This window comes from Halomonas ramblicola, assembly GCF_030409215.1.
Lineage (GTDB): Bacteria > Pseudomonadota > Gammaproteobacteria > Pseudomonadales > Halomonadaceae > Halomonas > Halomonas ramblicola.
Genome location: NZ_JAUFPL010000032.1, coordinates 524920 through 581341, shown reverse-complemented (window position 1 = coordinate 581341; position 56422 = coordinate 524920). Strand labels below are relative to the sequence as shown.

General features: G+C 69.6%; 54 protein-coding genes (2 of these 54 running past the window's edge). 26 read left to right on the top strand and 28 right to left on the bottom strand.

Annotated features, from left to right (window positions below; genetic code table 11):
* The 3 genes in view from QWY80_RS16760 to QWY80_RS16750 are tightly spaced (each overlapping or abutting the next) and all read left to right on the top strand, a layout consistent with a single transcriptional unit that may run on beyond the window.
* Positions 1-82, top strand: the final stretch of a protein-coding gene (locus QWY80_RS16760; protein WP_290233985.1) for an acetyl-CoA acetyltransferase. It extends 1088 nt beyond the left edge of the window; the window shows 82 of its 1170 coding nt (coding positions 1089-1170); its start codon lies off the left edge, out of view; its stop codon occupies positions 80-82.
* Positions 79-1680, top strand: a complete 1602-nt coding sequence (locus QWY80_RS16755; RefSeq protein ID WP_290233982.1) for an acyl-CoA synthetase — start codon at positions 79-81, stop codon at positions 1678-1680. The genes QWY80_RS16760 and QWY80_RS16755 overlap by 4 nt, the downstream gene beginning before the upstream one ends.
* A complete protein-coding gene (locus QWY80_RS16750; RefSeq protein ID WP_290233979.1) occupies positions 1677-2537 on the top strand; it encodes a PPC domain-containing DNA-binding protein in 861 nt (286 codons plus the stop codon). Before QWY80_RS16755 ends, QWY80_RS16750 begins: the two co-directional genes overlap by 4 nt.
* Positions 2538-2568: 31 nt before the next feature.
* Here the strand turns inward: QWY80_RS16750 and nanR are convergent, their stop codons facing one another.
* On the bottom strand, positions 2569-3285 hold the full coding sequence (gene nanR / locus QWY80_RS16745; protein ID WP_290233977.1) for a transcriptional regulator NanR: 717 nt from the start codon (positions 3283-3285) through the stop codon (positions 2569-2571).
* A gap of 201 nt (positions 3286-3486) precedes the next feature.
* Here nanR and QWY80_RS16740 point away from each other — a divergent pair, with 201 nt between their 5' ends.
* Genes QWY80_RS16740 through QWY80_RS16730 form a run of 3 tightly spaced genes read left to right on the top strand, consistent with a single transcriptional unit; the run spans position 3487 to position 6944 of the window.
* Complete coding sequence (locus tag QWY80_RS16740) at positions 3487-4314, top strand: phosphogluconate dehydrogenase C-terminal domain-containing protein (protein WP_290233975.1); 828 nt, start codon at positions 3487-3489, stop codon at positions 4312-4314.
* Positions 4315-4338: 24 nt separating this feature from the next.
* Positions 4339-5607: a ribulose-bisphosphate carboxylase large subunit family protein gene (locus QWY80_RS16735; RefSeq protein WP_290233973.1), complete on the top strand. Its 1269-nt coding sequence runs from the start codon at positions 4339-4341 to the stop codon at positions 5605-5607.
* Positions 5604-6944 carry a four-carbon acid sugar kinase family protein gene (locus QWY80_RS16730; RefSeq protein ID WP_290233971.1) on the top strand — a complete coding sequence of 447 codons (1341 nt, stop codon included), beginning with the start codon at positions 5604-5606 and terminating at the stop codon, positions 6942-6944. The genes QWY80_RS16735 and QWY80_RS16730 overlap by 4 nt, the downstream gene beginning before the upstream one ends.
* Positions 6945-7005: 61 nt before the next feature.
* Here QWY80_RS16730 and QWY80_RS16725 read toward each other — a convergent pair whose 3' ends face one another.
* From QWY80_RS16725 to ltnD, 10 genes are all read right to left on the bottom strand, one after another.
* On the bottom strand, positions 7006-7899 hold the full coding sequence (locus QWY80_RS16725; protein WP_290233969.1) for an NAD(P)-dependent oxidoreductase: 894 nt from the start codon (positions 7897-7899) through the stop codon (positions 7006-7008).
* A 29-nt stretch (positions 7900-7928) separates the two neighbouring features.
* Positions 7929-9005, bottom strand: a complete 1077-nt coding sequence (locus QWY80_RS16720; RefSeq protein WP_290233966.1) for a tartrate dehydrogenase — start codon at positions 9003-9005, stop codon at positions 7929-7931.
* Positions 9006-9029: 24 nt separating this feature from the next.
* Positions 9030-10490: an aldehyde dehydrogenase family protein gene (locus QWY80_RS16715; protein ID WP_290233963.1), complete on the bottom strand. Its 1461-nt coding sequence runs from the start codon at positions 10488-10490 to the stop codon at positions 9030-9032.
* A 26-nt stretch (positions 10491-10516) separates the two neighbouring features.
* Complete coding sequence (locus QWY80_RS16710; RefSeq protein WP_290233961.1) at positions 10517-11791, bottom strand: TRAP transporter large permease; 1275 nt, start codon at positions 11789-11791, stop codon at positions 10517-10519.
* On the bottom strand, positions 11788-12408 hold the full coding sequence (locus QWY80_RS16705) for a TRAP transporter small permease (protein ID WP_290233959.1): 621 nt from the start codon (positions 12406-12408) through the stop codon (positions 11788-11790). Before QWY80_RS16705 ends, QWY80_RS16710 begins: the two co-directional genes overlap by 4 nt.
* 59 nt (positions 12409-12467) lie before the next feature.
* Entirely contained in the window at positions 12468-13469 is a 1002-nt protein-coding gene (locus tag QWY80_RS16700) for a TRAP transporter substrate-binding protein (protein WP_290233957.1), read from the bottom strand.
* Between the two features lie 163 nt (positions 13470-13632).
* Entirely contained in the window at positions 13633-14598 is a 966-nt protein-coding gene (denD, locus tag QWY80_RS16695) for a D-erythronate dehydrogenase (RefSeq protein WP_290233955.1), read from the bottom strand.
* Between the two features lie 53 nt (positions 14599-14651).
* On the bottom strand, positions 14652-15446 hold the full coding sequence (gene otnI, locus QWY80_RS16690; protein WP_290233954.1) for a 2-oxo-tetronate isomerase: 795 nt from the start codon (positions 15444-15446) through the stop codon (positions 14652-14654).
* Positions 15447-15559: 113 nt separating this feature from the next.
* Positions 15560-16864, bottom strand: coding sequence for a 3-oxo-tetronate kinase (gene otnK / locus QWY80_RS16685; RefSeq protein ID WP_290233952.1), 1305 nt, complete (start codon positions 16862-16864; stop codon positions 15560-15562).
* Positions 16861-17796 carry an L-threonate dehydrogenase gene (gene ltnD, locus QWY80_RS16680; RefSeq protein WP_290233949.1) on the bottom strand — a complete coding sequence of 312 codons (936 nt, stop codon included), beginning with the start codon at positions 17794-17796 and terminating at the stop codon, positions 16861-16863. The genes otnK and ltnD overlap by 4 nt, the downstream gene beginning before the upstream one ends.
* Positions 17797-17933: 137 nt before the next feature.
* Between ltnD and QWY80_RS16675 the strand changes: the two genes are divergently transcribed.
* The 3 genes from QWY80_RS16675 to QWY80_RS16665 all read left to right on the top strand — a co-directional run bounded on the left by QWY80_RS16675 (position 17934) and on the right by QWY80_RS16665 (position 20210).
* Complete coding sequence (locus tag QWY80_RS16675; RefSeq protein ID WP_290233946.1) at positions 17934-18965, top strand: LacI family DNA-binding transcriptional regulator; 1032 nt, start codon at positions 17934-17936, stop codon at positions 18963-18965.
* Between the two features lie 101 nt (positions 18966-19066).
* A complete protein-coding gene (locus QWY80_RS16670) occupies positions 19067-19756 on the top strand; it encodes an HAD-IA family hydrolase (protein ID WP_290233944.1) in 690 nt (229 codons plus the stop codon).
* A 79-nt stretch (positions 19757-19835) separates the two neighbouring features.
* Entirely contained in the window at positions 19836-20210 is a 375-nt protein-coding gene (locus QWY80_RS16665) for a translation initiation factor Sui1 (RefSeq protein ID WP_290233942.1), read from the top strand.
* Here QWY80_RS16665 and QWY80_RS16660 read toward each other — a convergent pair.
* Positions 20191-21072, bottom strand: coding sequence for an NAD-dependent protein deacetylase (locus QWY80_RS16660; RefSeq protein ID WP_290233940.1), 882 nt, complete (start codon positions 21070-21072; stop codon positions 20191-20193). The two genes, QWY80_RS16665 and QWY80_RS16660, sit on opposite strands and share 20 nt — an antisense overlap.
* Before the next feature lie 106 nt (positions 21073-21178).
* Here QWY80_RS16660 and QWY80_RS16655 point away from each other — a divergent pair, with 106 nt between their 5' ends.
* Entirely contained in the window at positions 21179-22084 is a 906-nt protein-coding gene (locus tag QWY80_RS16655; RefSeq protein WP_290233939.1) for a nuclease-related domain-containing protein, read from the top strand.
* Here QWY80_RS16655 and QWY80_RS16650 read toward each other — a convergent pair.
* Positions 22081-22851 (bottom strand): ribonuclease T2 family protein, encoded by a 771-nt coding sequence (locus QWY80_RS16650; protein WP_290233937.1) that lies wholly within the window; start codon positions 22849-22851, stop codon positions 22081-22083. The genes QWY80_RS16655 and QWY80_RS16650 overlap by 4 nt on opposite strands.
* Positions 22852-22854: 3 nt before the next feature.
* Positions 22855-24201 (bottom strand): deoxyguanosinetriphosphate triphosphohydrolase, encoded by a 1347-nt coding sequence (locus QWY80_RS16645; protein WP_290233935.1) that lies wholly within the window; start codon positions 24199-24201, stop codon positions 22855-22857.
* 177 nt (positions 24202-24378) lie between these two features.
* Between QWY80_RS16645 and QWY80_RS16640 the strand changes: the two genes are divergently transcribed.
* The 6 genes from QWY80_RS16640 to QWY80_RS16615 are packed head-to-tail and all read left to right on the top strand — an operon-like array spanning position 24379 to position 31690.
* The gene (locus tag QWY80_RS16640; RefSeq protein WP_290233934.1) at positions 24379-25845 is read left to right on the top strand and encodes a DUF3375 domain-containing protein; all 1467 of its coding nucleotides are present in this window, start codon (positions 24379-24381) and stop codon (positions 25843-25845) included.
* A complete protein-coding gene (locus QWY80_RS16635) occupies positions 25842-26459 on the top strand; it encodes a DUF4194 domain-containing protein (protein WP_290233932.1) in 618 nt (205 codons plus the stop codon). The genes QWY80_RS16640 and QWY80_RS16635 overlap by 4 nt, the downstream gene beginning before the upstream one ends.
* A gap of 1 nt (position 26460) precedes the next feature.
* Positions 26461-29844, top strand: coding sequence for an ATP-binding protein (locus QWY80_RS16630; protein ID WP_290233930.1), 3384 nt, complete (start codon positions 26461-26463; stop codon positions 29842-29844).
* Between the two features lies 1 nt (position 29845).
* Entirely contained in the window at positions 29846-31063 is a 1218-nt protein-coding gene (locus tag QWY80_RS16625) for a Wadjet anti-phage system protein JetD domain-containing protein (RefSeq protein ID WP_290233928.1), read from the top strand.
* Between the two features lie 34 nt (positions 31064-31097).
* Positions 31098-31373 (top strand): type II toxin-antitoxin system Phd/YefM family antitoxin, encoded by a 276-nt coding sequence (locus tag QWY80_RS16620; RefSeq protein WP_290233926.1) that lies wholly within the window; start codon positions 31098-31100, stop codon positions 31371-31373.
* Positions 31370-31690, top strand: coding sequence for a type II toxin-antitoxin system RelE/ParE family toxin (locus QWY80_RS16615; RefSeq protein ID WP_290233924.1), 321 nt, complete (start codon positions 31370-31372; stop codon positions 31688-31690). Before QWY80_RS16620 ends, QWY80_RS16615 begins: the two co-directional genes overlap by 4 nt.
* Before the next feature lie 11 nt (positions 31691-31701).
* Here the strand turns inward: QWY80_RS16615 and QWY80_RS16610 are convergent, their stop codons facing one another.
* The 9 genes from QWY80_RS16610 to glnA form a co-directional block, all read right to left on the bottom strand.
* A complete protein-coding gene (locus QWY80_RS16610) occupies positions 31702-33198 on the bottom strand; it encodes a tripartite tricarboxylate transporter permease (protein ID WP_290233921.1) in 1497 nt (498 codons plus the stop codon).
* Positions 33199-33208: 10 nt separating this feature from the next.
* On the bottom strand, positions 33209-33685 hold the full coding sequence (locus QWY80_RS16605; protein WP_290233920.1) for a tripartite tricarboxylate transporter TctB family protein: 477 nt from the start codon (positions 33683-33685) through the stop codon (positions 33209-33211).
* Entirely contained in the window at positions 33682-34677 is a 996-nt protein-coding gene (locus QWY80_RS16600) for a Bug family tripartite tricarboxylate transporter substrate binding protein (RefSeq protein WP_290233919.1), read from the bottom strand. The genes QWY80_RS16605 and QWY80_RS16600 overlap by 4 nt, the downstream gene beginning before the upstream one ends.
* Positions 34678-34767: 90 nt before the next feature.
* Positions 34768-35973, bottom strand: a complete 1206-nt coding sequence (locus tag QWY80_RS16595; RefSeq protein WP_290233918.1) for a CaiB/BaiF CoA transferase family protein — start codon at positions 35971-35973, stop codon at positions 34768-34770.
* 2 nt (positions 35974-35975) lie between these two features.
* Complete coding sequence (locus QWY80_RS16590; protein WP_290233917.1) at positions 35976-36938, bottom strand: hydroxymethylglutaryl-CoA lyase; 963 nt, start codon at positions 36936-36938, stop codon at positions 35976-35978.
* 87 nt (positions 36939-37025) lie between these two features.
* The gene (ntrC, locus tag QWY80_RS16585) at positions 37026-38441 is read right to left on the bottom strand and encodes a nitrogen regulation protein NR(I) (protein WP_290233916.1); all 1416 of its coding nucleotides are present in this window, start codon (positions 38439-38441) and stop codon (positions 37026-37028) included.
* Entirely contained in the window at positions 38434-39480 is a 1047-nt protein-coding gene (gene glnL, locus QWY80_RS16580; RefSeq protein WP_290234189.1) for a nitrogen regulation protein NR(II), read from the bottom strand. Before glnL ends, ntrC begins: the two co-directional genes overlap by 8 nt.
* A gap of 339 nt (positions 39481-39819) precedes the next feature.
* Complete coding sequence (locus QWY80_RS16575; protein ID WP_290233915.1) at positions 39820-40380, bottom strand: DUF4124 domain-containing protein; 561 nt, start codon at positions 40378-40380, stop codon at positions 39820-39822.
* Positions 40381-40540: 160 nt separating this feature from the next.
* The gene (glnA, locus tag QWY80_RS16570) at positions 40541-41947 is read right to left on the bottom strand and encodes a glutamate--ammonia ligase (protein ID WP_290233914.1); all 1407 of its coding nucleotides are present in this window, start codon (positions 41945-41947) and stop codon (positions 40541-40543) included.
* A 527-nt stretch (positions 41948-42474) separates the two neighbouring features.
* On the opposite strand from glnA, the gene QWY80_RS16565 reads away from it, so the two are divergent.
* From QWY80_RS16565 to QWY80_RS16530, 8 genes are all read left to right on the top strand, one after another.
* Positions 42475-43026 (top strand): glycosyltransferase family A protein, encoded by a 552-nt coding sequence (locus QWY80_RS16565; protein WP_290233911.1) that lies wholly within the window; start codon positions 42475-42477, stop codon positions 43024-43026.
* Positions 43027-43125: 99 nt separating this feature from the next.
* Positions 43126-44952: a translational GTPase TypA gene (gene typA, locus QWY80_RS16560; protein WP_290233908.1), complete on the top strand. Its 1827-nt coding sequence runs from the start codon at positions 43126-43128 to the stop codon at positions 44950-44952.
* A gap of 147 nt (positions 44953-45099) precedes the next feature.
* Positions 45100-45423 carry a hypothetical protein gene (locus tag QWY80_RS16555; protein WP_290233906.1) on the top strand — a complete coding sequence of 108 codons (324 nt, stop codon included), beginning with the start codon at positions 45100-45102 and terminating at the stop codon, positions 45421-45423.
* A gap of 125 nt (positions 45424-45548) precedes the next feature.
* Positions 45549-46994: a sodium-dependent transporter gene (locus tag QWY80_RS16550; protein WP_290233903.1), complete on the top strand. Its 1446-nt coding sequence runs from the start codon at positions 45549-45551 to the stop codon at positions 46992-46994.
* 54 nt (positions 46995-47048) lie between these two features.
* Positions 47049-47819, top strand: coding sequence for an ABC transporter ATP-binding protein (locus QWY80_RS16545; RefSeq protein ID WP_290233902.1), 771 nt, complete (start codon positions 47049-47051; stop codon positions 47817-47819).
* Positions 47820-47892: 73 nt separating this feature from the next.
* Positions 47893-48597 (top strand): ABC transporter ATP-binding protein, encoded by a 705-nt coding sequence (locus QWY80_RS16540; protein WP_290233900.1) that lies wholly within the window; start codon positions 47893-47895, stop codon positions 48595-48597.
* A 24-nt stretch (positions 48598-48621) separates the two neighbouring features.
* On the top strand, positions 48622-49629 hold the full coding sequence (locus QWY80_RS16535; protein ID WP_290233896.1) for a branched-chain amino acid ABC transporter permease: 1008 nt from the start codon (positions 48622-48624) through the stop codon (positions 49627-49629).
* Positions 49626-50936, top strand: a complete 1311-nt coding sequence (locus tag QWY80_RS16530; protein ID WP_290233894.1) for a branched-chain amino acid ABC transporter permease — start codon at positions 49626-49628, stop codon at positions 50934-50936. Before QWY80_RS16535 ends, QWY80_RS16530 begins: the two co-directional genes overlap by 4 nt.
* Positions 50937-50999: 63 nt before the next feature.
* On the opposite strand, the gene QWY80_RS16525 is transcribed toward QWY80_RS16530, so the two are convergent.
* The 4 genes from QWY80_RS16525 to QWY80_RS16510 all read right to left on the bottom strand — a co-directional run bounded on the left by QWY80_RS16525 (position 51000) and on the right by QWY80_RS16510 (position 54216).
* Entirely contained in the window at positions 51000-51335 is a 336-nt protein-coding gene (locus tag QWY80_RS16525; RefSeq protein WP_290233891.1) for a type II toxin-antitoxin system HicB family antitoxin, read from the bottom strand.
* The gene (locus QWY80_RS16520) at positions 51332-51586 is read right to left on the bottom strand and encodes a type II toxin-antitoxin system HicA family toxin (RefSeq protein ID WP_290233887.1); all 255 of its coding nucleotides are present in this window, start codon (positions 51584-51586) and stop codon (positions 51332-51334) included. The genes QWY80_RS16525 and QWY80_RS16520 overlap by 4 nt, the downstream gene beginning before the upstream one ends.
* Before the next feature lie 222 nt (positions 51587-51808).
* On the bottom strand, positions 51809-52693 hold the full coding sequence (locus QWY80_RS16515; protein ID WP_290233882.1) for a hypothetical protein: 885 nt from the start codon (positions 52691-52693) through the stop codon (positions 51809-51811).
* Between the two features lie 320 nt (positions 52694-53013).
* On the bottom strand, positions 53014-54216 hold the full coding sequence (locus QWY80_RS16510; protein WP_290233880.1) for an ABC transporter substrate-binding protein: 1203 nt from the start codon (positions 54214-54216) through the stop codon (positions 53014-53016).
* Positions 54217-54357: 141 nt separating this feature from the next.
* Between QWY80_RS16510 and QWY80_RS16505 the strand changes: the two genes are divergently transcribed.
* Complete coding sequence (locus QWY80_RS16505) at positions 54358-55116, top strand: dienelactone hydrolase family protein (protein ID WP_290233878.1); 759 nt, start codon at positions 54358-54360, stop codon at positions 55114-55116.
* Between the two features lie 82 nt (positions 55117-55198).
* Complete coding sequence (locus QWY80_RS16500; protein WP_290233875.1) at positions 55199-56272, top strand: C45 family autoproteolytic acyltransferase/hydrolase; 1074 nt, start codon at positions 55199-55201, stop codon at positions 56270-56272.
* 6 nt (positions 56273-56278) lie between these two features.
* Here the strand turns inward: QWY80_RS16500 and QWY80_RS16495 are convergent, their stop codons facing one another.
* A protein-coding gene (locus tag QWY80_RS16495; protein WP_290233873.1) for a hypothetical protein crosses the window boundary here: on the bottom strand, positions 56279-56422 show its 3' portion. Its footprint extends 102 nt past the window's final position; only the last 144 of its 246 coding nucleotides appear in the window; its start codon lies off the right edge, out of view; the stop codon is at positions 56279-56281.

Below are 56422 nucleotides of genomic sequence, written 5' to 3'. Positions count from 1 at the left end.
CGAGGCGCGCCTCGCCGGCGTCTTCAACATGGGCGGCGCCGCCGTGACCAACTATGTGTCGATCCTGGAGCGCGTGACATGAGCCTGGACCTGAGCAACGGTGTCACGCCGGTCTCCACCCGGGTGATGAACCTCTCCCACCTGCTCACCGAGAGCGCCCGGCGCCATCCCGACGACATCGGCTTCGTGTGGGGCGAGCGCCGCTGGCGCTGGGCCGAGATGGAGGCCCGCGCCGAGGCCTTCGCCCACGCCCTGGTGGAGGAGTTCGGCGTGCGCAAGGGCGACCGCCTGCTGGTGCAGTCGGCCAACTGCCACCAGATGTTCGAGGCGATGTTCGCCTGCTGGCGGGCCGGCGCCGTCTGGGTGCCGGCCAACTACCGCCAGTCCCCGGAGGACATCGCCTGGCTGGCGGAGTCCTCCGGGGCCCGGGGCCTGCTGTGCGGCGCCGCCTTCGCCGAGCATGCCGCGGCCTGCCGGGCCCGGATGGACTTCTGCGTGGCCATCGGCGAGTGCGACTTCGCCCCCGACTTTGATGCCCTGGTGGCCCGCCATGCCGGCCAGCGCCAGCCGGCGGTGGCGGTGCAGCGCGACGATCCGGCCTGGTTCTTCTTCACCTCCGGCACCACCGGGCGGCCCAAGGCCGCGGTGCTGACCCACGGCCAGATGGCCTTCGTGGTCACCAACCACCTCTGCGACCTGATGCCCGGCACCGGCCCCGAGGACGCCTCCCTCGTCGTCGCGCCACTCTCCCACGGCGCCGGCATCCACCAGCTCGCCCAGGTGGCCCACGGCGTCAAGACGATCCTGCCGGCCGGCGAGCGGTTCGACCCCGACGAGGTCTGGGCGCTGGTCGAAAAGTGGCGGGTCACCAACGCCTTCACCGTGCCGACGATCGTCAAGCTGCTCGTCGAACACGAGAGCGTCGACGCCCACGACCATTCCTCGCTGCGCTACGTCATCTATGCCGGCGCCCCCATGTACCGGGCCGACCAGGTGAAGGCGCTGGAGAAGCTCGGCCCGGTGCTGGTGCAGTACTTCGGCCTCGGCGAGGTCACCGGCAACATCACGGTGCTGCCGCCGGCCTTCCACCATGTCGACGACGCGCGCATGAAGATCGGCAGCTGCGGCTTCGCGCGAACCGGCATGCAGGTGCAGATCCAGGATGCCGAGGGCCGCGAGGTCGCCCCGGGCGAGACCGGTGAGATCGCGGTGATCGGGCCGGCAGTGTTCGCCGGCTACCACGACAACCCCGAGGCCAACCGCAAGAGCTTCCGCGACGGCTGGTTCCTCACCGGCGACCTGGGCCACATGGACGACCAGGGCTTCGTCTACCTCACCGGCCGGGTCTCGGACATGTACATCTCCGGCGGCTCCAACATCTACCCCCGCGAGATCGAGGAGAGGCTGCTCACCCATCCGGCGATCTCCGAGGTGGCGGTGCTCGGCGTGCCCGACCCGGTGTGGGGCGAGGTCGGGCTGGCCGTCTGCGTGCCCTACCCCGGGGAGACGCCCGATGCCGAGGCCCTGGCCGCCTGGCTCGACGGCAAGCTGGCCCGCTACAAGCTGCCGCGCCACTATGTGTTCTGGGAGGCGATGCCCAAGTCCGCCTACGGCAAGATCACCAAGAAGCTGATCCGCGAGACGCTCGTCGAACGCGGGGAGCTCGAGGAGGCGACATGAGCCGCGATGCCCACCACACCGGGGCGATGCGCCGCATCGAGCATCCGGGGCCACCGGCGCGTCAGCGTCACCGAGCGGTGCCCTGCCGGGTGACGCCGCGCCGCCTCGTGCTGCGCGGCGGCCAGACGCTGCACGACGCCGTGGTCGCGGCCCTGGAGGAGAGCGGCGCGCGCGCCGCCTGGCTCGAACTGGCGGACGCGACCCTGGCGGCGCTGCGCTACGTCATCCCGGCCGACGACAAAAGCGGCGAGCACGCCGCCTGGTACAGCGCCATCCACGCGCTGGCACCCCCGGCGCGGCTGCACCGCGCCGGTCTGCACGTCGGGCGCCGCGACGGCGCGCCCTTCCTGCACTGCCACGGCCTCTGGGAGGGCGCCGACGGCACCCGGGCCATGGGCCACCTGCTGCCCACCGAGTCGTGGCTCGCGGAAGACGCCGAGGCGACCTGCCTGGTGCTGGAGGACGCCCTGCTGGAGGTGACCCCCGACGCCGAGACTCGCTTCTCGCTGTTCGCCCCACACCGCACGGGCGAACCGGCGCCGGCGTCCAACGCCCTGCTGGCCACCCTGCGGCCCAACCAGGACCTGGGCGAGGCCGTGGAAGCACTCGCCGAGCGCTACGGGCTCACCGAAGCGCGGCTATCGGGCCTGGGCAGCCTGGTCGGCACCGCCTTCGCCGACGGCAGCGGCCTGGACAGCCACGCCACCGAGGTGCTGATCCTCGACGGCCGGCTGGCAGGCGGCAGGGCCGACATCGAACTGGCCGCGGTGGGCATCGACGGCACGCATCGCCGGGGGCGCCTGGCCCCCGGCCGCAACGCCGTCTGCGTCACCGCCGAGCTGCTGCTGCACCCCTGAGCCGGCCACCGGTCGCGGTCGTCCGGCTCCTTCAGCCGCCCTGCCCCGCCATATAGAGGGCCCGCGCCCGGTCGAGGTGGGCGCGCATCTCGCCCACCGCCGCCGCCTCGTCGTGGCGGCGGATGGCGTCGAGGATGCGCTCGTGCTCCTCGAGGGTGATGTGCTCGTTGCCCTTCCAGTGCAGCATCGCGGTATGGAAGTGGGCCAGCCAGTCGAGCATGGCGTGGCTCACCGCGATGAAGATGGGATTGCCGGTGGTCTCGGCGATGATCCGATGGAAGGCCATGTCGGCCTCGATGAAGGCCCCGGCGTCCCGGTTCAGCTCGCCACGCTGGCGTTCCAGCGCCTCCTCCAGGCGGGCGATGTCCGCCTCGCCGGCCGTGCGCGCGGCCCGCGCCACCATGCCCAGCTCGAAGAAGGCGCGCGCCTCCTTGAGGTGCTCCAGCGACTGCGGCGAGCTCGACAGCATGTGCATGGCCGTCAGTTCGATCTGCGACAGCAGCCCCTCGGCGGTGGGCGCCGTCACCCGCGGCCGCTGGCCATGCTGGATCGCCACCAGGCCCAGGCGTTCGAGCGACTGCATCGCCTCGCGGATCGCCGGCCGCCCCACCCCGAACAGCTCCATCAGTTCGCGCTCCGACGGCAGGTGTTCACCGGGCGCATAATCGCCTTTGAGCAGCATGGCATAGAGCCGATCGAAGACGTCATCGGACAGCTTGCGACGGCTGATCTTCAGGGCATCACTCATGGGTCGTGGACCTTCCTCAGGGGCAGCAGGAACGCAGCTTACGCATTGCGGACACCGCCGGACAGCGCTCCTGCGACCATGGTCGTATTTGACAGGGTCAGGTGATTATCATGTCATTATACCAGTTGGCCGGCAATATGCCCCCTTAAGGAGACTCTGCGCTCCCCACGAAACCACCACCCAGCAGCGAGGAAGATTCACATGACCACCATTGCGTTGATCGGTGCCGGCGGCAAGATGGGCTTCCGCCTGTCCCGCAACCTGAAGCCCTCGGAGTTCGAGGTCCGCCACGTCGAGGTCAGCGAGGCCGGCCGCAGCCGCCTCGAGGAGGAGCTGGGCATCGACTGCGTCGACGCCGAGCAGGCGGTGCCCGGCGCCGAGGTGGTCATCCTCGCCGTCCCCGACACCCTGATCGGCAAGATCTCCCACCAGCTCTCGCCACTGATGGAGAGCGGCAGCATGCTCGTCACCCTGGACGCCGCGGCCCCCTTCGCCGGGCACCTGCCCGAGCGCGAGGACCTGGTGTACTTCGTCAGCCACCCCTGCCACCCGTCGATCTTCAACGACGAGACCGAGCTCGAGGCCAAGCGCGACTACTTCGGCGGCTACAAGGCCACCCAGCACATCGTCAGCGCGCTGATGCAGGGCCCGGAGGAAAGCTACGCCCTGGGCGAGGCGGTGGCGCGGACCATCTACGCCCCCGTGGGTCGCTCCCACCGGGTCAGCGTCGAGCAGATGGCGCTGCTCGAACCGGGGCTCTCCGAGACCGTCTGCGCCACCCTGCTGGCGGTGATGCGCGAGGCCATGGACGAGGTGGTGCGCCGCGGCGTCTCCGAGGAGTGCGCCCGCGACTTCCTGCTCGGCCACATGAACATCCTCGGCGCGGTGACCTTCGACGTGCAGCCCGGCGCCTTCTCCGATGCCTGCAACAAGGCCATCGAGAACGGTAAGCCGATGCTGATGCGCGACGACTGGAAGCGCGTCTTCGAGCCCGACGAGATCGCCGAGAGCATCCGCCGCATCACCTGAGCCTCACTTGAGAGAGATCGACCCATGAGCGATCGCATCCTCGCCAGCTACCTGATCGAGACCCCCTACCCGCTGGAGCGCGCCGCCGAGGTGATGGCCGGGGAGCAGTCCTGCGGCACCTTCACCCGCCTGGCCGGCGAGACCGACGCGCTGCGCGAGGCACACGGCGCGCGGGTCGAGCACATCGAACCGCTGGAGAGCCTCGACTCGCCGTCGCTGCCGATCCCGGCGCCACCGGCCGGGGCCGGCACCCCGGTCTACCGGCGGGCTCGGGTCACCCTCTCCTGGCCGCTCGCCAACCTCGGGCCCTCGCTGCCCACCCTGGTCGCGACGGTGGCCGGCAACCTCTTCGAGCTCAAGGAATTCTCGGCGCTCAAGCTGCTCGACCTGACGCTGCCGGCGCCCTTCGCCGAGGCCTACCCCGGCCCGCAGTTCGGCGTGGCCGGCACCCGCGAGCTGACCGGCATCCCCGAGCGGCCGCTGATCGGCACCATCATCAAGCCCAGCGTGGGGCTGTCCCCGGCGGCCACCGCCGAAGTGGTCCGCGAGCTGGTGGAAGGCGGCATCGACTTCATCAAGGACGACGAGCTGCAGGCCAACGGCCCGCACAACCCGCTCAAGGCGCGGGTCGACGCCGTGATGCCGGTGATCCGCGAGCACGCCGAGCGCACCGGGCGCCGGGTGATGTACGCCTTCAACATCACCGGCGAGGCCGACGAGATGCGCGAGCACCACGACTATGTGGTCGCCGCCGGCGGCAGCTGCGTGATGGTCGCCCTGAACGCCGTCGGCCTCGCCGGGGTGACCCAGCTGCGCCGCCATTGCCGGGTGGCGCTGCACGGCCACCGCGCCGGCTGGGGGCTGTTCAGCCGCTCGCCGCACCTGGGCATGAGCTTCGTGGCCTACCAGAAGCTGTGGCGTCTGGCCGGGGTCGACCACATCCACGTCAACGGCCTGCGCAACAAGTTCAGCGAGGACGACGCCAGCGTGATCGCCAGCGCCCGCACCTGCCTGACGCCGATGTTCGCCCCGCCCGCCTCGGGCTGCCAGGTGATGCCGGTGTTCTCCTCCGGCCAGACCGCCGACCAGGCCGCCGACACCTACGCCGCCATCGCCAGCACCGACCTGATCTTCTGCGCCGGCGGCGGCATCATGGCCCATCCCGACGGCATCGGCGCCGGGGTGAGGAGCCTGCGCCAGGCCTGGGAGGCCGCCGTGGCGGGCCTGGACGTCGACGCCTACGCCCGCGAGCACCGCGAGCTCGCCCGCGCCCTGGAGACCTTCCGCCGATGACACCGACCGACACCGCCCCGCTGATCGCCTACTACGGCGACGACCTGACCGGCTCCACCGACGTCATGGAGGCCCTCGCCGGCCAGGGCGTCGATACCGTGCTGTTCACCGCCATCCCCGATGACGCCCAACTGGCGCGCTTCCGCCACTGCCGGGCCATCGGCCTGGCCGGCACCAGCCGCAGCGAGACGCCGGCCTGGATGGAGCGCCACCTGACCCCGGCGCTGGCCTGGCTGCGCGAGCGCGGCGCGGCGTTGTGCCACTACAAGACCTGCTCGACCTTCGACAGCGCCCCCGGGATCGGCAGCATCGGCCGCGCCCTGGAGATCGGCCGGCGCCTCCACGACCAGGACGGCGTGCCGATCGTGGTCGGCGCGCCGCAACTGCGCCGCTACACCGCCTTCGGCCAGCTGTTCGCCGCCTACCGGGGCGAGGTATATCGCATCGACCGCCACCCGATCATGGCGCGGCATCCGGTGACGCCGATGCACGAGGCCGACCTGCGCCGCCACCTGGGCGAGCAGACCGAGCTCGACATCGGCCTGATCGACCCGGTGACCCTGGCCGACGCCGAGGTCGATGCCCGGGTCGACGCCGCCCGCGCCAATCACGCCGCGCTGCTCTACGACGTGCTGGATCCCGCCAGCCAGGCGGCGGTGGGGCGCCAGCTGTGGCGCTCCCGGCCGCCGAGTGGCGGCTTCGTGGTCGGCTCCTCGGGGGTCGAGTACGCCCTGCTCGCGGAGTGGCGCCGCCAGGGGCTGGTCGAGGCGGCGCCCACTTTCGACGATCCGGGCCCGGTGGAGCGCCTCGCCGTGGTCTCGGGGAGCTGCTCCGAGACCACCGCCCGCCAGATTCGCTGGGCCGAAGAGAACGGCTTTGAAGGCATTCGGGTGGATGCGGCGCAGCTGGCCGACGATCACCAGGCCGCGGCCGCACTGGAAACGGCCCGCGAGCAGGCACAGGCAGCGCTTGAAGCGGGGCGCAGCGTGGTGCTCTACACCGCGCTGGGGCCAGAGAACGGCCTGGCGACCCTGCCCGACGGCGACGCCGCGCATGCCATCGGTCGACGGCTGGGCGGCCTGCTGCGCGACTTGGTGCGCGACCAGCGCCTGACCCGGGTGGTGGTCGCCGGCGGCGACACCTCGAGCCACGCCATCCAGGAACTCGGCATCCAGGCGCTGACCACCTGCCTGCCGCTGCCGCAGACGCCGGGCTCGCCGCTGTGCACCGCGCACAGCGCCGACCCCGCGTTCGACGGCCTGCAGATCGCCTTCAAGGGCGGCCAGGTCGGCGACGACGCCTACTTCGGGCGAATCCGCGACGCCGACCTCGATTGACACCCAATGAATGGCGCCGGCGCAAGCCGGCGCCGGGCTCCCCTCGCGCCCCTCTTCCCTCTTACGGCTTCCCGCTTCCCTCGCCCAGTAGGGCCACCAGCTCGGGCACTAGCCGCTCGCCGTGGCCGCAGTCGTTGATGTCGCGATACAGGGCGTCGATGGCCTCGGCGACGCCGCGGGCCGCGCCCAGGTCCTCGGCCATGGCGTGGTAGTAGCCGACGTCCTTGAGGGAGTTGGCGAGGCTGAAGCGGAAGCCCGAGGGGTCCTCGGCGACGATGAAGGGGCGCAGGCGCTCCAGCACCACCCCACCGCCACCGCCGTTGCCGAGCACCTCGAGGAAGACGGCGTCGTCGATGCCGGCGCGGCGCGAGGCCGCGGCGGCCTCGGCGAGTACCGCGGTGAAGCCCAGCGACACATAGTTGTGCAGCAGCTTGAGCTTGTGGCCCGCGCCCACCGGCCCGCCGTGGGTGATATGCTCCGAGAAGCTCTCGAGCAGTGGCCGCAGGTCACGGAACAGCTCGTCGGCGGCGCCGACGATCAGGTTGAGGCGCCCCTCGGCGGCCTCCTTGGGGGTACGGGTCATGGCGGCGTCCATGAACCGGCCGCCGGCCGCGGCGATGCGCCCGGCGATCGCCTCGGTGGAGCGCGGAATCGCCGTCGAGCAGTCGACGACCGCACTGCCGGCCTGCAGTCCCTCCAGCACCCCGCCGGCATCGAACAGCACGCTCTCCACCTGGGGCGTGCCGGTGACGCAGAGGATCACCACCTCGGCGTCCAAGGCGACCTCCCGGCCACTCGACCGGCGCTCCGCGCCGGCCGCCAGCAGGTCATCGACCGGCTGGTTGCCGGGGTGGTCGAGGAAACTCAGCCGGTGGCCGGCGCGCAACAGGCTCGCGGCGATGCCGTGGCCCATCAGCCCCACGCCGACCATGCCGACCCGATACTGCTTGCTCATGGAAGCTCTCCCGTCGATGGATTCGTTGTTCAGCCGGCCTCCAGGGCCGCGGCAACAGCCCGCCCCAGGGTCTCGGTGGTGCCGCTGCCCTTGAGGTCGGGGGTCAGCACCGCCGGGTCGCCCTGGGCGAGCACCGTCTCGATGGCGCCGACGATCGCCGCGCCGGCCTCGGCCTCGCCGAGGTGCTCGAGCATCATGGCGCCGCACCAGATCTGGCCGATGGGGTTGGCGATGCCCTGCCCGGCGATGTCCGGGGCGCTGCCGTGGACCGGCTCGAACAGGCTCGGATACTCGCGGGTGGGATTGATGTTGCCCGAGGGGGCGATGCCGATGGTGCCGGTACAGGCCGGCCCCAGGTCGGAGAGGATGTCGCCGAACAGGTTGCTGGCCACCACCACGTCGAACCAGTCGGGGTGCAGTACGAAGTGGGCGGTGAGGATGTCGATGTGGTACTGGTCGACCTCGACATCGGGGTAGTTCGCCCGCATCGCCGCCACCCGCTCGTTCCAGTAGGGCATCGAGATCGACAGGCCGTTGGACTTGGTGGCCGAGGTGAGCTTCTGCCGGGGCCGCGAGCGGGCCAGCTCGAAGGCGTAGTCCAGCACCCGGTCGACCCCGGTGCGGGTCATCAGCGTCTCCTGCAACACCACCTCGCGGTCGGTGCCCTCGAAGGCGCGCCCGCCGAGCCGCGAGTACTCGCCCTCGGTGTTCTCGCGCACCACCAGGAAGTCGATGTCGCCGGGCTCGCGGCCCTTGAGCGGGCTCTCGATCCCCGGCATCAGCCGGCACGGCCGCAGGTTGACGTACTGGTCGAAAGCGCGCCGGAACTTGAGCAGCGAGCCCCAGGCCGAGACGTGGTCGGGTACGGTGTCGGGCCAGCCCACGGCACCGAAGAAGATGGCATCGAACCGCGACAGCGTCGTGTGCCAGTCGTCCGGCAGCATGTCGCCGTGCTCCCTGTAGTAGGCGCAGCTGGCGAAGTCGAAGTGCTCGAACTCCAGCGGCAGGTCGAAGCGGCGCGCCGCCACCTCCAGCACCCTCAGGCCCTGGGGCACGACCTCGAGTCCGATGCCATCCCCCGCCAGTACCGCGATCTTGTGGGTCATGTGGTGTCTCCCGGTTGGGGTGGATCAGCCGTGGCGGATCGCCACCGTCTTGAGCCGCGTGTAGCTCTTCAGGCCCTCGAAGCCCTTCTCGCGGCCGTGGCCGGAGCGGCCGACGCCGCCGAACGGCAGTTCGATGCCACCCGCGGCCCCGTAGTTGTTGACGAACACCTGGCCGCTGCGCACGCCCTTGGCCAGGCGCAGCTGGCGGCCGCCGTCACGGGTCCAGATGCCCGCGCAGAGGCCGAAGTCGGTGCCGTTGGCCTGGGCCAGGGCCTCGGCCTCGTCCGCGAAGACCTGCACCGCCAGCACCGGCCCGAACAGCTCCTCACGCAGCACCGCATGGCCCTCGGGGATGTCGGTCAGCAGTTGGGGCACCACGTAGTGGCCGCCCGCCGGCGCCCCCTCCGCCAGGCGCCCGTGGGCCAGGGTGCGAATGCCGTCGGCGCGGGCCGCCTCCAGGCGCGCCTCCAGCTTGGCCTTCTGCCGGGCGTTGATCAGCGCCCCGCAATCGGCATCCGCCTCACCGGCGTCGCAGCGCAGGGTCTCGAACCGCGCGGCCAGGCGTTCCAGCACCTCGTCGGCGATATCGCGCTGCACCAGCAGGCGGCTCCCCGCGGAGCAGGTCTGGCCGGCGTTCTGGATGATGCCGCGCACCACGAAGGGCAGCGCCGCCTCCAGGTCGGCATCGGCGAAGAGGAGTTGCGGCGACTTGCCGCCCAGTTCCATGGTCACCGGCACGTGATGCACCGCCGCGGCCTGGGCCACCCGGGTGCCGGTCTCCGGCGAGCCGGTGAAGGAGAGGTGATCGATGGCGGGATGCGCCGACAGCGCGGCCCCCGCCTCGCCGCCGAGCCCCGGCACCACGTTGAGCACGCCGGGCGGCAGCCCCCGCTCCAGGGCCAGCTCGGCGAGGCGCAGCACGCTCAGGCAGGCGTCCTCGGCGGGCTTGAGCACCACCGTGTTGCCGGCCGCCAGGGCCGCCGCCACGCAGCGCCCGAAGATCTGGGCGGGATAGTTCCAGGGGATGATCTGGGCGCAGACGCCGTAGGGCTCGCGCAGGGTCATCACGGCGAAGTCGTTCTCGAAGGGGATCGTCTCGCCGTGCAGCTTGTCGGCGGCCCCGCCGTAGAAGCGGAAGTAGCGGGCACAGGCGGTGATGTCGCCGCGGGCCTGGGTCATCGGCTTGCCGGTATCCGCGCACTCCAGGGCGGCGAGCCGCTCGTGGTCGGCCTCGATGGCCGCGGCGAAGGCCAGCAGCCACTCGCTGCGCCGGCGGGCGTTCCAGTCGGCCCAGTTTCCCAGTTGGCCGGCGATGGCCTGGCCGGCGGCCTGGACCGCCGCGTCGACGTCCACCGCCTGGCTGCGCGCAATGCGGGCGATCGCCTCGCCGCGTGCCGGCGCCTCGACCTCCAGGGTCGCCTGGGTCGTCACCCAGTCGCCGCCGATCAGTGCCTGGCTGCGGGGCATGGAAGGGGGTGCTGCCATGTGAAGGACTCCTGTGCTTGTCATTGTCAGTAGAGAAGGTCGACCAGCCCCATCGAGATCCAGGGCATGTAGGTGATCGCCATCAGGCAGGCGAGCACGACCAGCACGAAGCGCAGCAGCCAGGGGATCAACTGGTCGATGGACAGCCTGGCCACCGCACAGGCGGCGAACAGGTTGACGCCGAGCGGCGGGGTGAACATGCCCAGCGCCAGGTTGACCACGATGATCAGCCCGAAATGCACCGGGTCGATGCCGTACTGCACGGCGATCGGGGTGAAGATCGGCGCCAGCACCAGGATCGCCGCCGAGGTCTCGACGAACATGCCGATGATCAGCAGCATGACGTTGACCGCCAGCAGGAAGGTGATCGGGCTCTCGAATACCAGGCTCACCCAGTCGGCCACCTGGGACGGCAGCCCGGAGCGGCTGATCAGGAAGCTGAACAGCGCCGCCGCGGAGATGATCAGCATCACCGTGGCGGTGGCCATGACGCTCTGGCGCAGGATCGGCCACAGCTCCGACCAGGCCAGCTCGCGATAGACCAGGCCGCCGACGACCAGCGCATAGACCACCGCCACCGCCGAGGCCTCGGTGGGGGTGAAGACCCCACCATAGATGCCGCCGATCACCACCACCGGCATCAGCATGGCCGCCCAGGCGCGCCGGAAGGCAGCGGTGAAGGGCACCCGGTCGTCCCGGTCGCGCAGGCCGTAGCCGCGCACCTTGCAGAACAGGTAGAGGAACACCAGCAGGGCCCCGCCGATCAGCAGCCCCGGGCCGATGCCGGCGATGAACAGCCGGCCGATGGAGGTATCGGTGCTGACCCCGTAGAGGATCAGCGGGATCGACGGCGGAATCAGCACGCCGAGTTCGGACGACGAGGCCTGGATGGAGGCCGCCAGCGGCCGTGGATAGTCGTGGCGCACCATGGCCGGGATCAGGATCGAGCCGATGGCGAAGGTGGTCGCCACGCTGGAGCCCGACACCGCGGCGAACAGCATGCAGGTCAGCACGCAGGTCATCGCCAGGCCGCCCTGCAGGCCGCCGACGAGCGACTTGGCCAGGTCCACCAGGCGTTGCGAGATGCCGCCGGCGGCCATCAGGTTGCCGGCCAGGATGAAGAAGGGGATCGCCATCAGCGGGAAGTTGTCGATGCCCACGAACATCTGCTGGGGCACCATCAGCAGCGGGAAGCGCGTGAAGAACTCGATGCCGATGATCGAGGCCAGCAGGATGGAGACGGCGATGGGCACGCCGAGGGCGAAGAAGATGATCAGCGACAGACCGATGGCGAGATTCACTGGCCGGACCTCCGAGTCGGTTGAGCGGGATCGTCGCCGTTCGGCAGCGTCGCGGATGGCGCCGGCGTGGCGGGTTCGATACCCGATGGCGTCGTCTCCCGGGGCGGCGCCTCGGCCTCGACGTCGGCCAGCCCGACGGTCTCACGCCCGGTGGCCTGGGCCAGCAGGCGGGCCACCACCGCTATCACCGAGAAGCCGGCGCCGATGGGGATGGCCGCATAGACCCAGGAGATGGAGATCCCCAGGCCCGAGAGCATCTGGTTGCGGACCCGGAAGGTCATGGCGGTGCCGTAGTAGACCAGCACGGCCAGGGCGATGAGGCAGCCCAGGGCGATCGCCGCCTCGAGCAGGAGCAGGCGGCGCTCGGGGATCAGCTTGTAGATGACCTCCACGGACATCATGTAGCCACCGCGGAAACAGGCGGCGGCGGCGAGGAAGACGCACCAGATCATCGACGACCGCGCCACCACTTCCGACCAGGTCGAGGGCGCATCGAAGACGAATCGCGTCAGCACCTGATAGAAGCCGGTGGTCACCGAGACGACCAGCATCAGTCCGGCCGCGATCAGGGCCACTCGGGACAGCACGCGCTCGCTGCGCAGGAAGAGTTCCACCATGGCATTCACCTTGCGGGGGCCGGCCCCGGTGGACGCACCGGGGCCAGCGGTCGGGGCGATCAGCAGTTGCTGTTGCGGATGCGCTCCAGCATCTCGCTGCCGTACTCGTCGGTGAAGACCTGGTAGGAGGGTTCGACGGCCTCCTGGAACTGGGACTTGTCGATGTCCTCGACCACCGTCATGCCCTTCTCCTTGAGCTCCTCGACCCCTTCGGTCTCGAGCCGCGAGACCATGGCGCGGGTGGCCTCGGCCCCGGCACGGGCGGCTTCGGTGAACCAGCCCTTCTCCTCATCGCTCAGGCCGTCCCACATGATCGGCGAGGCCAGCATGATCGCCGGCGAGTAAACGTGGCCGGTCAGCGAGAGGCGGTCCTGCACCTCCCAGAGGTTGCCGGTGAGGATCACCGAGATGGGGTTCTCCTGACCGTCCACGGTGCCCTGCTGCAGGGCGGTGAACAGCTCGGGGAAGGCCATGGGGGTGGGATGCACGTCCATCTCGCGGAAGGCCGCCATGTGCATCTCGTTCTCCATGGTGCGGATCTTCAGGCCGCTGGCATCCTCCGGGGTCTGGACGTCGCGCTGGCTGTTGGTCAGGTGGCGGAAGCCGTTCTCGGTCCAGGCCAGGCCCACCAGGTCGTGGTTGCCCATCCTGTCGAGCAGATCCTGGCCGATCTCGCCGTCCAGCACGCAGCGCGCCTGGTCGTAGTCCTCGAACAGGAACGGCAGGTCGAGCACATAGGTCTCCGGCACGAAATTGCCCAGCGGACCGGTCGAGGTGACGACCATGTCGATGGTGCCGATCTGCAGTCCCTCGATCATGGCGCGTTCCCCGCCCAGGGCGCTGGAGGGATGCTCCGCCACGGTGAACTCGCCCCCGCTGAGCTCCTCGAGCTTGGCGGCGAAGGCATCGATGCCCTCCGAGTAGTGCGAGCTGTCGGACGTGGTATGTCCCACGGTGACGGACTGGGCGGCCAGGGCCCCCAGGCTGGTGGCGGCCAGGGCCAGGGTCGAGACCCCGGCGACGGCGGCATGCAGGGTGTTGCGAGCGAAGCGCTTGGTCATTGTTGTAACCCCTCGGGTTTGCGGCTGGGTGGGAACCGACGACCGTGGCCGTCGGCGTACTGCAAACTGGTATAATGACATGATAATCACCTGACTCTGTCAAATACGACCATGGTCGCAGAAGCGCCGCATGGGTCGGCGGCCAGGCGGTCACGGTGGCTGCCTACCTCGCCGAGTCGGCCAGGAACGCCTCGACGATCTCGCGGAAGTCCGTGTCGCGCGGGAAGCCCAGGGCGTCGGCGCGCCGGGTGTGGAAGCGGGTCGGCCAGCTGCCGACGATGGCCTGGATGCGCGGGTCCGGCTCGTGGCGGATGCGCTCCGCGGCCGCCTGGCCGGCGACCTCGCGCAGCGTCTCGATCATCCCGGCGACGCTGACGGTGATGCCCGGCAACATGAAGGCCCGGAAACTCCCCAGGCACTCACCGGGGACCTCGGCGCCGTGCACCAGGGCCTCGACCACCCGGCCGGGCGACATCACGAACAGCTCCAGGTCGCTGGGCACCGGGCAGATCGCCTCTTCGCCCGCCAGAGGCTCGCGCAGGATGCTGGAGGCGAAGCTGGAGGCCGCGGCATTGGGCCGCCCGGGGCGGATCACGATGGTCGGCAGGCGCAGCACCAGGCCGTCCACCAGGCCGCGACGGCTGTAGTCGTTGATCAACAGCTCGCACATCGCCTTCTGGGTGCCGTAGGAGTTCTGCGGCTGCAGGGCGGTCATGTCGTCGAGGGTTTCGGGCAACTCGCCGCCGTAGGCGGCCACCGAGCTGGCCATGACCAGGCGGGTGGCGGCGAGCCCACGGGCACGGCAGCCCTCGAGCAGGGCCCGGGTGGCGTCGAAGTTGACGGCCAGGCCCAGGTCGAGGTCCGCCTCGGCGGCGGAGCTCACCACCGCCGCCAGGTGGTAGATGACGTCGGGCCGGGCGTCGAGCATGGCATCGAAGGCGCCGGGGGCGGTGATGTCGCGCGCCTGGGCGTCCACCTCGACGCCGGCGACCGCGGGTGTGGCGGCCTCGACCTGGTCGATCAGGGTCAGCCGGCGGATCGGCTCGCCCTGGAGTTCGCCGCGCTCCAGGAGGCGGCGGATCAGGCGCTGGCCGAGGAAGCCGGCCGCGCCGGTGATGGCAATATGCATGGTGTCGTGCTTCCTGTGGTTGTCATTGTGGTGTTTGCTGCGGGGTCGGGCCCCTAGAGTCGGAGCCCGAAACCCTGCCCCCAGCCGAGTCCCGCGCGGGTCGCGCCGGCGGGTCGGTACTCGCAGCCGACCCAGCCCGCATAGCCCAGCGCCTCGAGCCGTGCGAACAGCGCCGGGTAGTGCACCTCGCCGACGTCCGGCTCGTGGCGCTCGGGCACCCCGGCGATCTGTACATGGCCGATGGCCTCGAACTGCCGCTCCAGGTGGCGGCTCAGGTCGCCGTCCATGATCTGGCAATGGTAGAGGTCGAACTGCAGGCCCAGGTTGGGCTCGCCCACCTCCTCCAGTACCGCCATGGCCTGGGCCTGGCGCGACAGGAAGAAGCCGGGCATGTCGCGAGTATTGATGGGCTCGATCAGCACCTCGCGGCCGGCCTTCGCCGCCTCGCGGGCGGCGAAGCGCAGGTTGGCCACATAAGTGGCGTGATGGGCGGCTCGCGCCTCGCCATCGGCATCCGCCGGCAGCAGCCCCGCCATGGCGTGGACCCGCGGGCAGCCCAGGGCCTCGGCGTAGCGCAGCGCCTCCACCACCGAGTCGCGGAACTCCGCCTCGCGCCCCGGCAGGCTGGCCAGGCCCCGCTCGCCGCCCTCCCAGTCGCCGGGCGGCAGGTTGAACAGCACCTGCTCGAGGCCGGCATCGGTCAGCGCCGCGCGCAGCGCCTCGGGGGGATGGGCATAGGGAAACAGGTACTCGACGCCGCGGAAGCCGGCCTCGGCGGCCGCCGCGAAGCGGTCGAGGAAGTCGTGCTCGGTGAACAGCATGCTCAGGTTGGCGGCCAGTCGGATCATCGTGGGTTTCCTGTTCGCATCGGGTCAGTCGCGGGGGAAGCGAGCCTCGAGCTCGGCCACCTGCTCGGGAGTCAGTGCGATCCGCTTGCGCAGGTGGGTCTCGTCGTGGGCGCTCATGCCGTGCTCCCCTCCGTCAATTCGTCCAGCACCGCGAAGGCGCGCGAGAAGAAGGCCTCGCCGCCGAAGTTGCCCGACTTGAGCGCCAGCGACAGCGGCGCCTCGCGGCCGGCCAGCGGCGCCTGGGTCCAGGGCACGCCGGGGTCGATCTGGTCACCGATACGCAGCTGGCGAATGCCCAGCGCCGAGACCACGGCGCCGGAGCTCTCGCCGCCGGCTACCACCAGGCGCCCCACGCCCTCATCAACCAGAGTGCGAGCCAGCTGGCCCAGGGCCCGTTCGACCAGTTCGCCGGCGCGTTCGACGCCCAGCGCCGCCTGGGCGGCCTTGACCCGCGCCGGGGCGGCGGAGGCGTAGACCAGCACCGGGCCGCCGGTGGCGAGGTGCGCGCGGGCGAAGGCCAGGGCCGCCTCCAGGTGGGCGTCGTCCTCGGCGAGCGCGAGCGGGTCCAGGGCGATGCCCGGATGACGCTCGAGGAAGTGCGCCACCTGGCCCAGGGTGGCTCGCGAGCAGCTACCCGAGAGCACCAGGGCGCCGCCGGCGGCCGGCGCCAGGCGGCCCGGCTCGGCCACCTCGGCCAGCCAGCCGCGGCGGCGGTACTGCTCGGGCAGCGCCTGGCCGAGGCCCGACCCGCCGGTGACCAGCGGATAATCCACCAATGCCTCGGCCAGCACGGCCAGGTCGCCCTCGTCCAGGGTGTCGCAGATCACGTGGCGCACGCCCTCGGCGGCCAGCGCTTCCAGGTGCGCACGGGTGGCCTCGGCGCCCTGGGCCAACACCGGGCGCGCGGCCAGGCCCACCGGGTGCGGCGTCTGGCGGCCCAGCACCCGCACCAGGTCGGCATCGGTCATGGGGTTGAGCGGATGGTGCTGCATGCCGCTGTCGTTGAGCAGGCGGTCGCCGACGAAGAGGTGGCCCTGGTAGACGGTGCGGCCGTTGGCCGGGAAGGCCGGCACCATCACCGTCTGCGTTCCCCCTGATCGCTCCAGCAAGGCATCGGCCACCGGGCCGATATTGCCGGCGTCGGTGGAGTCGAAGGTGGAGCAGTACTTGAAGAACACCTGGCGGGCGCCCTGCCCCTGCAGCCACGCCAACGCCGCCAGCGAATCCGCTACCGCCTGCTCGGCAGGCGTGGAGCGGGATTTCAGCGCCACCACCACGGCGTCCACGTCGCCGAGGTCGAGATCGACGTCGGGCACGCCGATGGTCTGCACGCAGCGCATGCCGGCGCGCACCAGGTTGTTGGCGAGGTCGGTGGCGCCGGTGAAGTCATCGGCGACGGCGCCCAGCACCAGGCTCATGCCTCACCTCCGTGGACGTCGTTGGCGGCCTCGGGCAGTGCGATGCCCGACAGCCGCTGGTAGACCTTGATCACCGCGGCGTCGTCCTCGCGGCCGAAGCCGGCGCCCCTGGCCGCGGTGAACTGCTGCAGGGCGCTGGATGCCACCGGGGTGGGCATGGCCAGCTCGCGGCCGGTCTCGTGCACCAGGTTGAGGTCCTTGACGAAGATGTCCACGGCCGAGAGCGGCGTATAGTCGCCCGCCAGGATGTGCGGCACGCGGTTCTCGAACATCCAGGAGTTGCCCGCCGAGTGGGTGATCACCTCATAGACGGTCTGCGGGTCGAGTCCCAGGCGGATGCCCAGCGCCATGGCCTCGGCGGCGGTGGCGATGTGCACGCCGGCCAACAGCTGGTTGACCAGCTTCATGCTGGAGCCGACGCCGGCGGCATCGCCCAGCCGATAGACGGTGGCCGCCATGGCGTCGAGCACCGGCGCGGCCTGCTCGAAGGCCGCCGGCGCACCGGAGGCCATCACCGACAGCTCGCCGCGGCGCGCCTTGGCAGCGCCACCGCTCACCGGGGCATCGAGCATGGCGAGCCCCATGGCGTCGAGACGGGCGCCGAGGTCGCGGGCGAAGGCCGGCGCCACGGTGGCGCACTGGATGACCAGGCTCCCCGGCGCCAGTCGCCCCGCCACGCCCTGTTCGCCGAACAGCACCGCCTCCACCTGCTCGGCGTTGACCACCAGCAGCAGCACGATATCGCACGCCGCCAGTGCCGACGGCGTGGCGACGCTGCGCCCGCCCTCGGCCTCGAACGCCTGCCGGGCCTGGTCGGCGATATCGCAGCCGGTGACGTCCAGCCGGCGCTCATGCATGGCCAGCGCGGTGCCCCTGCCCATGGCTCCCAGGCCGATGACACCGATACGCGGGCTCTTGGTTGGATGGCTCACCTGGCACTCCCCACTGAAGATGGCGTCGATTGCCACTGAATGATGGATGATGACTGGTAGCGCTATCATGTTAGCGCTATCATCGTTGTAGATGATCGGGATTCGGGCGGCAAGCCCGGGGGCGAAAGGTGCGACCAATGTCTAAACGGAAACCCAACTCACGCCACCGGCGCGGCTCCGCTCAGCCGACCCTCTCCCAGGTCGCCGAGCTGGCCGGCGTCTCCCCCATCACCGCCTCCCGGGCACTGAATGACCCGGAGCGCGTCAACGCGGCGACCCGCCAGCGCATCCTCGACGCCATGGAGCGCATCGGCTACGTGCCCAACCTGGTGGCCGGCAGCCTGGCCTCGGCGCGCTCGCGGTTCATCGCCGTGATCGTCCCCTCCCTGGCCAACGCCGTCTTCATCGAGGTCATCCAGGGCCTGCAGGCCACCTTCGAGGCCGCCGGCTACCAGATCCTGCTCGGCAACACCGACTACGACATCGAACGCGAGCACCAGCTGGTCCGGACCTTCCTGGGCTGGTCCTGCTCGGCCCTGGTGACCGCGGGGCTCAGGCACAGCCCGGCGTGCCGCGAGCTGCTCGCCGGCTGCGACCGCCCGGTGATGGAGGTGATGGAACTGGGCGAGGCCCTGAACCTGAACGTGGGCCTGGACCACCGGGAGGCGGGCGGCCGCATGGCCCGGCACCTGCTGGAGCGCGGCTATCGCGACATCGTCTACGTCGGCGCCCGCATGGCGGACGACTACCGCGCCGGCATGCGCTATGCGGGGCACCGGGCGACGCTCGAGGCGGCCGGCCTGGAACCCCGCCTCCTCGAGCTCGACCGGCTGGGCAGCCTGGAGGCCGGGGCCCAGGGCCTGGACCGGGTCCGCGAGCGCTTCCCCCGCACCGAGGCGATCCACTTCGCCAACGACGACCTGGCGACCGGCGCCCTGCTCCACGCCCTGCGCCTCGGCCTGCGCATTCCCGGGGACGTCGCCATCGCGGGGTTCAACGGCCTGCCCCTCGGCCAGCACGTCACCCCGCGGTTGACCACGATCCATTCCCCACGGGGTACCATGGGACGTCTGGCCGCGGAGCAGGTCCTGCGATGCCTGGCGGGGGACGAGGTCGAGGCGCGGCAACAGGATGTCGGCTTCGAACTGCGCATCGGCGAAAGTACCTGACCGCCGGGCAGGTTTTTTGAGAAACACTGTTCACAAAGTCCGCAGACTACGCTTACACTAGGAGTGACGATGCACCTTGGCCACGCCCGCGAGGTTCGGTGATGCCACGCCCTCTCTGCCTGCTCTTCGACTGTGACGGCACCCTGGTCGACAGCGAGCCACTGCTCGCCGACGAAATGGCCTCCGCCCTGAACGCCGTGGGGCTACCGTTCGAGGCCGACGATTACATGGGCGAGTTCCGCGGGGCCCGCTTCCGACGCATCGTCGCCGAACTGGAGAGCCGCCACGGCCCGGTCGACGCCCAGGCCCTGGAGCCGCTCGAGACCGCCATGCGAGCCAACCTGAACCGGCGCCTGGCCACCGAGCTCATCACCATCACCGGCGCCACCGAGGCGCTCGCCGCCCTGGCCGACTACCCCATGGGGGTGGTCTCCAACGGCCCGGTGAACAAGATCCGCACCTCCCTGGTGGCCACCGGCCTCGACACCCTGTTCGGCGACCGCCTGTTCAGCGCCTACAGCGCCAACTGCTGGAAACCCGACCCCCGCCTCTACCTGCACGCGGCCCGGGAGATGGGCTATCCCCCGGAGCGCTGCCTGGCCATCGAGGACTCGGTGGTCGGCGTACGGGCCGCCCTGGCCGCGGAGATGACGGTGATCCACCTCAACCGCTTCCCGGACGTGGAGGAGACCCCGGAGGGGGCGATCACGATCACCAGCATGTTCCAGTTACCCACCGTCGTGGCGCGGCTGGTGCGCGATCTCGCTCCCCGCGCCGTCGCCGCACGCTGACCCCTTACCGGCTGCACGCTATCGTGCCAGGCGCTATCATCCCGGCCATGTGACCATCCACTCGCCAGGAGCCTCCCTCATGGCCTCTCTCCAGGACCAGCTGCGCGGCCTCGTCTACTCCACCGAACACGGCGAAACCTGCCCGGAATGCCGCCAACCCATCGCCGACTGCCGCTGCACCGAGCAGGCGGAACAGGCACGCCTGGCCGCACTCGACGGCATCGTGCGCATCCGCCGCGAGACCAGCGGCCGCAAGGGCAAGGGCGTCACCACCGTCAGCGGCGTGCCGCTGCCCGCCGACGAGCTCAAGGCCCTGGCCAAGGCGCTGAAGAAGCGCTGCGGCACCGGGGGTGCCGTCAAGGACGGCGTCATCGAGATCCAGGGCGACCACCGCGAGTCGCTCAAGGCCGAGCTGGAGGCGCGCGGCTACCGGGTCAAGCTGGCGGGCGGCTGAGCGTCGCCGCCTCGCAGTGGGCCAGCAGGGCCGCCAGCGAGGCCTCCACCGGCGCCGCCACCTTGAGGGCATAGAGGTCGTCGGCGCGGGTGCGCCCCAGGTTGAGGCAGGCGATGGGCTTGCCCTCGCGGGCCGCGGCCCGGGCGAAGCGGAACCCCGAATAGACCATCAGCGAGGAGCCCACCACCAGCAGGGCATCGCTGGCCTCGAGCAGGGCGAAGGCCCGCTCCACCACGGGGCGCGGCACGCTGTCGCCGAAGAACACCACGTCCGGCTTCCAGATGCCATCGCCGCAGCGCGTGCAGGCGGGAACCCGGAAGTCGGCGAAATCCGCCTCCAGGTCGGCGTCACCGTCCGGGGCGGCGTCGGCGCCGGTCGTCATCCAGCGCGGGTTGAGCGCCTCGAGCTCGGCGTGCAGGTCGTGACGCATGCGGCGGGCGCCACAGGCCATGCAGCGCACCCGGTCGGCGCGCCCGTGCAGGTCGACGACCCGCCGCGAGCCGGCCCGCTGGTGCAGGCCGTCGACGTTCTGGGTGATCACCCCGGCCACCCGGCCCAGCGCCTCGAGGCGCCCCAGGGCGTGGTGCGCCGGGTTGGGGTGCGCCTCGCCCAGCGCACGGAAGCCCACCAGGGCCCGCGCCCAGTAGCGCTGGCGGGCGGCGTGGCTGGCCATGAACTGCTGGTGTTGCATGGGCGGCGAGCGCTTCCACTCGCCGGTCGCGTCGCGGTAGTCGGGGATGCCGCTGGCGGTGCTGATCCCGGCGCCGGTGAGCACCGCCAGCCGCGGATGGTGGTCGATGAAGTCGCCCAGTGCCGCCACCGTCTCGGGCCCGGGCGCGAGCCCCGCTATCGCTGCCGTCATGTCGCTGCCTCGCTGCCTGCGCCGAAAGAGCATGGCCCCCGAGGGCCCGGCTTGTCTAGAATAGGCCCTCGACCCCGGCATCCCACCCGATGGGCAAGGAATCCCGATGGCCTGGCTGGAATACCTGCTCCCCCTGATCTTCCTGTTCCCCCTCGGCGCCATGGCGGTGATCGTGGTGGCGCTGCGCAACCTGCACGACGCCCGCGTCCGCTCGCCGTTCGACGCCCACCCCCTGCGCGAGCCGGGCCAGCACCTGCGCGACCGCCTCGATCGCGCCTTCGCCGCGCTCTTCCTCGACGGCGCCCTGGGGCCCATCGTGACCCTGGCCCCGCTGGTCTACGGCATGGGGCGCATGCTGTTCTCCCCCGAGCAGGACTGGATCGAATGGGCGCTCTACGGGGCGCTGAGCACCCTGCTGGTACTGACCTACTGCTTCCTGCTGATGCGCGACTTCCAGCGCATCCGGCGGCTCAAGCTGGGCCTGGCCTGCGAGCTGGTCGTGGGCCAGGAGCTGGAGCAGCTGATCCGTCCCGAGGCCCATCCCTACTACGTCTTCCACGACGTACCGGCCGGCGATACGCGCATCGACCACGTGGTGGTCACGCCCTGTGGTGTCTTCGTGGTGGAGACCCGGGCGCGCACCCGCCCCTATACCCCCTCCGGCCGGGAGGTCGGCCTGGTCAACGTGGAACGCGCCCGGCTGCGCTTCCCGGGCTGGAGCGAGCGTCAGCCGCTGGAGAAGACCCGCCAACTGGCGCGCTGGATGGCGGAGTGGCTGAGCGAGCGCACCGGCCGCGAGGTGCCGGTGATGGGCGTGCTGACCCTGCCGGGCTGGGAGGTGGATGCCCGCCAGGGCCCCGACGACCTGCTGGTGGACAGTGGCGAGGGCCTCGCCCAGCGCCTCGTTGAACTTTGCCCCGGCGAGCTCGACACCGCCACCCACGACGCCGTCATCGCCACCCTGCTGGAGCACGGCGCCGCCTGCCAGGCCCAGTCGTCCGCCGACGACTAGAAGGCCGCGATCCGCACCCGCGTCGCGCAGCGTCCGCGGTCCAGTCGCACCAGGCTCTGCGCCGCCGGGAAGTCGGCCAGGCGCCCGGCGTCGATGCCGATGCGTACCTCGGTGAGCAGGCGATTGCCACGGCCGCGACACTCCAGGCGCAGCGCGCGCCCCGTGCCCTCGCCGAAGGCCGCCTCGAAGGCATTGACCAGGTCGTTGCGCGCCACCTCGCCGCCGCGGCGGATCGCCACGAAGTCGGCGAAGGCGCTGGCGTTCACCGCCTCGAGCAGCGCCAGCGAGGCGGCGGCATAGTCCTCCTCGGCGAACCCCAGGCAGGCGGCGTGCTTGGCGTACTGGTAGCGATCCAGGCAGCTCGCCCGCCCCGGCATGGCGGCGTCCAGGGCGTCGCCCAGCGCCTCCGGCAGGTCCAGCGGTGGATGCGCCCGGCAGAAGCTCCCGTCGGGGCGCGGCTGCTCCAGGAAGCAGCCCTCCCGCCACCAGCGCCGCCGCGCCACGCCGCGCTCGGCGAAGCGCTCCGGCAGCGAGGGCCACAGGCCGTGCAGCACGAAGCCCGCCTCGCCGCCCTCGCGCAGCCGCGGCTCCCGGCACTCCCGCGGCGGATTCGAACGACTGGCACAGAAGCCCGGGTGCCAGGTCAGCGCCAGGGTGTAGTGCTCGAAGCCCTCGGCGTCGAGCCGCGGGGGCGCCGCTTCCACCGGCGCCAGCAGGGATACCAGCAGCAGGGCGAGCCCCGCCAGCCATCCCCAGCGACCGGCCATGCCTCACTCCCCCCTCAGCCGGCCGCCCATCTCCTGGGCCAGGTCCACGGCGTAGTGGTCGGTCATGCCACCGATGAAGTCGAGCATGCGCCGATAGCTGTCGTAGAGGCTCCAGGAGCGGCGCGGGGTGTTCTCGCCGATCAGCGCCAGCACCCGCTGGTGCTTGAAGGTGGAACGCCCGGTGTGGTGCAGCTCGTGGGCGGCGCCGATGAAGGCCTCGAGCAGGATGCCCAAGGTCGTATAGGCGCCGATCTCCAGCTTGGCCTTGCGCTCGTTCTGGAAGATCCGCTCGCGAGCCAGCTGCTTGGCGGCCTTGACCCCCCAGTCCAGGTCGGGGTGGCAGAGTTCCAGCAGGTCGGAGCGCAGGCGGCCGCCCAGCAGCTCGGCCTCGTGCTGCACGAACACCGCGCCCACGTCGGTCACCGCCCGCTCCATGGCCGCCCCACGCAGGGCGGCGATGCGCCGACGCTGGGACACCCCGGCCCGCAGCATCTCGGCATAGTCGGCGGGCTCACCGCCGGCGATCTGGATCAGCACCTCGGCCACCTCGTCGTAGCGCAGGATGCCCATCTCCAGGCCATCCTCCAGGTCGAGCAGCGCATAGCAGATGTCGTCGGCGGCCTCCACCAGCCAGGCCAGGGGGTGGCGGCACCAGCGCCCCTCGCCGTTGGGCAGCAACCCCAGCCGCTCGGCCACCTCGCCGAGCAGGTGGCGCTCGCTCTGGTAGCAGCCGAACTTGCCCGCCACGCCGCCGTACTCCACCGTCCAAGGGTACTTGAGCAGGGTGCCCAGTGTCGCCGCGGTCAGGCGCATGCCGCCGCGGAACTGGTTGTACTCGATCTGGGTGACGATGCGGAAGCCCTGGGCGTTGCCCTCGTAGGTGAGCAGGTCGTCCCGCTCTTCGGCGGAGAGCCCCTCGAGCAGCCCGCTGCCGTCGTCCTCGGCGCGCTTGAACCAGTCGCGGATGGCGTACTCCCCGGCGTGGCCGAAGGGCGGGTTGCCGATGTCATGGCCCAGGCAGGCGGCCTGGACGATCACCCCCAGGTCCGCCGGGGTGATCCACCGGGGCAGCCGGCCGCGCAGCAGTTCGCCGACGCTCATGCCCAGCGAGCGCCCCACGCAGCCCACCTCCAGCGAGTGGGTCAGGCGGGTGTGGATGTGATCGTTGTCGGTCAGCGGGTGGACCTGGGTCTTGCGCCCCAGGCGCCGGAAGGAACCGGCGAAGACGATGCGATCGTGGTCCTTGTGGAAGGGGCTGCGGCCGATCTCGTCGCCGCCGCCGGGGCGCGTGCCGCGCCGGTCGTGCAGGCGGCCCGGGTCGAGCAGCCGCTCCCAGCTCATCTGCGTCATGGGTGTCCTCTCCTCGAGAGCCGTCATTCTGACACTGCCAACCGACACTTTGCCATCGCCGCTTGGGAACGGCAGGGCAAACACAGTCGACCATGACGAGGGGCGCCGGAGACAGGTCGCAGAGTGCCGGCAATAGCCTTGTTGGGAACGGCGGGTGTCTCGCGGTATCCTGCGCGGATGACCCGCGCCCTGGATTTCGACCACCTCCAGCAGCTGCGCCGCGGCCACCCGGCCTGGACCCTGCTGCGCGCCGAGCACGCCCCCATGGTGATCGGCTTCCTGCACCGTGCTTTCATCGCGCCCAATGTGCGCAGCTTGGCGGAACAGCCGCTGGCCGCCCAGCTTGACGACTGGCTCTTCCACCTGCGCCAGCGCCTCGACGATGATCCCTTCCCGCGTGAGGCGCTGGCCTACCTCAACGAGTGGGCCGACGACCGCCATCGCTGGCTGCGCAAGTACTACCCCGCCGAGGGCGACGAGCCGCACTTCGACCTGACCCCGGCCGCCGAGCAGGCCCTGCACTGGCTGGCGGGCCTCGAGCAGCGCCAGTTCATCGGCGCGGAGTCGCGCCTCAAGCAGGTCTTCGAGCTGCTGCGAGAGATCGACCAGGGCAACGAGACCGACCCCGAGGCGCGCATTCGCGAGCTGGAGCGGCGCCGCGACGCCCTCGACGCCGAGATCGCCGAAATCCGCGCCGGCCGCCTGACGCTGATGGACGCCACCGCCCTCCGCGAGCGCTTCCAGCAGATGACCGACACCGCCCGTGCACTGCTGGCCGACTTCCGCCAGGTGGAGCAGAATTTCCGCGACCTCGACCGCGAGGTGCGCGAGCGCATCGCCACCTGGGAAGGCGGCAAGGGTGAGCTGCTGGAGGAGATCTTCGGCGACCACGACGCCATCCGCGACTCCGACCAGGGCCGCAGCTTCCACGCCTTCTGGGACTTCCTGATGTCGCCGGCGCGCCAGGAGGAGCTCACCGAGCTGATCGAGCGCATCCTGACCCTCGAGCCGGTGGCGGAACTGGCGCCCGACCCACGTCTGGCCCGCATCCACTACGACTGGCTGACCGCCGGCGAGGTCGCCCAACGCACCGTGGCCCGGCTCTCCGAGCAGCTCCGCCGCTACCTGGACGACCAGGGCTGGCTGGAGAATCGCCGCATCATGGCCATCCTGCGCGACGTCGAACGCCACGCCCTGGCGCTGCGCGACACCCCGCCCGACGGGGAGCCGATGGCTATCGACGAGCCGGCCCCTCGCCTCGAGCTGCCCATGGAGCGCCCACTGTTCACCCCGCCGCTCAAGCCGCGCATCGACGCCGAGCGACTGGCCAGCGGCGACGAGGCCATCGAGGCGACGGCGCTGTTCGATCAGCACCATGTTGACAAGGAGCGCCTGCGCGCCCGGGTGCGCCGCGCCCTGCAGACCCGCGACCAGGTCGGTCTCGCCGAACTGCTCGACGAGGAGCCGCTACGCCAGGGATTGGCGGAACTGGTCGCCTGGCTGGCCATCGCCACCGAAGGCGGCCAAGGCCTGCTCGACGACGACCATCCCCAAGAGATCGAGTGGCAGGAGGAGCACGGCCGCTGGCGCCGGGCCCGCCTGCCGCGCGTCATCTTCACCCGCCAGGGGGCGCCCACGGCATGAACGACTTCCACGACCCGACCCTCGACACCGGCCCCGCCGACGGCGAGCGGCGCTTCTCGCTGGTGCTGATCGCCCTGTTCAAGGGCGTGCTCTATCAGGATCGCCACCCCGGCCAGTGGCAGGACCTGCTCGACCACCAGGCGCGCATCCGCGACCACATCGCCCCCCTGGGCCTGACGCTGATGCTCGACGAGGCCGAGGGCCATGCCTACCTGAGCCAGAAGGCCACGGACGACGAGGAGGGAGAGCTGCCGCGCCTGGTGCGTCGCCAGCCACTCAGCTACCCGGTCAGCCTGCTGCTGGCGCTGCTGCGCAAAAAGCTCGCCGAGCAGGACGCCGGCGGCGACGAGCTGCGCCTGATCCTGTCCCGCGAGCAGATTCAGGAGATGCTCAAGCTGTTCTTCGCCGACACCAGCAACGAGGCGCGGCTGCTGGACCGCATCGATACCCACATCAACAAGGTGGTGGAGCTGGGCTTTTTGCGCCGCCTCAAGGGCGAGACGCCGCGCTACGAGGTGCGCCGCATCCTCAAGTCGTTCGTCGACGCCCAGTGGCTGGTCGAGTTCGAGCAGCGCCTGGCCGAGTACCGGGAACATGCCGAGGGAGACCACTGAGATGCAGCTCGGAGAACTCGACTTCGGGTCCGACCCGGCGCGCGCCGGCTTCCGCCTGCAGCGCCTGGAGGTCTACAACTGGGGCACCTTCCACCAACGGGTCTGGCGCCTGGACGCCGGCGGCGACAACGCCCTGCTCACCGGCGATATCGGCTCCGGCAAGTCGACCCTGGTCGATGCCATCACCACCCTGCTGGTGCCCGCCCAACGCATCACCTACAACAAGGCCGCCGGTGCCGAGGCCAAGGAACGCAGCCTGCGCTCCTATGTCCTGGGCTACTACAAGACCGAGCGTGGCGAGGCGGGCCTCAGTGCCAAGGCGGTGGGCCTGCGCGACCACAACGGCTATTCGGTGATCCTCGGCCACTTCTACAACGAGGGCTTCGACACCCACGTCACCCTGGCCCAGGTGTTCTGGATCGCCGACACCAAGGGCCAGCCGGAACGCTTCTACGTGGTCGCCGACCGCGAACTGGCCATCGCCGGCGACTTCGACGACTTCGGCAGCGACCTCAAGCACCTCAAGAAGCGCCTGCGCGACAGCCCCCATGTGGAGCTGCACGACAGCTTCCCGCCCTACGGGGCCGCCTTCCGCCGGCGCTTCGGCCTCGGCGCCAGCAACGACCAGGCCATGGAGCTGTTCAACCAGACGGTGTCGATGAAGTCGGTGGGCAACCTCACCGACTTCGTGCGCACCCATATGCTCGAGGCGCTGCCCATGGAGGAGCGCATCACCGCCCTGATCCGCCACTTCGACGACCTCGACCGCGCCCACGCCGCCGTGCTCGAGGCACGCCGCAAGATCGAGGCACTGGCCCCGCTGGTGGACAACCTGGACCGGCATCGGGCCCTGGCGGAACAGCAGGCCGAGCAGGTCGCAGACCGCGAGGCGCTGAAGAGCTACTTCGCCCACCACAAGACCGCCCTGCTGGAGCGCCGCCTGGAGCGGCTCGACGGCGAACTGGATCGCTTGGCCAACCGGCTCGAGGAGCTGAGCGACCGGCGCCGCCAGGAGGCCAACCAACGTGACGACCTGCGCCAGGCGATCGCCGACAGCGGCGGCGACCGCCTGGCCCAGCTGGCCTGCGAGATCGAGGAACTCAGCGAGGCCCGCGACCACTGCCGCCGACGCGCCGACCGCTACCGGGATCTGGCCACGGCGGTGGGGCTCGAGGCCGCCGAGGACGCCGACGCCTTCCAGGCCAATGCCGCGGCCATCGATCGGGCACTGGCGAGCCTGGACGATGACGAGAACGCCCTGACCGAGCAGCGTACCGACCACGAGCTGACGCTGCGCGGCCTGAAGGAGCAGCACGATGCCCTCGACGCCGAGCTGGCCTCGCTGCGCGAACGCCGCTCCAATCTGCCGGCGCGCATGCTCGCCCTGCGCGAGCGGCTGTGCGAGGCCACCGGCCTGGACGCCGACACCCTGCCCTTCGCCGGCGAGTTGATCCAGGTCCGCGACGAGGCCCGCGACTGGGAGGGCGCCGCCGAACGGGTGCTGCACAACTTCGCCCTCTCCTTGCTGGTGCCCGACGCCCACTATGCCGAGGTCGCCGACTGGGTCGAGCGCACCCAACTGCGCGGCCGGCTGGTCTACTACCGGGTGCGCAGCACCCAGGCCGCCGCCCCCTCGCTGCATCCCGAGTCGCTGGTACGCAAGCTGGCCATTCGCCCCGACAGCGACCACTACGCCTGGCTGGAACAGGAGCTGGGCAAGCGCTTCGACTATGCCTGCTGCGGCGAACTGAGCCAGTTCCGCCGCGAGCAGCGCGCCCTGACCCGCAATGGCCAGCTCAAGACCGGCGGCGAACGCCACGAGAAGGACGACCGCCACCGCCTCGACGACCGCACCCGCTACGTGCTGGGCTGGAGCAACGAGGCCAAGATCGCCGCCCTGGAGACGGAAGCCGAGACCCTGCAGCGACGCATCCAGACCAGCGCCGCCCGAGTGGCCGAGGTCCAGGGCGAGCAGCGCCGGCTCGGCCAGCGGCGCGGTGACCTCAGCCGCCTGCAGGGTTTCGAGGACTTCGCCTCCCTGGACTGGCGCACCCCGGCAGCACGGCTGGCCAGCCGCGAGGCCGAGCGCCGCAAGCTGGAGGAAAGCTCCGACCGGCTCAGGACCCTGCAGGCCCAGCTACAGGAACTGGAGGCCGCCAGCACCGCCACCGAGGCGGCCTGGGGCCAGGCCCAGAAGGAACAGGGCAGCCTGAGCGAGCGCCGCGACACGGCCGATACCCAGCTCGCAGAAGCCAGCTCCCTGGTGGAGAGCCTCGACGCCGAGCGACGCCATGCCAGCTTCCCGCGCCTCGACGCCCAGCGCCCCCAGGCCCTAGGCGAGCATCAGCTCAGCGTCGAGTCCTGCGACAACCGCGAACGCGAGATGCGCGACTGGCTGCAGGCCGACATCGACGCGCGCCAGAAGCAGCTCGACCGCCTGCGCGAGGCGATCATCAAGGCCATGCAGCACATCATGACCCGGTGGCCACAGGACACCGAGGAGGTGGACGCGAGCCTGGCCGCCGGCGACGACTACCGCGCCATGCTCGCCGCCCTCAAGGCCAACGACCTGCCGCGCTTCGAGGCCCGCTTCAAGCAGCTGCTCAACGAAAACACCATCCGCGAGATCGCCGGCTTCCAGGCCTTCCTCAACCAGCAGCGCGAGGACATCAAGGGCCGGGTCGCCACCATCAACGCCTCGCTGCACGATATCGACTACAACCCGGGGCGCTACATCCGCCTGCTCGCCGAGCCCAGCCCCGACGCCGAGATCCGCGACTTCCGTCAGCAGCTGCGCGCCTGCACCGAGAACGCCCTCAGCGGCAGCGACGACGAGCAGTACTCGGAGGCCAAGTTCCTGCAGGTCAAGGCCATCATCGAGCGTTTCCGCGGCCGGGAAGGCAGCACCGAGCTGGACAAGCGCTGGACCCGCAAGGTCACCGACGTGCGCCACCACTTCCTGTTCTCGGCCTCCGAGCGCTGGCGCGAGGACGACGGCGAGCACGAGCACTACTCGGATGCCGGCGGCAAGTCCGGCGGGCAGAAGGAGAAGCTGGCCTATACCGTGCTGGCCGCCAGCCTGGCCTACCAGTTCGGCCTGGAGTGGGGCGAGAGCCACTCGCGCTCCTTTCGTTTCGTGGTCATCGACGAAGCCTTCGGCCGCGGCTCCGACGAGTCCGCCCGCTATGGCCTGGAGCTGTTCGCGCGCCTCAACCTGCAACTGCTGATCGTCACCCCGCTGCAGAAGATCCACATCATCGAGCCCTATGTCGCCAGCGTCGGCTTCGTGCACAACGAACAGGGCCGGCAATCGATGCTGCGCAACCTGAGCATCGAGGAGTATCGCCAGGAGAAGGCCGCCCGCGAACGCATCGAGGTCCTGTGAGGTGAGCGCCTGGACCACCCCGGAGGATATCCGTCGCCAGCTGCAGCGCCACTGGGACAGCGGCGCCCTGCTCGCCGCGCGCCTGCCGACCGACGGCGACGAGCCACTGTTTCCGCTGACACTGCGCCTGCGCCGCCCCACGGCCCGGGAGGTCTCCCAGCGCTTCGGGGAGGTCGCCGACTGGATCCGAACCCTGCAGGGAGGCAGCCGCGACGCCCTGGGCTACGGCTATAGCATCGCGTTACGCCGCCAGGGCAACCGGGTCCAGGGCAGCAACGAACTGCCCGCCCACCTCCAGGTGCCCAGCGCAGACGATGCCCTGCGCCTGCTGCACAAGCAACGGGAGGCCGCACGCTTCGATGCCCTGGCCAAGGAAATCCTCGCCCGCCAACCCGAGCTGGCCGGCTGGCTGCGCCGCCAGCCGCTCAAGGTGCTGGAGCACGCCGACGACTGGCCGCGGCTGCTGGCCGTGCTCGCCCACTTCCAGCGCCACCCGCGCCCCGGCGTCTATCTGCGCCAACTGGACATCCCCGGCGTTGACACCAAGTTCATCGAGGCCCGCCGTGGCCTGATAGCCTCGCTGCTCGATGCGGTGCTGCCCGAGACGGCCATCGAGGCAGAGGCCACCGGCGTGCAGGGCTTCAACCGTCGCTACGGGCTGCGCGCCCCCTCGCCGCTGGTGCGGTTCCGCCTGCTCGACCCGACCCTGTCGCCGCACGGCCTGAGCGACCTCAGCGTGCCGGTGGAGCAGTTCGCGGCCTTCCGGCCAGAGGTGGAGCGGGTCTTCATCACCGAGAACCAGACCAACGGCCTGGCCTTTCCCGAGGTGCCGCGCGCCCTGGTGATCTTCGGCCTGGGCTACGGCCTGGAATCCTTGGCCAGCACCCCCTGGCTCCAGGGGGTCCAGGTCCACTACTGGGGGGATATCGACACCCACGGCTTCGGCATCCTCGACCGGTTGCGCGCCTACCTGCCCCACGCCCGGTCGCTGCTGATGGACGAGGCCACCCTGATGGCGCACCGCCCACTGTGGGGCGAGGAGCCCCTGGATAAACGCCTGGGCCATACCCCCACCCGCCTGACCGACGCCGAGCTCGCCCTGTTCACCGCCCTGCGCGACGATGTCTGGGGAGAACGGGTACGACTCGAGCAGGAGCGCATCGGGTTTGACTGGCTGCAGCAAGCACTGCCCATTGCCACAGAACTAGATAAGAACTAAATTCAGTCCATGCCCACAGGGTTAACCAGATGCCATGAAATACTCAGAGAACATCAAGCCGATCAGCTATCTGAAGGCCCATGCCGCCGAGATTTCCCGCTCGCTCAACGAGCTGCGCGAGCCCATGGTGATCACCCAGAATGGCGAAGCCAGGATGGTAGTGCAGGATATCCGGAGCTACGAACAGACCCAGGAGACCCTGGCGTTGCTGAAGATCCTCGCGCTCGGCGGCCAGGAAGTCGAACAGGGCAAGACCCTGGACGCCGGCGAATGCTTCGACCGGCTGCGTCGCGGGGACGAGCCCCGGTGACCTGTCGTGTCGAGCTGACGGCCTCGGCCTTCGACGACCTGAGGGAACTCATCGACTTCATCGCCGAGGACTCGCCGCCTGCTGCCCAGCGACTGCTGACCGCGATCGAGACCCGAATCACCGCCCTGGGGGAGTTCCCCGAACGTGGCAGCCATCCCCGCGAGTTGCTGGAACTGGGCATCCAGGAATACCGGCAGGTCCTCGAGCCCCCGGTACGCATCATCTACCGCCGGCATGATGACCGCGTCATCGTCTACCTGATCGCCGACAGCCGCCGCGACATGCAGCGACTGCTGGCGCGCCGACTGCTTGGCTAGCGCCCGGCGACCTACTGCAGGCGTCCACGGACCAGCCAGGAGTAGACCAGGCCGGCGACGATCAGGGTCACGGCGAAGAGGTAGATGCCCACCGAGATACCGCTGCTCCACAGGATGCTCCACTCCCCGCCGGAGATCGACATGGCGCGTCGCAGGTTGAACTCCATCTGTCCGCCCAGCAGCAGGCCCAGCACCACCGGCACCGTGGGGATCTCGAGCTTGCGCAGCGCATAGCCCAGCACCCCGAAGCCCAGCATCATGTAGAGGTCGAAGGCGCTGTTGTTGAGCGAGTAGACGCCGACGAAGGCCACCATCACCACCATGGGCATCAGGAACCAGCCCGGCGCCTGCAGCACCTTGGCGAACAGGCTCACCAGCGGCACGTTGAGCACCAACAGCACGAAGTTGCCGATCACCAGCGCCGCCACCAGCCCCCACACCATCTCCGGCTGCTGCTCGAAGAGCAGCGGCCCCGGGGTGATGTTCATCGACAGCAGCAGCGCCAGCAGGATCGCCGTGGTGCCGCTGCCGGGGATCCCCAGCGACAGCATGGGGATCAGCGCGCCGCCGGCGGCGGCGTTGTTGCCCGCCTCGGGGGCCGCCACGCCACGCGGGTCGCCCTGGCCGAAGCGGCCGGCGCGTCCCACCCAGCGCTTCTCGAGCATGTAGGCGAGGAAACTGCCCAGCGCCGCCCCGGCGCCGGGCAGCACCCCGGCGACGAAGCCGATCAGCGAGCCGCGGGCGATGGTCGGCGCACAACGCCCGGCGGAACGCACGCCGGGCATCGCCGAGCCGAGCTTCAGGGTCGGGCGGCTGGTGCCGCGGATGTCCTCCAGGTAGATCAGGCACTCGGAGATGGCGAACAGCCCCACCAGGGCGACGATGAAGTCGATGCCGTCGTAGAGCTCGTAGAGCCCGAAGGTGTAGCGCGGCACCCCGCTGACCGCATCGATGCCGACGCTGCCCAGCAGCAGCCCCAGGAAGGCGGCGAGGAAGCTCTTGACCAGGCTGCCGCCGGTCACCCCGCCGATGGTGGCGAAGGCCAGCACGAAGAGCGCGAAATACTCCGCCGGACCGAAGCGGATGGCGAACTGGACCAGCAGCGGCGCGAACAGCGCCAGCCCCAGGGTGGCCACCGCGGCGCCGACGAAGGAAGCCACGGCAGAGACCCCCAGCGCCTCGCCGCCGCGCCCCTGTAGGGCCATGGGATAGCCGTCCAGGGTGGTCATCATGGCCGGCTCGTCGCCGGGGATGTTGAGCACGATGGAACTGATGCGTCCGCCGTACATGCAGCCGTAGTAGACGCTGACCAGCAGGATCAACGCCCCTGTGGCCGGCAGGCCGAAGTTGAAGGAGAGCGGGATCATCAGCGCCACGCCGTTGACCGGCCCCAGCCCGGGCAGCGCACCGATCAGGGTGCCGATGACGCAGCCGATCAGCGCCAGGAAGAGGTTCTGAGGCTCCAGGGCCACGGCGAAGCCCTGGGCGAGGAAGGCGAGGATATCCATGTCGTGGGGGTTACCAGTCCAGGCCGGGGATGTTGGGCAGCGGCATGCCGAGGGCGAACTCGAACAGCGCATAGAGGCCCAGGGTGAGCACGCCGCCGCTGACCAGGGCGGGCTTCCAGGCCGCCCCGAACAGGCGGATCAGCAGCACCACCGCCACCAGGGAGGCGGGCAGGAAGCCCAGCGGCTTGACCAGGCCGGCGTAGCTGGCCAGCACCAGCAGGGTCAGCGCCTGGCGCACCAGGGCGGCGCGCCCGGGCCAGCGCTGGTTGAGCCCCGGCTTGAGGATCAGCAGCAGCGACAGCGCCGCCAATGGCAGGCTGATCAGGCGCGGGTATTCGCCCGGCCCGATGGGCTGCATGAAGCCCGACTCCAGGTCGTGGGAGAGCCACCAGGCGCCCACTGCCAGCACCAGCAACAGGGCCCCGGCGATGCGATCGCCGATGACGCCGGGCACCCGCCCGGCGTCGTCCTGCAGGGGATCGCTCACTGGATGACCCCGATCTCCCGGGAGATCGCCTCGACCTCGTCGATGGACTCGCGAACGAAGGCGTCGAACTCCTCGCCGCCGCGCCACAGCGGCACCAGGCCGTTCTGCTGGGCGACCTCCTTCCATTCCTCGCTGTCGTAGAGCGCCTGGAGGTCTTCCACCATGGCGGCGTAGTCCGCATCGGACACCTCGCCGCCGGTGTAGAAGCCGCGCCAGTTGTAGCCGGCCACGTCATAGCCCTGGGAGGCGGCAGTGGGCAGCTCGTCGAAGGGCTCGGGCAGGGGCTCCTCGGAGAGCACCGCCAGCACGCGCACGTCGCCCGACTCGATGAAGCCGGCGATCTCGCCCAGGTCGGTGGAGACCACGTCCACGTGGCCGCCCATCATCTGGGTCACGGCCGGGCCGCCGCCGTCGAACTGCACCCAGCGCAGGCTGCCGATCTGGTCGGCGGGCATCCCGGCCTCCTTGGCCAACATCAGGGCGCGGATGTGGTCCCAGCCCCCGGCGCCGCTGGAGCCGGCCATCGACAGGGCGGCGGGGTCCTCGACCATGGTGTCGAGCAGCTGCTCGAGGCTCTGGTACTCGCTCTCGTCGTCCACCAGGATGACGCCCACGTCGGTGCCCAGCATGGCCAGCCAGCGCATGGTGTCGGCTCCGCCGGGGTACTTGCCCTGGGCGATCTGGGTGACCCCCACGGTGCTGGTGGCGACGACCAGGTCGCTGTCGTCGGCGCGGTTCCCTTCCACATGGGAGAAGGCCACGGCGCCCACCCCGCCCGGCATGTTGGTGACCTGCACGGGACTGTCCACCAGCTCGAGGTCGAGCAGCAGCTTGCCCACCGAGCGGCAGGTGAAGTCCCAGCCCCCGCCGGGATCCGCCGGGGCGATGCACTCGCCGATGGGCAGTGCCTGGCTGGGGGCGCTGAACGCCACCCCCGCCCCGATCAGGGCCGTGGCGGCGAAGCCTTGAATTCCCCTGGTAATGGATGGCATGGACGTACTCCTTCCCGATTGTTGTTGTGACGAGCGGATATCGCTCGCACCGACATTCGGCCGCCTGGCGGCGACCGTGTTCAGACTAGCTCAGATAACGCCGCGCTCGCGCAGATCATCCAGCTCCTCCCGGCTCATACCCAGTTCGCCGAGCAGCTCGCGGGTGTGCTCGCCGAGCCGCGGCACCCGGTGGTAGAGAGCCGCCGGCGCCTCGCGCATCTTCACCGGGAAGCCGGTCACCGGCACCCGGCCGGCGTCGCCCTGGTCGATCTCCAGGCGCATCTCCTGGGCCCGTACCTGGGGGTCGGCGAAGGTCTCGCGCAGGTCGTGCACCCGCCCGCAGGGCACCCCGGCCTGGTTGAGGTGCTCGATCCAGTCGTCGACCCGGCGCGTTTCGATGACGCCGTTGAGGATCTCGCGCAGCGCCTCGCGATTCGCCATGCGCCGGGCGTTGTCGGCGAAGCGCGGATCATTGAGCAGGTGCAGCATGTCCAGGGCGCCGAGAAAGCGCTCCACCATGGTGTCGTTGCTGGGGGCGATGGCCACCTCGCCGTCGCTGGCCCGGAACAGGCCATAGGGGTAGAGCATGGGATGGTCGTTGCCGGTGCGCGTCGGGAGCCGGTCGGTGGCAAAATACTCGGCGGCCAGGTAGCCGAGCATGGCGATCAGGCCGTTGGTCAGCGCCGTCTCGACGATCTCGCCCTGGCCGGTGCGCTCGCGGCGCACCAGGGCCGCACAGATGCCGAAGGCCAGGTTCTGGCTGGCCACCATGTCGCTGATCGGCGGCGCGGCCCGCATCGGCTCGCCGTCGGCCGGGCCGTTGACGCCCATGAAGCCACTCATGGCCTGGGCGATGAAGTCGTAGGCCGGACGGTCGCGGTAGGGCCCGGTGGAGCCGAAGCCGTTGATGCGCCCCACCACCAGGTGCGGGAAACGTTCGCGCAGGGTGTCGTCGTCGAGGCCCATCCTGGCCAGCACGCCGGGGCGGAAGTTCTCCACCAGGACGTCGGCGTCCTCGAGCAGGCGATGGAGGATCTGCTTGCCCTCGGCGCTGCGCAGGTCGAGGGTCAGCGAGCGCTTGTTACGGTTGAACTGGGCGAAGTACCAGCTCTCGCCGTTGACCATGTTGCCCTGGCCACGCACCACGTCGCCGCGGCCGGGCGACTCGACCTTGATCACGTCGGCGCCGTGGTCGCCGAGGATCTGGGTGCCGAAAGGCCCCGAGATCACCCGGGTGAGGTCGATCACGCGGATGCCGGCCAGGGAGCCCGGCGCGGGAGGAGCGGCGGCGCTCATGGTCACCCCCGGGCCGTGGGCACGGCGGTGCATTCGGCGAGTGCCAGGCGCGGCCCGGCCTTGGAGACCTGGGCCGGCAGCGGGCGCCCCATCAGCTCGCCGGCCAGCCGCGCGGCGCCGATCAGGCCGTCGAGCTCGAGGCCGGTGTCGATGCCCATCTCCTCGAGCAGGTAGACCAGGTCCTCGCTGGCGATGTTGCCCGAGGCGCCGGGGGCGAAGGGGCAGCCGCCCAGGCCGCCGATGGCGCTCTCGTAGCGCTCGACGCCCAGCGCCAGCCCCTGCATGACGTTGGCCAGGCCGATGCCGCGGGTGTTGTGGAAGTGCAGGGTCAGCGGCAGGTCGGGAACGGCCCCGCGCAGGTGGTGGACGCGCTCGGCGACCAGCGGCGGCGTGGCCATGCCGGTGGTGTCGCCCAGCGACAGGTGGGTGGCGCCCAGGTCGGCGAAGCGCCGGGCGATGCCGCCCACCGCCTGCACCGGCACGTTGCCCTCGAAGGGACAGCCGAAGGCGGTGGCGATGGCCCCGCGCAGCGCCACGCCGCTGCCCTCGAGCAGGCGCGCGACCCGCTCGAAGCCCGCCAGGGACGCCTCGACGCTGCGGTTGACGTTCTTGGCGTTGTGGCTCTCCGAGGCGGAGACGAACAGCACCACCGAGTCGACGCCCGCCTCCAGGGCCCGCTCGGCGCCGCGCAGGTTGGGCACCAGGGCCGAAAGATGCAGCCCGGGGGTGTCACGCAGCGCCGCCACCAGTTCCGCCGCATCGGCCAGCGCCGGCACCGCCCGCGGGCTGACGAAGGAGGTGACCTCGAACTCGCGCACCCCGGCCGCGATCAGCGCGCGAGCCAGGGCCAGCTTCTGGTCGGTGGCGAGCACCACGGGCTCGTTCTGCAGGCCGTCGCGCAGGCCCACCTCGGTGACGTGGACGCGACGCGGCGGGCTCTCGGGGGCAGGCGGGGCGATGGGCATCGGGGCTGTCCAATTGCATGACAGGTTGCTGATGCACCGACGCTACGGCAGCCTCTCCCCCGCAACAATGCGCCTTTCGTTGTAGCCCTACTCCCCGTCGGCCAAGGCCGGCAGCAGCGTCTTCAGCTTGCGGGTCAGGGTATTGCGCCCCCAGCCCAGCAGCTCGGCGGCCTCGCCCTTGCGCCCGCCGGTGTGGCGCAGCGCCGTCTCGATCAGGATTCTCTCGAAATCCGGCACCGCTTCCTCCAGCAGGTGGGTGTGGCCGGCGGCCAGGGCGCGGTCGGCCCAGTCGCGGAAGGCGGCGCGCCAGTCGCCGCTGGCGGTGGTGGTGCCGTCGTCCTCCTCGCGCAGCTCCGGCGGCAGGTCCTCGATCAGGATCTCGCGGCCCGAGGCCATCACCGTCAGCCAGCGGCAGGTGTTCTCCAGTTGGCGCACGTTGCCGGGCCAGGCCAGCTGGGTGAGGTGCTTCTCGGCCTCGGGGGTCAGCACCTTGACGTCGGTGGAGAGTTCCTTGGCCGCCTCGGCGAGGAAGTGGTTCGCCAGCCGCGGGATGTCCTCGCGGCGTTCGGCCAGCTTGGGCAGGTGCACGCGGATGACGTTGAGGCGGTGGAAGAGGTCCTCGCGGAAGCGCCCGTCGTCCACCAGGTCCTCGAGGTTCTGGTGGGTGGCGGCGATGATCCGCACGTCCACCTTCACCGAGGTGTGCCCCCCTACCCGGTAGAACTCGCCGTCGGCCAGCACCCGCAGCAGGCGCGTCTGGGTCTCGGCGGGCATGTCGCCGATCTCGTCGAGGAACAGGGTGCCGCCGTTGGCCTGCTCGAAGCGCCCCTGGCGCTGGGCGGTGGCCCCGGTGAAGGCGCCCTTCTCGTGGCCGAACAGTTCCGACTCGATCAGATCCTTGGGAATGGCGGCCATGTTCAGGGCGATGAACGGCTGGCCGGTGCGCGGGCTGTGCTGATGCAGGGCGCGGGCCACCCGCTCCTTGCCGGTGCCCGACTCGCCGTTGATCAGCACCGTGATGTGGGAATGGGAGAGCCGGCCGATGGCGCGGAACACCTCCTGCATGGCCGGCGCCTCGCCGATGATCTCGGCGTCCAGCCCCTCGGGCACGCTGACCGGCTTCTTGCGCTCCCGGGCGTGGGCCACGGCACGGCGCACCAGGGCCAGCGCCTCGTCGACGTCGAAGGGCTTGGGCAGGTACTCGAAGGCGCCGCCCTGGTAGGAGGCCACGGCGCTGTCCAGGTCCGAGTGGGCGGTCATCACGATCACCGGCAGCTCGGGATGGGCCTCGCGCACCTTGGCCATCAGGTCCAGGCCATCGATGCCGGGCATGCGGATGTCGGTGACCAACACGTCGGGCGGCTCGTCCAGCAGGCGCTGTAGGACGGTATCGGCGCGCTCGATGCACTCCACCTCGAGGTCGGGCTGGGCGAGGGCGCGCTCCAGCACCCAGCGAATGGCGCGATCGTCGTCGACGATCACCACGCGTGCGACGTCAGTCATGGCGCATCTCCAGGGGAATCAGCAGTCGGAATTCGGTCTGGCCCGGCACGGAATCGCATTCGATCAGGCCCTGGTGCTGGTGCAGGATGCCCTGGGCGATGGAGAGCCCCAGGCCGCTGCCGTCGGCCCGCCCCGAGACCATGGGATAGAAGAGCGTCTCCTGCAGCGACGCGGGAATCCCCGGCCCGTTGTCGACGATCCCCACCTCGCAGACCAGGCGGTGGCGTTCGGCGCCCAGGGTGAACTGGCGACGCGCCCGGGTGCGCAGCGTGAGCCGCGGCTCGGGCGTGCCGGCCTCGGTCATCGCCTCCACGGCGTTGCGCGCCACGTTGAGCGTCGCCTGGATCATCTGCGCCTCGTCACCGGAGAGGTCGGGCAGGCTGGGATCGTAGTCGCGGGCGATGTGCACCCCGGGGTGCTCGGCGACCAGCAGCGAGCGCACCCGTTCCAGCACCTTGTGGATGTTGACCGGCTCGTGGCGGTTGACCCGGTTGGGGCCGAGCATGGAGTCCACCAGGTCGCGCAGGCGGTCGACCTCCTCGACGATGATCCGGGTGAACTCGGCGAGCCCCGGGTCGCCCAGGTCGCGCTCCAGCAGCTGGGCCGCGCCGCGGATCCCGCCCAGGGGGTTCTTGACCTCGTGGGCCAGGCCGCGGGTCAGCACCTTGATGGTCTCCTGGCGAGTCAGCAGCGCCTCCTCGCGGGAGATGCGCATCAGCCGGTCGCGGGGCTCCACCTCCAGCAGCAGCTCGTGGGGGGAGAGCGGCGTGACCGTGTAGTCCACCGTCAGCGGCTCGCCGCCCAGCATGGCCAGGCGCGCCTCGCGCTGGGTGAAGGGGTGGAACTCGTCGCGGGCCTTGACCAGCACCTCGCCGAGACTGCCCTCGCTCTCCATCAGGGCACACAGCGACAGCCCCTGCACCCGGCTCAGGCTCACCGAGAGCAGCGCCTCGGCGGCGGGGTTCATCCACTCCAGTCGCAGTTCACCATCCAGCAGCAGCACCGCCGTGGTGAGATGTTCCATCAGGCGTTGATACATCGAAGAGGCCATGTCGGGTCCATGATTGCTCAGGCTGTGCAAGAAGCGGGCCAGGCCCACGAGCCCCATGCCGGCGCGGTTTGCCGGCGACGGCGAGGCATCATGCGCACCAAATTAGTGCAAAAAGGACCGACGTGCACCGTGCCGTGCACGCCCATGGCGAGCCGCGGGGGACGCGACGCCTCAGGGGGCCGCCCCATCCTGGCGCTCGGTCCCCAAGCGTTGCACCGCCCCCTCGTCGGGCAAGCGCCGGGCGGGCGCCTCGAGGCGCCGTTCGGGCTCGTCGTCCTCGCCCTCATCGGGCGGGGGCGGGTCAGGGGGAGGCGGCGGAGGGATCAGCTAATCCGCCGGCTGGCGGTTCACGTTGGCGCGCAGCACATAGATGGTGACCGGCGAGGTGCGGTGGCGCACCTCGCCGCCGGCATCCAGCAGCTCGGCCTGCAGCACGTGCTCGCCGGGGTTCATGTTGGGCACCATGAAGGCACTGGTGTGCATGGCCGACTGGCTGACCTGGCCATCCACCAGCAACCGTACGCGATGATCCTCGCGCAGCGCCGGCTCGATGCCCAGGTCCACGGGGATGTTGCCGGCCGCCCCCACGGGGAAGGCCTGCTCGTGGTTCGGCGAGACGATGCTGAAGCTGTCGTAGGGCATGAAGGGCTGTCCCGGCGGGGCCGCGGCCTCATCGCCCTCGAGACTCGGCGCCTCGGCGCCGATACGTACCTCGCCGGTGGCCGGCACTACCGTGACCGGCGCCAGCTCCACCTCCTCGCCACCGCGGTCGGGGTTGTCGGTGAACACCACGTTGCCCTGGGCGTCGGTGGTGCGGTAGATGGTCTGCGCCTGCGCAGCCAGGCTGAATGTCAGCCCCACCGCCAGTGCCAGCATGGCCTTGTTCATGGGCTCCCCCTGCGTCGCGCCCCCTGACGGGGCTCGGAATGTCATGACATCGCGATCTCGTACTTGGATAGTGTATATAAGAAAGGGGTTCCGCCGTGGCGAAACCCCTCGTTTCGATCAACGCAGCGGCGCCGGCCACGCGGGCCGGCCACCGCCGGGATCAGCAGCTGTAGTACATGTCGAACTCGACCGGATGGGTGGTCATGCGCAGGCGCTCGACGTCCTCTTCCTTGAGCTCGATGTAGGCATCGATCATCTCGTCGGTGAAGACGCCACCCTCGGTGAGGAAGGCACGATCGGCGTCCAGGGCCTCCAGCGCCTGATCGAGGCTGTGGGCCACGGTGGGCACTTCCTTGCCCTCTTCCGGCGGCAGGTCATAGAGGTTCTTGTCCATGGCGTCGCCGGGGTGGATCTTGTTCCTGATGCCGTCGATGCCGGCCATCAGCATCGCCGCGAAGCACAGGTAGGGGTTGGCGGTCGGGTCCGGGAAACGCAGCTCCACACGCTTGCCCTTGGGGCTGGCGGTGTAGGGGATGCGGATGGAGGCGGAGCGGTTACGGGCGCTGTAGGCCAGCATCACCGGGGCCTCGAAGCCCGGCACCAGGCGCTTGTAGGAGTTGGTGGAAGCGTTGGTGAAGGCGTTCAGGGCACGGGCATGCTTGACGATGCCGCCGATGTAGTACAGCGCCATCTCGGAGAGGCCGGCGTACTCGTCACCCGCGAACTGGTTCTGGCCTTCCTTCCAGAAGGACTGGTGGACGTGCATGCCGGAACCGTTGTCGCCGACCAGCGGCTTGGGCATGAAGGTGGCGGTCTTGCCGTAGGCGTGGGCCACGTTGTGCACCACGTACTTCATTTCCTGCAGCTCGTCGGCCTTCTTCACCAGGGTGTTGAACTTGACGCCGATCTCGTTCTGGCCGGCGTTGGACACCTCGTGGTGGTGCACCTCGACGGTCTGGCCGATGGCCTCCAGGGTGTTGCACATGGCGCCGCGGATGTCGTGGAAGCTGTCCACCGGGGGCACCGGGAAGTAGCCGCCCTTGACGCGCGGACGGTGACCCAGGTTGCCGCCCTCGATGGGCCGGTCCGTGGACCAGGCACCCTCCTCGGAGGTGATCTTGTACATGGCGCCTTCGATGTCGGCCTTCCAGTGCACCTCGTCGAAGATGAAGAACTCGGGCTCCGGACCGAAGAAGGCGGTGTCGCCCAGGCCGCTGGACTGCAGGTAGGCCTCGGCACGCTTGGCGATGGAGCGCGGATCGCGATCATAGCCCTGCATGGTGGCCGGCTCGATGATGTCGCAGCGCAGCACCAGGGTGGCGTCCTCGGTGAAGGGGTCGAGAAACCCGGTGCCGTCCTCGGGGCGCAGGATCATGTCGGACTCGTTGATGCCCTTCCAACCGGAGATGGAAGAGCCGTCGAACATCTGGCCGTTCTCGAAGAACTCCTCATCGACGTCACGGGCCGGAATGGAGACGTGCTGCTCCTTGCCTTTGGTATCGGTGAAGCGCAGATCCACCCACTTGACGTCGTGTTCTTCGATCAGGGCGAGCGTCTTGGCAGCCATGGTGTCCTCCAGATTGAGCTAAGCTCGATGGTTTTGGTGATTCGGTATCACTGATGCTGGGCAACCCAGCGCAAGTTTTAGCATGCCGAGGGACCAAAGCCCACGGCCGCCGGACCGGGGTCAGGCGCTGCCCGAGGGAATGCATGCCCCGTGCCAACAATGCACCCCAATGCAGCACGCCACTCACAAGCAGCTGATGTAAAAGTGCTTTCTTGAACTTCTCTTGCGCACTCGGATAGCGCCTCCTCTCCATTCGGCGGGGGTGAGGGGCAAGACACTCCCATCCAAGCACTTTATTGGTGCAATAAATGACCTCGTTGCACCATTATGGACAACTCGGCTCGCCGGATGGCCTCTCTCATGCTTCCTGGGGGCGCCTTTCCACTCCCTCGTCCCATGGAAATTTCATACCGATACCGCTTTGATACAAGGACAAACCAACCGCTACACTTTATTACACTGACCCGGCAAGCGACCTCCCGGCCGCACTCCGGAGCCCCTCGCCGCCTCGGCTGCTCGGAGTTCGCATGACCTCGCCCACCGGCTGCATCCTCATCGACACCCGCAGCGTCGGCGCCCGCCTACCCCGACAACTGGCCATGGTGGAGGCCCTGCCGTCGCGTCACCGTTTCGAGCTGGTGGTGATCGATGACACCCGGGATCCACGCCTCCCCGATATCGTGCGCCGATTCGGTGCACACCTCGTGTCCCAGCCCCGCGCTCCCCTTGGCCACCGCCTCAACGCGGCCATCGGCCGCTGCGGTGGCGAGGTGCTGATCTTCCCGGCGTTCGGCAACGCCACCCCCGCCGAGGAGTTGTGGCGCCAGGCCGCCCGGGTCTCGGCCCAGGAGGTCGACGTCATCACCCTGCCGGCCGTCTCGCGAGGCGTGCTGGACCGGCTGCTGGTGCGGCTCTGGGGCCCTTCCGGGGGTGATGGCGTCTGCCTGGCGCGCCACTGGTTCGAGCGCATCGGCGGCTGTGACGACACCCTCGACCGATCGGCACTGGCCGATCTGCTGGAACGCTTGCGCGCCTGCGGCGCCCGCATCGAGGGCACTCACCCCCTTGAAAAGGCGTGAGACTTTCGACTCCGACGCAAACTTCCTGCGACAATGCTGGTAGGGGCCGCGTCCCAGCAACTATAATGCGTCCCCGTTTTTTCCCAGCAGGATCCCGTCGTGATCGAGAATCTTCGCAACATCGCCATCATCGCTCACGTCGACCACGGCAAGACCACCCTGGTCGACAAGCTCCTCCAGCAGTCCGGCACCCTGGACCGCAAGGCCGAGGGCCAGGAGCGCATCATGGACTCCACCGACCAGGAGAAGGAGCGCGGCATCACCATCCTGGCCAAGAACACGGCGATCCGCTGGCAGGCCCCCGACGGCCAGGACTACCACATCAACATCGTCGACACCCCCGGACACGCCGACTTCGGCGGCGAGGTCGAGCGCGTCATGTCCATGGTCGACTCGGTACTGCTGCTGGTGGACGCCGTGGACGGCCCCATGCCGCAGACCCGCTTCGTCACCCAGAAGGCCTTCGACCAGGGCCTCAAGCCCATCGTGGTGGTCAACAAGATCGACCGCCCCGGCGCGCGGCCGGACTGGGTCATCGACCAGATCTTCGACCTCTTCGACAACCTCGGCGCCAGCGACGAGCAGCTCGACTTCCCGATCATCTACTGCTCGGCGCTCAACGGCATCGCCGGCCCCGAGCCGGAGGAGATGACCGAGGACATGGGTCCCATGTTCCGGGCCATCGTCGACATCGTCGAACCGCCCAGGGTGTCGATCGACGGCCCCTTCCAGATGCAGATCTCGGCGCTGGACTACTCCAGCTACGTGGGCGTCATCGGCCTGGGCCGCATCACCCGCGGTGCGGTGAGGCCCAACCAGCAGGTCGTGGTGGTCAGCAAGGAAGGCAAGGAGCGCAAGGGCAAGGTCGGCCAGGTGATGACCCACCTGGGCCTGGAGCGGGTGCAGACCGACGAGGCCACCGCCGGCGACATCGTCTGCATCACCGGCATCGACGCCCTGGCGATCTCCGACACCCTGTGCGACCCGGCCGCCGTCGAGGCGCTGCCGCCGCTGTCGGTGGACGAGCCCACCGTGTCCATGACCTTCCAGGTCAACGACTCGCCGTTCGCCGGCAAGGATGGCAAGTTCGTCACCAGCCGCAACATCAAGGACCGCCTCGACCAGGAGCTGATCCACAACGTGGCGCTGCGCGTCGAGCAGGGCGAAACCCCGGAGAAGTTCACCGTCTCCGGCCGCGGCGAGCTGCACCTCTCGGTGCTGATAGAGACCATGCGTCGCGAAGGCTTCGAACTGGCCGTGGGCCGTCCCGAGGTGATCATCCGCGAGATCGACGGCGAGAAGCAGGAGCCGTACGAGGAGGTGATCATCGACTGCGAGGAGCAGCACCAGGGCGCCATCATGGAGGAGCTCGGCTACCGCAAGGGCGAGCTCAAGAACATGAACCCCGACGGCAAGGGCCGGGTGCGCCTCGACTTCATCATCCCGGCGCGTGGGCTGATCGGCTTCCGCGGCCAGTTCCTGACCCTGACCTCGGGCACCGGCATCCTCACCAGCCGCTTCGACCACTATGGCCCGCTGCGCCCCGACGCCGCCATCGAGCGCCGCAACGGCGTGCTGGTCTCGATGGTTTCCGGCAAGGCCCTGGCCTACGCCCTCTACGCCCTGCAGGAGCGCGGCAAGCTGATCATCGACCACGGCACCGAGGTCTACGAGGGCATGCTGGTGGGCATCAACAACCGCGCCAACGACATGGTGGTCAATCCCACCAAGGGCAAGAAGCTCGACAACATGCGTGCCTCGGGCAATGACGAGAACATCGTCCTGACCCCGCCGGTGAAGTTCTCCCTGGAGCAGGCCGTCGAGTTCCTCGACGACGACGAGCTGGTGGAGATCACCCCCAACCACATCCGCCTGCGCAAGAAGCACCTCACCGAGAACGAGCGCAAGCGCGCCGGCAAGAAGTAAGCGCTGCCTCGTCCCAGCGACGACGCCCGCCTGCCGGCGGGCGTCGTCGTTTCACGGGCCGCGCTCGGCATCTATGCTGGAAACGTGCCTTGCACCGGGCGGGCCTGGTCGCCCGATTCCCCCTTCGGCTCAACGAGGAGATTCACCATGCACAAGCACGTGGAGTGGGACGAGCCCGGCGCCGACAGCGTGCTGCGCCACTTCGAGCAGGACCCCAGCGGCTATTCGGACCCCGGCCCCGGCGACATCCTGTCGGCCCGCCACGAGGGCGCCGTGGTACGGGTGAAGGTGGAGGCCTATCTGGAGGGCACCAGCATCGGCGAGGTGGTGGCGATCATCGCCGTGGACAACGGCCGGCGCCTCAAGTCCCACGGCAAGCTCGACCTGGGCGATACGGTCCGCCTGCCGGACGACAGGCGCGCCCTGGAGCGGACCATCGGCGAGGCCAACGACAGGGACGACGATGACTAGTCGATGGCCGCACCATCGCCGAGCCTAACGCCTGTTAAACGCTGGATGACTGGTTCCCGCCGACGTTTTGTCGCAAAGTGGCGGCACAGGCCCACAAGGCCAACGACCTGGGCTCGGGAGCACCGATGAGCACGCACAACGTCTGGACCCACAAGGGCACCTTCCTGCTGGCCGCCGTCGGCTCGGCGGTCGGCCTGGGCAACCTGTGGCGCTTCCCCTACCTCGCCGGCGAGAACGGCGGCGGCGCCTTCATCCTGGTCTACGCCCTGACCATCTTCGCGGTGGGCATCCCCATCCTGATCGCCGAGACCATGCTGGGCCGCGCCAGCCGGCGCAGCCCGATCATGGGCATGCGCTTCCTCACCCGTACCCATCGCGCCTCCCCCGCCTGGGCCTCCATCGGCTGGCTGGGCGCCGCCTCGGCCTTCCTGATCCTCAGCTTCTATTCGGTGATCGCCGGCTGGGCCATCCACTACACCTGGCAGATGCTCACCGGTTCCCTGGCCGGGGCCGACGCCGAGACCATCGGCGCCGGTTTCGACGCCCTGCTCGCCTCGCCGGCCCTGCTCACCCTCTACCACACCCTCTTCATCGTCGCCTCGGGCCTGATCGTCGGCCTGGGCATCCACAAGGGCATCGAGAACGGCCTGCGCATCATCATGCCGGCGCTGTTCGTCATCCTGCTGGTGGTGCTGGCCTATGGCGTGGTCAACGGCGACTTCGCCGCCGCGGCCGGTTTCCTGTTCACCTTCAACCTGGCCGACCTCAGCCTGGCCGGCTGGCTCGAGGCCATGGGCCAGTCGTTCTTCACCCTGAGCCTGGGCATGGGCGCCATCATGGCCTACGGCGCCTACATGTCCGGCGAGGCCTCGCTGACCCTCACCGCCATCGCCATCGCCGTCATCGACACCGCCGTGGCCATGGTCGCCGGCCTGGCGATCTTCTCGCTGGTGTTCGGCGCCGGCCTCGACGCCGGCCAGGGCCCCGGGCTGATGTTCGTGACCCTGCCGCTGGCCTTCGCCGAGATGCCCGCCGGCGCGCTGATCGGCGGCGTGTTCTTCATCCTGGTGCTGGGCGCGGCGATCAGCTCCTCCATCTCGCTGATCGAGCCGGTGGCCGCCTACCTGGTGGAGCGCTTCGACCTCACCCGCCCCCAGGCGGTGTTCGCCATGGTGGTGGCCAGTTGGGCGCTGGGTCTGCTCACCGTGGTGAGCTTCAACATCTGGGCCGAGGGCAGCCTCTTCCATGCCCTGTTCGGGCGCAGCGCCTTCGCCTTCATCGAGCTGCTCACCAACATCTTCATGCCGCTGGGCGGCCTGTTGATCGCGCTGTTCGCCGGCTGGGCGCTGACCCAGTCCGAGGTGATGAAGGAGATGCGTACCGGCCAGGCCTGGTTCCACGCCTGGCGCTTCCTGGTGCGCTTCGTCGCCCCGGCGGCGGTCTCCTTCGTGTTCCTGCGCACCATCCCCCAGGTGGAGGGCTACCTGATTCCCACCATCGGTGCGGTGGTGATCGTCGGCGCCTTCGCCGCCGGTCGCACCTTCCTGATGGAGGAGAGCCAGGAGAAGTGAATCCCGCCGCCGGAGGGCGGCGGCGTCCGGACAGACAACAACAGCGGACTCCCTATGGCATCCATGATCGACGTGCGACACGTCCACAAGGCCTTCGGCGGCCTCAAGGTCATCGACGACTGCTCGATCGCGGTCGAGCAGGGCTCGATCACCGGCCTGATCGGCCCCAACGGCGCCGGCAAGTCGACGCTGTTCAACATCATCGCCGGTGCCCTGCCGCTGGACAGCGGCCAGGTGCTGCTGGACGGCGAGGACATCACCAACCGCCCCGCCAACGAACTCTTCCACAAGGGGCTGCTCCGCACCTTCCAGATCGCCCACGAGTTCCACCAGCTGACCGCCCTGGAAAACCTGATGATGGTGCCCCCGGCCCAGGCCGGCGAGAACCTCTTCGACGCCTGGCTCAAGCCCGGCCGGGTGCGCGCCCAGGAGGCGGAGGTGCGCCGCAAGGCCCTGGAGGTGATCGACTTCATCGGCCTCTACCACGTGCGCAACGAGCTGGCCGGCAACCTCTCCGGGGGCCAGAAGAAGCTCCTCGAACTGGGCCGCAGCATGATGACCGACGCCCGGGTGGTGCTGCTCGACGAGATCGCCGCCGGGGTCAACCGCACCCTGCTCGGCGACCTGGTCGCGAACATCGAGCGCCTCAACCGCGAGATGGGCTACACCTTCCTGGTCATCGAGCACGACATGGACATGATCGCACGGCTCTGCGACCCGGTGATCGTGCTCGCCCAGGGCCGGGTGATGGTCCAGGGCAGCATCGAGGAGATCCAGAACGATCCCGCGGTCATCGAGGCCTACTTCGGTTCCAACGTAGCCTGAGGGTGCCGGGGCGGCCTGACCCCAGGCGGGCCAGCACAACGAACAACAGAGCGAACGCAGGAAACCTTCCACGATGCCACTACTCGATGCGCGCGACGTGTACGGCGGCTACGGCGGCATGAACATCCTCAACGGGGTGGACATGGCCATCGAGGCCGACGAGATCGGCGTGATCGTCGGCCCCAACGGGGCCGGCAAGTCCACCATGCTCAAGGCGATCTTCGGCCTGCTCAGCATCAACCAGGGCGAGATCCTGCTGCGTGGCGAGCCCATCCACAACCTGCCGACCAACCAGCTGGTGCAGAAGGGCATGGGCTTCGTGCCCCAGGAGTACAACGTCTTCCCCAGCCTCACGGTGCAGGAAAACCTGGAGATGGGCGCCTTCCTCAAGCCGGAGAGCGTCGCCCGCATGCTCGAACGGGTCTACGGGATCTTCCCGCCATTGAAGGAGAAGCGCCGCCAGCCCGCCGGCGAGCTCTCCGGTGGCCAGCGCCAGATGGTGGCCATGGGCCGGGCGCTGATGGCCGAGCCCAGCGTGCTGCTGCTCGACGAGCCCACCGCCGGCCTCTCGCCGCTGTTCATGAACGAGATCTTCGAACGGGTGAAGGAGGTCAATGCCGCCGGCGTCGGCGTGTTGATGGTGGAGCAGAACGCCAAGCAGGCGCTGGCCATCGCCGACAAGGGCTTCGTGCTGGCCGCCGGCCAGAACCGTTTCACCGATACCGGCGCCGCCCTGCTGGCGGACCCGGAAGTGGCCAGGAGCTTCCTGGGCGGCTAACCGGGACAAGGGAGAACCATCGCCGTGAACGAACTCGTCTTCTTCATCAACAACGTGATCATCACCGGCAGCGTCAGCGGCTCGATCTATGCCATTGGCGCGGTGGGCGTGACCCTGGTGTTCAGCATCATGCGTTTCGCCCACTTCGCCCACGCCGACATGATGACCTTCGGCGCCTTCATGGTGCTGCTGCTCACCCTGGCCTTTCCCGGTGCGGGAGGCGCCGTGGGGCTGCCCACGGCGGTGGTGATGCTGCCGCTGGCCATCCTGCTCACCGCGGCCCTGGCGGTGGGCATCGACCGCGCCTTCTACAAGCCGCTGCGCGCCCACGGGGTCAAGCCCATCGTCATGGTGATCGCCTCGCTGGGGGTCACCCTGATGCTGCAGGGGCTGATCCGGCTGTTCGCCGGCACCGGCGGCCAGCGCCTCTACATCGACGACCGCAAGGAGATCTTCCGCCTCGCCCTGCCCTTCGAGGGGGCCCGGGCGCCCATCGTGGTCACCGAGCCGCAGATCATCCTGTTCATCCTGACCATCGTCTGCGTGGTGAGCCTGCACCTCTTCCTGTCGCGCTCGCGACTGGGCAAGGCGATGCGCGCCATGTCCGACAATCCCGACCTGGCCCGCGCCTCCGGCATCAACACCAACCTGATCGTGGCGGTGACCTGGATGATCGCCGGCGGCCTGGCGGCCATCGCCGGCACCCTGCTGTCGCTGGACGTGACCTTCAAGCCCGACCTCAGCTTCTTCCTGCTGCTGCCGATCTTCGCCGCGGCCATCGTCGGCGGCGTGGGCCATCCCTACGGCGCCATCGCCGGCGGCTTCGTGGTGGGCTTCGCCGAAACCCTGGCGGTGTTCAACTGGGGCGTGCTGTTGCGCCCCTTCCGCGACAGCCTGCCGGAGTGGCTCGCCCAGGCGGGCAGCCTCTCCTTCGTGGGCACCGAGTACAAGATCGTGGTGCCCTTCGTCCTCCTGGTCGCCATCCTGGTATGGCGCCCCACTGGACTCTTCAAAGGGAAGGTGATCACTTGAGCACACAATCCGAGCGCCCTTCCGATCTCGTCGCCGCTCCCTCGCGCTTCCCATGGCGCGAGGTGGTCCTGTTCGCCGTCTTGCTGATGGCCGTCCTCGGCGTCTATGCGCTGATGGGCACTGCCTACAGCACCCGCATGTTGGTGGAGGCCGCCTGCTACGCCATCCTGGCCCTGGGGCTGACCATCCAGTGGGGCTATGCCGGCCAGTTCAACGCCGGGGTGATGGGCTTCGTGGCCCTGGGCGGTTACTGCGCCATGGCCTTCAGCGTGCCCGTCAACCAGGCCTTCTGGGCCAGCGATCTGGCCGGCGAGCTGGGCATGGTGCTGCTGTTCCTGGCGGTCGGCGTGCTGGTGGTGGTCGGCGTCAGCCGCCTGCACCGCCTGGGCGTGCCCCGGCGCCTGAGCACCACGCTGGCCGTGGTCCTGGCGCTGCTGCTCTACCTGCTGGTCTCCGCCCGCCTCGACGAGGTGGCCGGCCGCATCGAGTCGCAGTTCGGCTTCATCGGCGGCCTGGGCCTGCCCGCCTGGGCCGGCTGGATCGTCGGCGGCGCCCTGGCCGGCGTGGTGGGCTACTTCATCGGCAAGGTGTGCCTGGGCCTGCGCAGCGACTACCTGGCCATCGCCACCCTGGGCATCGCCGAGATCATCAAGGCGGTGCTCAAGAACGCCGACTGGCTGACCCGCGGCACTGCCACCGTCTCGCCGCTGCCCTGGCCAGTACCGCCTCCCGGCGAGGTGGGCTTCACCCTGGCCCGGGCGCTCTACCTGTCGGTGACGGCGGTGATGATCGCGGCGATCTTCTTCCTGCTCACCCGCGCCTACAACGCCCCCTGGGGACGCATGATCCGCGCCATCCGCGACAACGAGGTCTCGTCCGCCGCCATGGGCAAGGACATCAACCGCCGCCGCCTGGAGATCTTCGTGCTGGGCTGCATCCTGATGGGCATCGGCGGGGCCACCCTAGCCAGCTTCAACAGCCTGTTCGACCCCCAGGGCTACCTGCCCCTCAACCACACCTTCCTGGTGCTGGTGATGGTGATCCTCGGCGGGCCGGGCAACAACCTGGGCACCATCTTCGGCGCCGTGGCGGTCTACATCATCTGGGTGATGTCCGAGCCCCTGGCCCTGGCCGTGCTGGAGCTGGTGGTGGGCCTGGGCGAGGGCGCCTTCGGCTGGGATGCCCCCAGCAACCTCGACAGCCGCGCCCTGCAGGCGCGGGTGTTCGTGATCGGCCTGCTGATCAGCCTGGTGCTGCGTTACGCCCCTAAGGGGCTGTTGCCGGAGAAGGTGCGCCACCACGGCTAGCTAGGTCGTGGATCAACTCCACCAGGTTCTTGAGCGAGCGGGCTAAGCGATCGAGCTTCCACGTTACGCCGAGAGCTCGTGCTCGATGGCGGTGGCCACGAACTGATTGAGGCTCTGCCCCTTGGCGGTGGCGGCATCGACGGCGTTCTTGTGCAGCTCTTCGGGCAGGCGCACCTGAAACTTGCCGGAGTAGGACTTGGTGGGCTCGATGCCACGCTCCCGGCACTCCTCGAGGAAGACGCGCAGCGAAACCCGGCCTTCCTCACGCAGCTTGGCGACGCTGTCAGCGTAGAAGTCGGCACCGCCGTTCAGGCCGGTGAACTCGCCGCGGAACATCTCGATATCCGGGTCGTACTGGATGACGGCACGATAGCCGTCGATGATCATGATGTTGTTCACGGGGTCTCTCCGTTCTCTTCCAACCAGTTGCGTATGCTGGCCACCGCGCCCTTGTCGGTATCCGGTGAGGGGTGGGGCCGATGAAACACGCGCACCTCACCAAACAGCACGACGGCGATACGCGAGCCCTCCCGTTCCTGGATGTCGGCGCCCAGCGCCTTGAGGAGCGATTCGATGTCGCTCCAAGGGATCGATCCCGACGTGGGTCGGCTGAAGATGGCGGCCAGCGTCTTGGCGTGTTTTCGTTTCATGCCCCAATGATACTGAATTTTAGTACCATCGACCAGAACACGCCAACCGGCTGTGGCCCGTGGCGGGGCGATGGTGCGCGGGGCGGCAAAACCAAGATTACAGCGCTTTTCCAGACACTTTGATCCTCATGATGCCGCCCTGCTGCCGATCGAGTCGCACCCAAACCAGACCATCGATCATTTGCGGGCGTTCACGCCACGATCTTACATGCCGCAAACCATCTAGCTGAAAAGCCCATGCTCCCTGAAGTGAAAGGCATTCTGTTGAGTGCTCCACCCACACAGAAGGTATCGGCAGGGGGACGCATGCGGGTAGGCATCGATGGACTCTTTCAGGCGCTCGAAGACAGCCTCGACCTCTTCCTGAGTCTGCACCTGGAAGACCATCAACTTGTGGTCGGCCTGGGCCTGGAGGAGCTTGTTGAAGTCGTAGCGGATGCCCCAGAGACGGCTATCGGACATCTCGATCTCCACCGCCAGCGGCATGCCGATCAGGTTCCGGTTGGCATCCAGGCGCCGCCAAACCAGGTCATAGAGCCATTCTCCTCGGCTACTAGCTGGTAGCACCTGAAATCCGAGGCGATGGCCCTCTTCGGCTAGCGCCGTCTTGATGTCACGGTTCTTGTCGGGGCTCGGCCAGATCTCACGCTTCCACTGTGACGTATCACCATCGTGCTTCTCGGCAGCTTTGGCCTTCTTCCGCTCGATGGCCTTGTGCTGAACAAGGCTCAGCCTCTCGATCAGCCACGGGATCAGGTCCCAGTCATCTCGTCGCGCATCGGCCGCATCGCGAGAAGCGCCCCCAGGAAGCCACTCCAACACGACTTTGCCGCCCCCCAGGCGCAGGATGCCGTCATGGGCTCGCTCGGCGCTTTGTACCGAGCGTTCAACCATCATGTCATCCAGCAGGCCGATCAGCGCGTCGCGCAGACCGCTAGTCTTGAGCACCTCATAGTCCGCCTCTTCGAAGAACGGCGTGGCGACATCGAGGCGCCCATCATCGTTGATAGTTCCGAAGACCAGCTCCCCGCGTAACGCTTGGTGCTGGTCGTACTGAGACACCAGTGCTTCCAGTCGGCGCAACGCTTCATCCTTGGCAATCATCATCAACCTCCCTGCGGCTTGGTACGGCATGTTCTCGTTTTGCCGCCATGCTACCACTGCCCACCTCGACCCGTTATAGATACAGCTCCCACAACGCGCGCTAGCAATACCGCTGGGCGCCTGACGGCGCCAATCGCCCAGCAGAGCTGGCCTCCTACAGGAAACGCCGACGCACATTCCACTGTAGGAGGCCAATTCATTGGTGGTCCGACATTTCGGCGATGGAGGCCGCAGGCCTCCCGGCGGCGCCTCCAGGAACCGGCCATGAAGAGGCCCCGGCGGTTGCCCGCCGGGGCCTTTACGTCGACGGGGCGTGTCGCCCGTCAGAGGTCCAGGAAGCCCTTGCCGACGAACTCGCCGTCCTCGACGGCCATCTCTTCGACCACCCCGGGCACGTCGCCGGCCTCGTCGAACTCGTGGCTGCCGGAGGCGCCCTCGTAGTTGATCTCCTCGCCGGCGGCGATCAGCTCCACGGCCTTCTCCCACTCGCCGGGCAGGATCACCTCGCCGGGGGCGGAGGACACGCTGCGCAGTGCCTCGGAGAGCCCCTCGCGCTCGGCACTGCCGTTCTGCTCGATGGCCAACGCCAGCAGGAAGGCCGCGTCATAGGACTGGGAGGCGAACACCTCATCGTGCTCCACCCCCGCGGCCTCGGCCAGCTCGACGAAGCGCTCGGTTCCGGGCGTATCCGGGCTGCCCGGGCGGGTGGCGATCATGCCCTCCAGGACGTCGCCGCCCACGCCCTCGATCAGGCCCGAGCCCACCATGCCATCGGCCCCGATGTACTGGGTGAACATGCCGCCCTCGTAGGCCTGGCGCAATACCGTCTGGCCGGAGGTGTCGGCATAGGCCAGCACCACCAGGTTGGGAACGCCGGTGGCCGAGAGGGTGCCCAGCTCGGAGCGGTAGTCGGCGCGGTTGTCCTCGTGGGCCAGGTTCTCGGCCACGGTACCGCCCTCGGCCTCGTAGGTGGCCGCGAAGGCGTCGGACAGGCCACGGCCGTAATCGTTGTTCACGTAGGTGACCACCACCTCCTCGATGCCCTTGTCGAGCAGCATCTTGGCCAGCGCCTCGCCCTGGAAGGCATCGGAGGGCACGGTGCGGAACACCAGGTCATTGTCGTCGAGCTCGCTCACCGCCGGGGCGGTGGAGGCCGGCGACACCATCACCACGCCCCCCGGGATCGCCGCGTTGTTGGCCGCGGCGATGGTCGCGCCGGTGCACAGCGCGCCGACGATGGCCGTCACCTCCTCACTGTTGACCAGGCGGTCGGCCGCGTTGGAGGCCGCCGAGGCGTCGGAGCAGGTGGTGTCGCCGGTGGGCATGCTGATCTGCTCGCCCCCCAGCAGGCCGCCCTGCTCGTTGACATGCTGTACCGCCAGCTCGGCACTCTCGTAGATCGGCGGCACCAGGCTCTCGATGCCACCGGTGAAGCCGCCCAGGAAGCCGATCTTCACCTCGGCCTGGGCAGCGCCCACGGCCAGGGCGGAGGCCGCTACCGCCATCGCTAGTACGCTCTTCTTCATGTTGTTCGTCCCGCTCCGATTACATGGATGACACACACCCCCAAATCTGGAAGGCCCCCGGGGAAAACTCAAGCGGGATCCGCCAACGTTCCCGCCCACGACACCTATACTGAGCGGGCCATCCACGACCCGGAGTGCCCCATGACGACCCGACTCCCCCTGCCCCTGACCGCCGCCCTGGCGCTCGTCGCCGGCGGCGCCCACGCCTTCGAGCCGGCCGGCCGGGACATCGCCTACGACGTCGACGGCGAGGCCTTCGAGGGCTATCTCGCCGAGGCCGAGGGCGAGGCCCGCGGCAGCGTGCTGATCGTCCACGACTGGAGCGGCCTGGACGACTACGAGCGCCGGCGCGCCGACATGCTCGCCGAGCAGGGCTACGATGCCTTCGCGGTGGATATCTATGGCGAGGGCAACCGCCCCGAGACCACCGAGGATCGCCAGGCCGCCACCCGCGCCCTCTACCAGGACCGCGAACGCATGCGCGCCCTGACCCTGGGCGGCCTGGCCGCGGCCCGCGAGCAGGGCATCGCCACGTCCGCCGTGGTGATGGGCTACTGCTTCGGCGGCGCCGTGGCCCTGGAGGTCGCCCGCTCCGACGAGGCCAAGGAGGTCGTCGGCTACACCACCTTCCACGGCGGGCTGGGCACCCCCGAGGGCCAGAGCTGGCCCGAGGACGTGCCGCCCCTGATGATCCTCCACGGCGGCGCCGATACCTCGGTCACCATGGATGACGTGGCCACCCTCAGCCGGGAGCTGGAGGACGTCGGCGCCACCTACGAGATCCAGGTCTACTCCGGCGCCCCCCACTCCTTCACCGAGTTCGACACCGACGCCTATCACGAGCGCGCCGACCAGCGCTCCTGGGCCGCCTTCCTGGGCCAGCTCGACGCGACGTTCTGACGCCCCCGCCGGGGCCGGTCTGCCGCCGGTCCCGGCCGCATGCTAGAGTGACCGGACGACGCCCACCGAGCGCGAGGTCACCATGCAGATCACCCGTCTCACCGGCAGCCGGCGCGAGATCGGCCTGGCCCACGGCCGCGCCCACGCCCCGCTGATCCGTGACAGCATCGCGGTCTACGACCGCCTCTTCCAGGACTTCGTGGGCATCGGCTGGGAGGAGGCCCGCCACGAGGCCCAGCACTTCGGCACGATGATCGAGGACGGCTTCCCCGCCATCCTCGAGGAGATGGCCGGTATCGCCGAGGGCGCCGGGCTCGAGCCGGCCGATATCCTCACCCTCAACTGCCGCAGCGAGATCTCGCTGACCCGGGCCAGTGGTGGCTGCTCGGCCTTCGCCCTGAGGCGCGGCGGCACCCAGTGGCTGGCCCAGAACTGGGACTGGCGCGCCGACCAGCTGGACAACGTGGTGGCGCTGCACATCGAGGGCGAGGACGCGGCCCCGCTGGTCAGCATCGGCGAGGCCGGCATGGTGGCCAAGATCGGCATGAACGCCCACGGCATCGGCGTCTGCCTCAACGCCATCCGCTCGCGCACCTGCGGCCGGGGCCTGCCCATCCACGTGGCGCTGCGCAAGATCCTCGAGTGCTCCGACATGGACGGCGCCGTGGCGGTGGCCACCCGCGACCGGGTCTGCTCGCCGGCCCACTTCCTGATCGCCAGCGCCGACGGCCAGGCCGCCGGCCTCGAGGTGCACCCCGGCGAGCCGGGACGGCTCGCCCCCCGGGGCGGCATGGTCACCCACACCAACCACCTCTACGCCAAGGCCGTGACCTGCCAGGTGGAGGACTACCCCCGCCCCGACTCGCGCCCCCGCCTGGCCCGGCTGGACACCCTGCTGCGCGAGCGCCTGGGGCCCATGGAAGCGGTGGACGCGGGCCGCCTGTTCGAGCTCCTCGCCGACCACCACGGCGCCCCGCTGTCGATCTGTCGCCACTTCAACCCCGACCAGCCGGCGGAGGAGCGCATGGAGACGCTGTTCTCGGTGGTGATGAACCTCGGCGAGCGGCGCCTGACGCTGCGTCACGGCAAGCCCTGCGAGGCCGGCACCGCCCTCGAGCTGACCCTGGCCGCCGCCGACGAGCGCGCGGCGGGATAAGCGGCCCTATGAGGAGGCGTCGTCCAGCTCGCCCCTGAGGTAACGGGCGCTGGTACGCAGGAAGAGCCGCCGGAAGAGATCGTGGCGCGCCTCCTCCTCCTGCAGGAGCCGCAGCGCGCGCTCCTCCTCCGTCAGCGTGGCCGCGTCAAC

Coding starts and splice junctions, on each gene's coding strand:
- QWY80_RS16540 (WP_290233900.1), top strand. CDS start 47,893: ATGCCACTACTCGATGCGCGCGACGTGTACGGCGGCTACGGCGGCATG.
- QWY80_RS16555 (WP_290233906.1), top strand. CDS start 45,100: ATGCACAAGCACGTGGAGTGGGACGAGCCCGGCGCCGACAGCGTGCTG.
- otnI (WP_290233954.1), bottom strand. CDS start 15,446: ATGATCCGACTGGCCGCCAACCTGAGCATGCTGTTCACCGAGCACGAC.
- QWY80_RS16660 (WP_290233940.1), bottom strand. CDS start 21,072: ATGACGGCAGCGATAGCGGGGCTCGCGCCCGGGCCCGAGACGGTGGCG.
- QWY80_RS16635 (WP_290233932.1), top strand. CDS start 25,842: ATGAACGACTTCCACGACCCGACCCTCGACACCGGCCCCGCCGACGGC.
- QWY80_RS16665 (WP_290233942.1), top strand. CDS start 19,836: ATGGCCTCTCTCCAGGACCAGCTGCGCGGCCTCGTCTACTCCACCGAA.
- QWY80_RS16740 (WP_290233975.1), top strand. CDS start 3,487: ATGACCACCATTGCGTTGATCGGTGCCGGCGGCAAGATGGGCTTCCGC.
- glnA (WP_290233914.1), bottom strand. CDS start 41,947: ATGGCTGCCAAGACGCTCGCCCTGATCGAAGAACACGACGTCAAGTGG.
- QWY80_RS16565 (WP_290233911.1), top strand. CDS start 42,475: ATGACCTCGCCCACCGGCTGCATCCTCATCGACACCCGCAGCGTCGGC.
- QWY80_RS16750 (WP_290233979.1), top strand. CDS start 1,677: ATGAGCCGCGATGCCCACCACACCGGGGCGATGCGCCGCATCGAGCAT.
- QWY80_RS16620 (WP_290233926.1), top strand. CDS start 31,098: ATGAAATACTCAGAGAACATCAAGCCGATCAGCTATCTGAAGGCCCAT.
- QWY80_RS16655 (WP_290233939.1), top strand. CDS start 21,179: ATGGCCTGGCTGGAATACCTGCTCCCCCTGATCTTCCTGTTCCCCCTC.
- QWY80_RS16610 (WP_290233921.1), bottom strand. CDS start 33,198: ATGGATATCCTCGCCTTCCTCGCCCAGGGCTTCGCCGTGGCCCTGGAG.
- QWY80_RS16640 (WP_290233934.1), top strand. CDS start 24,379: ATGACCCGCGCCCTGGATTTCGACCACCTCCAGCAGCTGCGCCGCGGC.
- QWY80_RS16550 (WP_290233903.1), top strand. CDS start 45,549: ATGAGCACGCACAACGTCTGGACCCACAAGGGCACCTTCCTGCTGGCC.
- nanR (WP_290233977.1), bottom strand. CDS start 3,285: ATGAGTGATGCCCTGAAGATCAGCCGTCGCAAGCTGTCCGATGACGTC.
- QWY80_RS16720 (WP_290233966.1), bottom strand. CDS start 9,005: ATGACCCACAAGATCGCGGTACTGGCGGGGGATGGCATCGGACTCGAG.
- glnL (WP_290234189.1), bottom strand. CDS start 39,480: ATGTATCAACGCCTGATGGAACATCTCACCACGGCGGTGCTGCTGCTG.
- QWY80_RS16725 (WP_290233969.1), bottom strand. CDS start 7,899: ATGAGCAAGCAGTATCGGGTCGGCATGGTCGGCGTGGGGCTGATGGGC.
- QWY80_RS16670 (WP_290233944.1), top strand. CDS start 19,067: ATGCCACGCCCTCTCTGCCTGCTCTTCGACTGTGACGGCACCCTGGTC.
- QWY80_RS16715 (WP_290233963.1), bottom strand. CDS start 10,490: ATGGCAGCACCCCCTTCCATGCCCCGCAGCCAGGCACTGATCGGCGGC.
- QWY80_RS16575 (WP_290233915.1), bottom strand. CDS start 40,380: ATGAACAAGGCCATGCTGGCACTGGCGGTGGGGCTGACATTCAGCCTG.
- QWY80_RS16645 (WP_290233935.1), bottom strand. CDS start 24,201: ATGACGCAGATGAGCTGGGAGCGGCTGCTCGACCCGGGCCGCCTGCAC.
- QWY80_RS16590 (WP_290233917.1), bottom strand. CDS start 36,938: ATGCCCATCGCCCCGCCTGCCCCCGAGAGCCCGCCGCGTCGCGTCCAC.
- QWY80_RS16545 (WP_290233902.1), top strand. CDS start 47,049: ATGGCATCCATGATCGACGTGCGACACGTCCACAAGGCCTTCGGCGGC.
- denD (WP_290233955.1), bottom strand. CDS start 14,598: ATGCATATTGCCATCACCGGCGCGGCCGGCTTCCTCGGCCAGCGCCTG.
- QWY80_RS16755 (WP_290233982.1), top strand. CDS start 79: ATGAGCCTGGACCTGAGCAACGGTGTCACGCCGGTCTCCACCCGGGTG.
- otnK (WP_290233952.1), bottom strand. CDS start 16,864: ATGAGCCTGGTGCTGGGCGCCGTCGCCGATGACTTCACCGGCGCCACC.
- QWY80_RS16520 (WP_290233887.1), bottom strand. CDS start 51,586: ATGAAACGAAAACACGCCAAGACGCTGGCCGCCATCTTCAGCCGACCC.
- QWY80_RS16705 (WP_290233959.1), bottom strand. CDS start 12,408: ATGGTGGAACTCTTCCTGCGCAGCGAGCGCGTGCTGTCCCGAGTGGCC.
- QWY80_RS16505 (WP_290233878.1), top strand. CDS start 54,358: ATGACGACCCGACTCCCCCTGCCCCTGACCGCCGCCCTGGCGCTCGTC.
- QWY80_RS16500 (WP_290233875.1), top strand. CDS start 55,199: ATGCAGATCACCCGTCTCACCGGCAGCCGGCGCGAGATCGGCCTGGCC.
- QWY80_RS16675 (WP_290233946.1), top strand. CDS start 17,934: ATGTCTAAACGGAAACCCAACTCACGCCACCGGCGCGGCTCCGCTCAG.
- QWY80_RS16630 (WP_290233930.1), top strand. CDS start 26,461: ATGCAGCTCGGAGAACTCGACTTCGGGTCCGACCCGGCGCGCGCCGGC.
- QWY80_RS16730 (WP_290233971.1), top strand. CDS start 5,604: ATGACACCGACCGACACCGCCCCGCTGATCGCCTACTACGGCGACGAC.
- ntrC (WP_290233916.1), bottom strand. CDS start 38,441: ATGACTGACGTCGCACGCGTGGTGATCGTCGACGACGATCGCGCCATT.
- QWY80_RS16600 (WP_290233919.1), bottom strand. CDS start 34,677: ATGCCATCCATTACCAGGGGAATTCAAGGCTTCGCCGCCACGGCCCTG.
- QWY80_RS16650 (WP_290233937.1), bottom strand. CDS start 22,851: ATGGCCGGTCGCTGGGGATGGCTGGCGGGGCTCGCCCTGCTGCTGGTA.
- QWY80_RS16700 (WP_290233957.1), bottom strand. CDS start 13,469: ATGACCAAGCGCTTCGCTCGCAACACCCTGCATGCCGCCGTCGCCGGG.
- QWY80_RS16515 (WP_290233882.1), bottom strand. CDS start 52,693: ATGATGATTGCCAAGGATGAAGCGTTGCGCCGACTGGAAGCACTGGTG.
- QWY80_RS16595 (WP_290233918.1), bottom strand. CDS start 35,973: ATGAGCGCCGCCGCTCCTCCCGCGCCGGGCTCCCTGGCCGGCATCCGC.
- QWY80_RS16735 (WP_290233973.1), top strand. CDS start 4,339: ATGAGCGATCGCATCCTCGCCAGCTACCTGATCGAGACCCCCTACCCG.
- QWY80_RS16510 (WP_290233880.1), bottom strand. CDS start 54,216: ATGAAGAAGAGCGTACTAGCGATGGCGGTAGCGGCCTCCGCCCTGGCC.